Origin of the sequence: Micromonospora sp. NRRL B-16802 (assembly GCF_001279555.1) — a bacterium.
Taxonomy (GTDB): domain Bacteria; phylum Actinomycetota; class Actinomycetes; order Mycobacteriales; family Micromonosporaceae; genus Micromonospora; species Micromonospora profundi.
On record NZ_LGEB01000048.1, the window covers coordinates 55694 to 113364 of the forward strand.

Genomic DNA, 57671 nt, shown 5'->3' on the forward strand with positions numbered 1-57671 from the left:
GCGTCACCCCGTTGGCGCGCAGCGCCTCGATAAGCGTGTTCTGCACCAGGTAGGAGTCGGGAAGCTGCCACCGCGCCTGCTCCGGGGCGACCGCCCAGCGGACCGTCCCCTCGGGCAGCCTTGTGGGCGGCGCCGGGATCCACGATCCCGGTCCGTGCCGGACCACGTGGAAACAGTGCTCCAACTCCGGGCGGAGCGGATCGCCGGGGCGGACCAGGAACATCCACCTGCCGGTCGGGGTGACGAGCACCGGGCCGCGTACGCCGGTGCCGGCCGGGTGGGTGCGTACCGCGTCGAGCACGTGCCGGCCCAGGTGCGCCGGCACCTCCAGCACGTCGAAGGCCCGCCCGGTGGGCAGCAGTACGCCGTGCGGGCGCGTCCGCCACCAGGTGGCCACCCGGATCGGGTCGGCGCTCGCGGCCAACTCCCAGTTCTCCAGCGCGGGGTGGCAGCCGACGGTGGGGCAGCCGGCCCGGCCGCACACGAACCGGCTGCGGGCCAGGCAGGCGCCGGGGGTCACCTCCCATCCGTGTACGGCGTACCGGATGGCGACCCGGCGCAGCCGGACCCGTTCCAACGGCGACAGTTCAGCGACGCGCGGTCCGACGTTTCGCCACATGATGTGCCATCTCCCCTCGTCGGGCCTGGCGTACGCCAGGTCGCATGTCGAGCGCCGTCACTGCCGTAACCCACGATCGTTGAGGTTGACGAACGGCTCGTGCAACTTGCACGAAAAGTACGAGGACTGGCTATCCGGCTGACGTACACGCTGTGCGACCAGCGGAAACCTGAAGAGGACGCTGGACCGCCGCACCCGCGGACATCGCCCCGGACCGATGGACGGTGGCGGCAGGGGAGGGGATGGGGAGATGGACGAGCTACCCATAGGGCGGCGAGTGGCCTACTGGCGGGGCCGTCGCAAGATGTCGCAGCAGGTCTTCGCCGACCGGCTGGGCAAGTCGAAGAGCTGGGTGGACAAGGTCGAGCGCGGGGTCCGCCGGCTGGACAAGTTCTCGGTCCTCTACGAGATCGCCGACATCCTCCAGATGGACGTGCAGTTGTTGCTGGGCCGGGACCCGGAGCGACGTACCGACGCGCTGAACTGCATCGACCAGGTCGAGGTGCAGGAGATCCGGGCGGCCCTGGAGCGGTACGACTCGATGAGCGCCTACTTCGACGCGGCACCCTGTCCGCCCCCGCTTGACGACATGCGCAAGGCCGTCAACCACGCCTGGCTCACCTACCAGTACGGCCGGTACGGGATGCTCACCCGGGCGCTGCCGAAGCTGCTGCGCGACGCCCAGGCGGCCGATGCCGCGTACGGCGGCGCGCAGGCGCCGGAGGCGGCCCATCTGCTCGGGCAGGTCTACCAGATCGCCTCCTCGGTGCTGCGCAAGCTCGGCGAGTGCGACCTGGCCTGGCTGGCGGCGGACCGGTCGATGGCTGTGGCCCAGCGGGCGGACGACCCGCTGCTGGCCGGCATTGCCACCACCCGGGTCTGCAACGCCCTTGTCGCCATGGGAAGGGGTCGCCCGGCGCTGGAGCTGAACGTCCAGATCGCCAACCGGCTTGCGCCCGGCGGCAGCAACGACGTCTCGCCGGCCCGGCTCTCGGTCTACGGCATGCTGCTGCTCCAGGGCGCGATGGCGGCTTCCCGGATCGGTGACTCGGCAAGCGTCGACGACCTGATCAGCTGCGCGGAGGAAGCGGCCACGCTGCTCGGTAGCGACCAGAACCACTACTGGACGTCGTTCGGCCCGACGAACGTCGAGTTGCACCGTGCCGCCGCCGCCGTGGAGTTGGGTGACGGAGGCCGGGCCGTGGAGGTGCACCGGCTGCGCATCTCGGAGCCTCTGTTCAACGCGTTGCTGCCCGAACGTCGGGCCCATCACCTGCTCGACATCGCCCGCGGGTACGCGCAGATCGGCGATGTGGCCAACGCCGGCGAGATGCTGCTGCTCGGTGATCGGCTCGCGCCGTCGGAGATCCGCTGCCGTCCGATCGCCCATGAGGTCATGTCGGACATCCTTCGTCGCACACGTGGTGCGCCGCCTTCTCCGGTAGCGGAGTTGGCTGAGCACATGGGAGTAGGGGTATGAGCGCGGAGCCGGTCTGATGGCCGGCGGACAGCGCACAAGCGAGCACCGTTCGGTGCTCTATGTCATCGCCTGCGGTTCGCCGCTGGCACGTCACGTCGGGCGCCTGGTCGACCTGGCCCAGCAGGACGACTGGGACGTCTGCGTGATCACCACGCCGGACGGGGCCAAGTTCGTCGACCAGCCCGCCCTGACCCGCCAGACCGGGCACCCGGTGCGTACGCACTACAAGAACCCCGGTGATCCGGACGTGCTGCCGCCGGCCGACGCCATGATCGTGTGCCCGGCGACCGTGAACACGATCAACAAGTGGGCGGCCGGGATCGCTGACACTCTCGCCCTCGGGCTGCTGGTGGAGGCGCAGGGCAAGGGCCTGCCCATCGTGGCGGTGCCGTACACGAACGCCGCGATGGCCGCCCACCCGGCATTCCGGGCCGGTGTGGCCCGGCTGGCGGAATGGGGCGTCACGATGCTCTTCGGTGATCATGTGGTGCCCCTGCACCCGCCCGGGACAGGCGAACAGCACATGCACGTGTTCCCCTGGCAGATGCCGCTGGCCGCGCTGCGTACCGTCGCGTACCGCGCGGCCTGACCGCCCGGCGGCCGCGTCCGCGAGGTAGCCCGACCGGCGCGGCCGGGCGTCGCCGCCGGACCGTCGCCGCGCCGGTAAGCTGGGCCGCCGTGAGCGTATGCGTATCCACCCCCTCGGTGACCGACGTGGTCGCCGAGCTGGAGCGGCGCTACCCGCCGGTCTGGGCCGAGGAGTGGGACCGGGTCGGCCTGGTGCTCGGTGAGCCGGCCGCCCTCGTCCGCCGGGTGCTCTGTGTGGTCGACGTGGTGCCCGAGACGGTAGCCGAGGCGTTGGCCGTCGGCGCGGACATGATCGTCTCGCATCACCCGCTGTTGCTGCGGGGCGTCTCGTCGGTCGCCCCGACGACCTTCAAGGGCCGGATCGTGCACCAGTTGATCCGGGCCGGGGTGGCGCTCTACGTGGCACACACGAACGCCGACGTGGCGTCCCCCGGCGTCTCCGATGCCCTCGCCGCCCGGTTCGGCCTGACCGGGCTGCGCCCGTTGCAGCAGCCAGCGCCCGGTTCCCCCGCGTACGGCGACGACCGGGGCTTCGGCCGGATCGGCGAGTTGCCCCGCCCGATGACCCTCGCCGAGTTGACAGGGCACGCCGCCGCCGTGCTCCCTGTCACGTCGTGGGGAGTTCGCGCTGCGGGGGATCCCGGGCGTATGGTTCGTACCCTCGCCGTCAGCGGCGGGTCGGGGGACAGTTTCCTCGGCGCCGCGACCGCTGCCGGGGTGGACGCGTTCCTGACCGCCGACCTGCGGCACCATCCGGCCGGCGAGCACCTCGCGGCCGATGGTCCCGCCCTGATCGACGCCGCCCACTGGGCGACCGAACGACCGTGGCTCGACGATCTGGCCGCCCTCCTTCGGGAGGCGCCGGGCGTCGAGACGCTGGTGTCCGACCTGGACACCGACCCGTGGACCGTGCACGCCGCCGCACCCGCTGTGGACGACAAGGAGCCCGACCGTGAAGGCTGACCCCAAGGTGCAGAGCCGCCTGCTCGACCTTCAGGCCATCGACACCAACCTCGCCCAGCTCGCGCACCGCCGTCGGTCGCTGCCGGAGCGGGCCGAGCTGGAGGCGCTGGCCCGGGAGTTGTCGTCGCTGGAGGACGAGCGGGTCCGCGCCCAGGTGGCGGTCGACGACCTGGATCGGGACATCGCCCGCCTGGAGAAGGACGTCGACCAGGTCCGGGCGCGTAAGGAGAAGGACGAGAACCGGCTCGCCGCCGGCACCGGGCCGGCCCGGGAGCTGGAGGCGTTGCAGCACGAGCTGGTCTCGCTCAACCGGCGCCAGGGCGACCTGGAGGACGCCGAGTTGGAGCTGATGGAGCAGCGGGAGACCGCGCAGGGCGTGCTGGACGGCGTGGAGAAGCGGCTGGCCGAGGTCCGGGAGAAGCGGGCCGCCACCGAGCAGCGCCGCGACGACGCGCTGGCCGAGATCGCCAAGGAGGAGGAGTTCAAGCGGGGCGCCCGTCAGCCGCTCGCGGCCGACCTCCCGGCTGAGCTTGTCACCCTCTACGACAAGATCCGCGAAGAGACCGGGCTGGGTGCGGCGCTGCTCACCGCGGGCCGCTGCGGAGGCTGCCGGCTGGAGCTGTCCGGCGCCGACCTGGCGCGGATCCGCAAGACCGCTCCGGACGACGTGGTCCGCTGCGAGGACTGTCGACGGATCATGGTCCGCACCAACGAGTCGGGCCTGTAGGTCGTGGCACCGCGCGTGGTAGTCGTCGAGGCCGACGGCGGGTCCCGGGGCAACCCCGGTCCGGCCGGCTACGGCGCGGTGGTGCGCGACGCGGAGACCGGCGAGGTGCTCGCCGAACGCTCCGAGTCCCTGGGTACGGCGACAAACAACGTCGCCGAGTACCAGGGGCTGATCGCCGGTCTGACGGCCGCCGCCGAGGTGGGTGCCGGCGAGGTGGACGTCCGGATGGACTCGAAGCTCGTGGTCGAGCAGATGTGCGGCCGGTGGCAGATCAAGCACCCCGGTCTGCGTCCGCTGGCCGCACAGGCGGCGACGCTCGTGGGCCGGTTCGACGCCGTCCGGTTCACCTGGATTCCCCGCGACCAGAACCGGCACGCCGACGCGCTCGCCAACGCCGCGATGGACGCCGCCGCAGGCCGCCCCACGCCCTCCGCCGCCAGCGCCCCGGCCTCGGCCAGCGCACCCGCCGGCGGCGCCGTGATCGGCAGCGACCCGGCGACCGCACCGGCGTCCTGGGAGCCGCGTCCGAGCTTCACCGCCACCCGGCTGGTACTGGTGCGCCACGGCGAGACCGAGTACACCGAGCAGGGCCGCTACTCCGGCCGGGGCGACGTGCCGCTCTCCGCGCGCGGCCGCGCCCAGGCCCGCGCCACCGCCGCCCGGGTCGCCGAGCTGGTCCCTTCCGTCGCGGCCGTGCTCAGCTCACCGCTGTCCCGGTGTACGTCCACGGCGGCGGCGATCGCCGGTGCGGTCGGTGACGTGCCGGTACGCACCGAGGACGACCTGATCGAGTGCGACTTCGGCCAGTGGGAGGGGCGTACCTTCGCCGAGGTGCGTCAGCAGTGGCCGGGGGAGATGGACGCCTGGCTCGCCTCACCCCGGATCGCTCCGCCGGGCGGTGAGTCGTTCACCCAGGTGGCCGAGCGCATCCGGCGGGTCGTCGGCGCGCTTCCCACGGCGTACCCCGCGGAGGCTGTGGTTGTCGTCTCCCACGTCTCGCCGATCAAGCTGGCGCTGCGCGATGCGCTCGCCGCCGGTGACGGTTTCCTACATCGGCTCTTTCTGGACGCGGCCGGCATCTCGGTGCTCGACATGTGGCCCGACGGTGGGATCGCGGTGCGGACGGTAAACGACACCGCACACCTCACCAAGATCGACTAATTCCCACCTATCGGGAGGGTTTTAGCTCCAGGGCTCCGACCAGGGCGGAAACCGTTGACAGTGGAGCTCCTGCGCCCCAAGATCGGTTTGTGCGAAGCGTTCACCTGACGAAGCGGGGTCACATCGACCTCCTGCGCGTCGCCAGCGCAGCCTGTCGACGCTCCATCTGACGCCGGGTCCACCCCTTTCTCGCACGCAGCAGGCGTACCCCCCTTCACCGTTGGTCTCCGGCCCAGCGGCGTGTCCGCCTGCGCGTACCTCCCGACAGGAGATCTGTCCATGTTGCTCAAGAGACGTCTGTCCCGCCTCACCGTGACGGTGGTGAGCACCGCGCTACTGGCCACCGTGGCCCTGACGAACCCGGCGTCCGCCAAACCGGGGCACTCGACCCCGGGGCATCCCGCGCCGAAGCACGGTGCCAACCACTCCGACGTCCGGGGCTACCCCCGGCAGAGCACCCTCCCGGTCTGGCCGGACAACCCGGCTGACGCCTCGATCGCGATCGGTGTCGTCCCCTACGACGAGATCGCGCCGAAGCTGAACGCCCTCCAGCGGGCCAGCAACCGGGTCTCCGCCCACGTCGCCGGCAAGTCCGCCGGTGGCTACGACCTGTACGTGGTCACCGTGACCGCGCCGGAGAGCCGCGCCGAGGCCCAGCAGCAGGAGACCTGGAAGCGGCTCATCGAGGACGACCCGGCACGGGCGCAGCGGGACCGCAAGCTGCTCGCCGGCTACAAGACCCCGCTGTTCGTCAACGGCAACCTGCACGGCAACGAGTGGGAGGGCACGGACGCCGCGCTGCGGGTCATCGAGGACCTCGCCACCGACCGCAGCCCCGAGGTGGCAGCGCTGCTCAAGCGCAACCGGCTGGTCTTCATCGTCACCGCGAACCCGGACGGACGGGTGGCCGGGACCCGGCCCAACTCGGCGGGTTACGACCTCAACCGTGACCTCACCATCGTCTCGCAGCCCGAGACCAGGATCATCCGTGACCTGATCATCGACACCAAGCCGATCATCACGCTGGACCTGCACGGATACGTCAACCCGACCCTGCTGCACCCCAGCACCCCGCCGCACAACGTCAACAACGAGTACGACCTGTACATCAAGCACGGCCTGCCGAACGCCCTGGCAATCGAGGAGGGCCTGCGCGGTCTGGGCTACCCCGAGACCCAGCAGGCGCGGATTCCGTTCCGTGACGACGAGCCGGGCGTGTGGGACGACTTCCCGCCGATCTACGTGCCGTCGTTCGCCATGCTCCAGAGCAGCATCCCGTACACCATCGAGGCGCCGCTGAACCCGCGCGGCACCAACCTCACGCCTGCCGAACGGGTTCGCCGCTCCGGCATCAACACCGACGTGCACGAGGTGGCGATCCGTACGTCGCTGCGCTACATCCAGGACCACCGCGCGCAGGTGCTGCACGACCAGGCCGAGGTCTACCGCCGTGGCCTCGCCGGTGAGCCGCTGCGCAACATCCCCGACGGCTACGTGCCGGGCTGGGGTCCGGAGGACAACTACAACACCACGTTCCCGCGCTCGTACGTCATCCCGACCGGCACCGGACAGCGCTCCGAGCCCGCCGCGGCCCGACTGGTCGACCTGCTTGTCGGCAGCGGCGGCCGGGTGTGGCAGGCGAAGAAGGCGTTCAAGGCCGACGGCAAGACCTACCCTGCCGGCTCGTACGTCGTCGACATGCACCAGCCCAAGCGTGGCCTGGTCAACTCGCTGCTCGAACCGGGCGCGGACATCACCGACCGGGTGGGCGACCTCTACGCCGGCCCGGCCGCCTGGAGCCAGGGCCTGACCTGGGGCGCCACTGTGGACACTCTGTGGAACACCCTCCCCGGGGTGCGTCTGGAGCGGGTCTACGACGCGCGTGCCGAGGGCACCCTGCCGGCCGGCAAGTCCGACCTGCGCCTGGACCTGCGCGACGCCGCCGACCTGCTCGCGGTGAACTCGCTGCTGGCCAAGAACGTCGCGGTCCACCGGCTCGCCGACGGATCGGTTGTCGTTCCGAACACCCCGGCCAACCTGAAGCTGGCCCGTGCCGAGGTGAAGGCTCACGGCGTGCGTTTCGAAGCGGCGCCGAAGGGTTGGCGGGGCACTCGGCTGGACCGGGTCGTGGTCGGCTACATCGGCACTGTCGAGGAGCGGGACACCCTCGCCGCCCTGGGCTTCGAGGCGCGTGCGGTGACCGCCGCGACGCTTGCCGGGACGCTGACGTCCGACGTCGACGTGCTGCTTGTCGCCAGCAACGTCAACCTGACGAACCTGACCGCCGAGAATCGGGCCGCCCTGGACGCCTTCCTGGCGCGCGGCGGCGGCGTGGTCGGCCTGGGCACCCCCGGGGCGTCCTTCGGCAACGGCACCGGGCTGCTGAGCGTGACTGCCACAGCGGCACCGAGCCTGGCCAGCGGCGTGGCCAACATCGTGAACAACGGCGGGCCGGTCACCACCTCGGCCATCCCGCACTCGTTCATCAGCCAGCCCGTCTGGTTCACCAACCTGGGCGCCAACGTCCAGGTCGAGCAGTCGTACGCCGCCGACCCGCTGCTGTCGGGTTGGTGGGCCACCGGCGGCGCCAACGGGCAGGCCGCTGCGGCAAACAACGCCAGCATCGTGCGGGCCGTCTCCACGGCAGGCAACGGCGTGGTGCTGTTCGGCACCGACCCGACGTTCCGCCTGCACCCCAAGGGCCTGCAGTCGCAGCTCGGTCGGGCGCTGCTCTGGGCGGCCCAGCGTTGAGTCTGATCGGGTGAGCTGACAGCCTGCCCACGTGGGGCCCGGGTGCGTTTCGCACCCGGGCCCCACGCCGTCTCCGGGGCGGCTCGGATCGGCCCGACACCGGGTACATCTGTCGATGCCGCTGGGCGCACTACGGACGCCGTTCGGCGCAGCACCGTCCATTCATCGACCGTGATGACGGTCACAGAGTCGTAGCCTCCGGCCGTTACATCGAGAGCCACGACTCCCCGGAGGTGTGTCAGATGGCTGTACCGGAACCGGATGCGCCCACCACGGCGCCCACGACGGCCCAGTCCAGGGCGAAGGACCACAGCCCCTGGAACTGGCTGCTCTTTGTGCCAATCGTGGTGCCGCTGATCCCGGCGTTCTTCAACGGCGACGCACCACGGATCTTCGGGTTCCCCCGCTACTACTGGCTGCAACTGACCTGGATCCTGCTCGGCGTGTCCACCACGACGTTCGTCTACCAGATGACGAAGAAGCGGAGGGTCCGGTGAGCGCGAGGAGTGAGCCGGGTTTGCGAGCCCCGCAGTCGCGAGCGTCGGGGATAGCGGTGAGCGCGAGGAGTGAGCCGGGTTTGCGAGCCCCGCAGTCGCGAGCGTCGGGGATAGCGGTGAGCGCGAGGAGTGAGCCGGGGTTGCGAGCCCCGCAGTCGCGCACGAAGGAGGTTCGCTGATGTGGCGCGACCATCTCACCGAGATCATCGTCTTCACTCTGCTGTTCCTGCTGGTCAGCGCCATGGGCTTCGTGGCAGCGCGCTGGCGGGCGCCGAAGGACATGGCGCACCTGGACGAGTGGGGTCTGGGCGGGCGCAGCTTCGGCGGCTGGATCACGTGGTTCCTGGTCGGCGGTGACCTCTACACCGCGTACACATTCGTGGCGGTGCCGGCGCTGATGTTCGGAGCCGGCGCGGCCGGGTTCTTCGCGGTGCCGTACACGATCGTCGTCTACCCGCTTGTCTTCCTGGTGCTGATCCGGCTCTGGTCGGTCTCGCACCGGCACGGGTTCGTGACGCCCGCCGACTTCGTCCGCAGGCGGTTCGACTCGCCGGTGCTGGCGCTGCTGATCGCGATCACCGGGATCGTGGCCACGATGCCGTACATCGCCCTGCAGTTGGTCGGCATCGAGGCGGTCCTCAAGACCATGGGCGTGACGGGGGAGAGCGCCCTGGCCCGGCACCTGCCGATCATCATCGCGTTCGCCATCCTGGCCGCGTACACCTATCAGTCGGGGCTGCGCGCGCCGGCGCTCATCGCGTTCGTCAAGGACAGCCTGATCTACATCGTGATTCTGGTGGCGGTCATCTACCTGCCGTACAAGCTGGGTGGTTGGGGCGACATCTTCGACGCGGCGGACGCGAAGTTCCAGGCGTCGCCGAACCCGAACGACGGCATCCTGCTCAACGGCAACAACCAGCTCCAGTACGTCACACTGGCGTTCGGTTCGGCGCTGGCGCTGTTCCTCTACCCGCACAGCATCACCGGTGTGCTGGCCAGTCGGAACCGCGACGTGATCAAGCGGAACATGTCGGCGCTGCCCGCGTACAGTCTGCTGCTCGGTCTGATCGCGCTGCTCGGCTACATGGCCATCGCGGCGGGGGTGAAGCCGCTGCCCGGGGCGACCGAGGGCAGCGTCGACAACAACACGATCGTGCCGCTGCTGTTCGACCAGCAGTTCCCGGACTGGTTCGCCGGGGTCGCCTACGCCGCCATCGGCATCGGCGCGCTGGTGCCGGCGGCCATCATGTCGATCGCGGCGGCGAACCTGTTCACCCGCAACATCTACAAGGAGTACCTGAAGCGGGACGCGACCGCCGCGCAGGAGGCGAACGTCTCGAAGATCACCTCACTGGTGGTCAAGGTGGGGGCTGTGGCCTGCATCGTCTTCCTCGACCCGCAGTTCTCCATCGACCTCCAGCTCATCGGCGGCGTGATCATCCTTCAGACGCTGCCGGCCGTGGCGCTGGGCCTCTACACGCGCTGGTTCCACCGGACGGCGCTGATCGCCGGCTGGGCCGCCGGCATGGGGCTCGGCATGTGGATGCTCTACCAGGTGGCCAGCCCGACCCGGAAGCACTTCGGCGGCTCGGCGTTCCCGCTGGAGAAGTTCGGCTTCGACACCCCCAAGACGATCTACGTGGGCATCGTGGCGGTACTTGTCAACCTGGCGGTAGCGGCCCTGTTGACGCTGATCCTGCGTGCTGCCAAGGCCCCCGAAGGCGTCGACGGAACAACCCCAGACGACTACTTCGCCGACGAGGGCGACCCCCGAGTAACCCCAGGCCCCACCTCCGAAGCCAACGCAGCCCGAGAACCAGTCGCCTAACCCCGCCCCGCCCGGCCCTGCCCGTCCCCGCCCCTTCCGTCCCGGTCGATCATGGAGTTGTGGTGCCTGGTTGACGGTGGTTCACGCCATTCGTCCCCCACCACAACTCCATGATCGACGGGAGCCTGCGGAGTGGACACCGTCACCCGTCGCTCGTGTGGACTGCGGCGGCACGGTCCACGCGGGATTGTGCTTCTGTGGTGTGCGGCGGCGGGTCGGCTGGCCCGATTCCTTGCAGGGCTAGGGTCAGCAGTTGATTCGCCTTGGCCGCGCCTGTCGGTTGCGCCGCTAGTGAGATGCCGTTGGCGAGAATCATCAGGTCGGCCATTGTGACGTCGGGCCGTACCGAACCGTCGGCGATCGCGCGGCGCAGCAGTGGCTCGCCGGCATCAATGAGCATCGTGCCGCAGGAGTCGGTCTCCTCGACGGGCTCGTTGAGGAGCGAATCCGCGAGGCCACGGGTCGTCGTCGCGTACGCGGTGACCTCGTGCAGCCAGGTCGTCAGGGCGTCGAGGGAGTCCGGCACGTCGCGCAGATCCCCGGCGCGCGCTGCGAGGTTGCGGACGCAGCCGCGGAAGACCGCCTGGAGCAGGGACCACCGGGTGGGGAAGCGCCGGTGCAGGGTCGCCGATCCCACCCCGGCGGCGCGGGCGATCTCCTCCAGCGAGGCGTACGCGCCATCACGGGCGATCGCCTCGGACGCCGCCTTGATGATCCGGTCGTAGTTGCGCTGCGCGTCGGCTCTCATGGTCCACCTTGCAAAGTGGGGTGGTCCCCCATATCGTAGCCGACGAGAAGTGGGGGGCCACCCCACTTGCTTTCTCAGGAGGCATCATGGCTGTTCTCGTCATCGGCGCGACGGGCAAGCAGGGCGGGGCAACGGCCCGGGCGCTGCTCGACCGTGGCGTTGCGGTCCGTGCTCTGGTCCGCGATCCCGGCACCGACAGCGCTCAGGCTCTGCGGGCTCTGGGCGCCGAACTGGTCACGGGCGACCTCGACGACGCGGAGTCGCTCGTCGCGGCAGCGGACGGGATGGACGGCCTCTTCTCCATCCCGTACCCCGATGTGACGAACATGCAGGGCGACGCCGAGGTGACCCGCGGTCGCAACGTCGTCGAGGCCGCCCGCAAGGCCGGTGTGTCGCACGTCGTGCACAGCAGCGTCTCGGGTGCCGGAGAGTTCCACCGCAACCAGCCCGGATGGGCCGAGGGTCGGTGGGACAGGAACTACTGGGAGAGCAAGGCGGCAATCGACGAGATGGTGCGCTCTGGTGGCTTCGCGCACTGGACCGTACTCAAGCCCTCGACCTTCATGGAGAACCTCGTCGGCTGGTCCTACCTGTTCGGCGACTGGTCCAGCGGCACGATCATCACCGGCTTCGCCGAGGACACGCGACTTCCGTGGATCGCCGTCGACGACATCGGGGAGGCCGCGGCGATCGCGTTCACCAACCCGGAGAAGTTCGGCGGCCTGGACGTCGAGCTGGCCGGTGACCTGCGCACAATGACCGAGGTCGCGGCCATCCTGAGTGAGGTCACCGGCCGGGAGGTCGCCGCACCCGTGCTCACCCCGCAGCAGGCCGTCGAGCGCGGTCTCCTGCCCGCCATGGTCAACGCGGTCGAGCAGATCAACGAGAACGGAAGCCCCGCCCGTCCGGAGCTGACCCGTGCCCTGGGCCTGCCCACCACCGACTTCCGTACCTGGGCGCGGCGGACGTTCTCCTGACTCTCCGCCAGCCGCAAAGCGTCACCAGGCGGGGCGAGAGCCGGCCCGAAAGCGGCGGCGGGTGCAGGAGCGGCGGCGGCGCCGGGATTCAGGAGCGGCGGCGCGGAGTGCGGCAGCGGCGGGCCGGGTTCACTAGCGGCGGCGGTTGCGGTTCACCAGGGCCTGGTTGAGGCGGCCCAGCAGGGTCGCCAGGGCGGTCTGGTCCTCGTCGCTCCAGTCGGCCAGGAGTTCGCCGTAGAGCCGGGTCCGCGCAGACCGCACCGCCGCCATCCGCTGGAGTCCGGCGGCCGTGGGGGAGATGACAGTCCCGCGGCCGTCGGACGGGTCCGGGGTACGCGTGATGAGCCCGTCGCGCTGGAGCGCTGACACCTGCCGGGTGACTGTCGAGCCGTCCAGGTTGAGCTGGGCGGCGAGCGCGGAGACGTTCTGCGGGCCGGCGGCGTCCAGGTGGCGCAGGATCACGTACGCCGCCCGGTCGAGCACCCGGTGCTCGGCGGTGCCGGTGGCCCGCCGGGTCGCCTCGCCGAACCGCATCAGGAGTGCGACCTCGGTTTCGATCCGGCCGAGGGTGCGCTCGTCGTCGTCGCTCATAGCTGTACGATACAGGATAAGTGTCTGTATCATACAGCTATCTGGGGAGTCGTAGTGGATCGGCGCACCGAACCGAACCGCAGTGCCATCTACGCCACCACACTGGTGGCCTTCCTCGCCATCGCCGGCATCGCCGTCGTCGACCCGATCCTGCCGGCCATCGGCGAGGCGATCGGAGTCACCGCCTGGCAGGTCGAGCTGCTGTTCACCGCGTACATCGCGGTCATGGCTCTCGGCATGATCCCGGCGACGCTCGCCAGCGGCCGGTTCGGGTTCAAGCCGGTGCTGATCACCGGCGTCTCCGTGGTCGGCGTCGCCGCGATCCTCGCCTCGCTCAGCGACAACATCGTGCAGCTCTCCGTGCTGCGCGGCGTCTGGGGGCTCGGCAACGCGATGTTCTTCGCCACCGCAATGGTGGTGCTGGTCAACCTGGCCGTCGACAGGGAATGGGCGGTCAGCCTCTTCGAAACCGCACTCGGTCTCGGCTTCGCCGTCGGCCCGCTGATCGGCGGCCTGCTCGGCCAGGTCAGCTGGCGGCTGCCGTTCTTCGTCTGCGGCGTGTTCATGGTCCTCGCCCTCGGCGTGGCAGCCCGCAAGCTGCGCGAGCCGACCACCCGCCAACCCTCGGTACGGCTCGGCCAGATCTTCGCCACCTACCGCCATCCGGCGTTCCTCGTGCTCTGCGTGGTGACCGGCACGTACAACTTCGTGTTCTTCGTGGTACTCGGCTACACGCCGCTCTTCCTCGGCCTGGACGTCGTCCCGCTGGGGTTGGCGTTCACCGGCTGGGGCCTCGGCCTGGCCGCCGGCATCCTGGTGATCGGCCACCGACTCGCCCACCGGATCGGCGCGGTGCAGACCGTCGGCGTGGCCATCGTCGGGCTGCTTGTCTGCATGGTCCTCTTCGCCACCTCGACAAGCACAGCCGAAGCGCTCGTGGTGCTGGTGCTCGCCGGGCTCTGCATGGGCCTGGCCAACGCCAACCTCACCGACCTGGCGCTCGGCCTCGGCTCCAGCGACCGCCGGGTCGCCACCGGCGCGTTCAACCTCGTCCGCTGGGGTGCCGCCGCGCCCGCGCCGATCATCTCCGGCAAGCTCGCCGAGCACTCGCTGTCGCTGCCGTACTGGGTCGGTTTCGGGGTGCTCGCCGTCGGCGTGCTCGTCTACCTGGCCTTCGCGCACGTGATGGCCGCCGGCTACGGCGAGCGGGTGCTCTGGGCCCGCTGGAACCGCGCCGCCGCCGACACCGAGCACGCCCCGGAGGAGCCGGTAGGCGAGGCGTACTGACGACGCCCGGGTCAGCTCAGGGCGCGCCACAGCAGGTAGAGGCCGATCGCCGTACCGAACACCACGATCAGCGTCTTGAGCACCACCGGCGGCAGCCGGCGGACGAGCCGCGCGCCGACGTACCCACCAATCAACGTGGCTGGCGCGACCACCGCGACGGCCGTCCAGTTCACCGGGCCGAACAGGGCGAAAACCACTAGCGTCGTGAGGCCGACCACCGCGGAGAGCAGATTCTTGATCGCGCTCACCCGTGCCAGGGTCGCGTCCAGCACCAGGGCCAGGCCGGCGACGAGCATCACTCCCAACGCCGCGCCGAAGTACCCGCCGTACACCGCGCCGACAGCGACCATCGTCTGCACCGCGACCGTCCGGCGGCGCGGCGACAAATCGCGGGGGTGACCGACCAGGCGGCGCAGCGGATCCTGGAAGGCCAGCACCGCTGTCGCGCCGAGGACGAGGAAGGGTACGACGACCTCGAACGCGCGGGCAGGCGTCGCCAGCAGCAGCAACGCCCCGGCGATCGTGCCGACCAGGGCGGTAGGCACGAGGGTCGCCAGCGCCCGAGGACGTGGCAGATCGGCCTTGCTGCCCGCCACGGCGGCCACGTAACCGGGGAACACGGCCACCGAGTTACTGACGTTCGCCGGCACCGGAGGCAACCCGGCCGCGATCATCGCCGGAAAGGTGATCAAAGAACCGCCACCGGCCACCGCGTTGACAGTGCCAGCGGCGAGACCGGCGGCGAGCAGCAGCGCGGCGTGAGGGAGATCCATAGCCCCCTGAGGCTAGTCCTTTCCCCCTGCGATCGATCCCCCGGACCGCCGGGCGCTGAGCTGCGCGATCCTGCCCAGACGGGGCGGCAATACCGGCGGACCGCGCGTCGTTAGGATGAGGGCGCGACGGACGAGTCGACCGGGCGGTCGCGTCGGCGGGCTCCGGCCCGCCGCCGAGGAACGTCCGGACTCCACAGGGCAGGGTGGTTGTTAACGGCAACCCGGGGCGACCCGCGGGACAGTGCCACAGAAAACAGACCGCCGACCCCCACGGGGGACGGTAAGGGTGAAACGGTGGGGTAAGAGCCCACCAGCACCCCGGGTGACCGGGGTGGCTCGGTAAACCCCACCCGGAGCAAGGCCAAGCAAGGGCCGTCACCGGAAGATGACGACCCGGCGCAGACGCTTGAGGGCTGCCCGCCCGATGTCTGCGGGTAGGCCGCTGGAGCCTGCCGGCAACGGCAGGCCGAGATGGATGGCCGCCGCCGGCGCAAACCCTTCGGGGTACGCGCCGCGCACAGAATCCGGCGTACAGGTCGACTCGTCCGTCGCCCACCAGCTCAGAGACCTGATCAAGGCTCTGAGCTGGTCGTTTATATGGTGTCGTTGGTTGACCTTGGTCATCGTTGGGTGGCGTTTGACGGCCTGGCCACGGCCTGGCGTCCGCGGGACAAGGACTTTGTCGCACACCGGTGGCAATCTGTACTGCGTGCGCATGACCGATGACACCGGGCGGGTACTGAACGCCGAATTCGCGGTGGAGCCAGATGGCCAGCGGCTTTCGGTGATCCTGGAAAGTGCTGGCGGCGTCACTGCCGTTGGCCTTGCTCGCAACTCCGACTACACCCCGGCCTTGGAACTGATTCTTGGGAGGCTGCGGACGTGGGGCGCTCTTCTGGTTGACGCCCTGGTCGACTCGCAGCGGACCGAGCAGCTGCCAGAGTCGGAGCGGAGGGTGCTGGATCGTTCCGTTCGGCTTTCAGACGTCGAGGACCTGAGCCGGCAGGGTCGCATCGGTCAGGCACCCGGGGCGCAGAAGGCGGGCAACAACCGCAAGCGGTTGCGGCTACGGGTGGAGGTCCCGGGATACGGCGTGACGGACGCTGCCCGCCTCGCTGCCGACCTAGCCAAAGGAGTCCCGGCCGGCTCGGCTACGCCCCGACCGTCCAGTCCCTTGCCGGCGCCCCGCCGAGCGGGAGAACCAGGCGTGGTGCGTCTCAACGAGTGGTGGCGTGACGATCCTGCCGAGTGCTACTGGCTGGAGATCACAGATCGGGACGACATCGGCGCGAACGTCCAGGCGTTGCAGCGCGACGGCAGCGGGCGGGAGAACTGGTCATACGCGCTGGTGACGGCGCTCCGGCCGGGTGACATCGTCCTGCACTGGCATAAGACGAAGCATCAGGCGCCAGGCATCGTCGGCTACTCACGAGCCGTTGAGGGACCGTTCGAGGACGAGCTTGTATGGCAGGCTCGCGGGACCTATGGCCAGAGCCGGCCGGCGAACCACGAGCCGCAACCGTCCTGGCGGTACGAGCTGACCGGCTACACCCCGCTGCCCGCACCCGTTGACCAGACGGCCTTTCAGTACGCGGAGACAGCCCTCCGCCAGATCAAGCAGAAGCTCGACGCGACGTATCAGGGTCCGCTGTACTTCCCGTTCGCCTTCTACGCGAGCCGTCCAGTGCGAGTAATGCAGGCGTATCTGGTGAAGCTGCCTGTGGCGATTCTCGATGCCGTTCCGGAGCTGGCCGCCGTACCGCGAGTCCATGCCTCGCGACCTGCGCGCACTGCACCCCGGCCAGCCGGCAGCCCTACCCGGAAAGCGCGCTCTCGTGGCGGCTCGGGGTACATCGCCGACCCCGTTCTAAGGCAGGCCCTGGAACGACACGCAGTCGACCGAGCCGCCGCCTTGTACGACGGCTATGACATCGAAGAGATGGGCAAGCCCTACGACCTGCGAGCCGTGAAGGGCGACCAGGAGCTGCACATCGAGGTCAAAGGTTCGTCAGGTACCGCGGACACGGTGGAGCTGACGAAGAACGAGGTACACCACGCGTACGACGCGGAAACTCATCTCGTGGTCGTCGACCAGATCCAGTGGTCGCGAGACCCGAACGGCGAGATCGTGACTAGCGGCGGACGGGTACGGCGCTGGACCTCTTGGACGCCGCACGACGACCGCCTGGAGGCGATCCGCTACCGCTACCGACTGCCCACGGCAGACGCAGAGCTGCCGGACCTGGCCGGTCCTGCGCCAGGACCGACCGCGGCGCGAGATGCGTGATTCGGTGGCAAGCCAGTCCCGGGTTTGGACTGGTGCGGCAGTCGGAAGCCCCAACCCACCACCAGGGCCGCCCTCTCCGGCTTCCGTCACGGCCTTCCGGAAACCGCAGTGCGGCGGATCTGCCCAGCATGGGGGCGGTGTCCCGGCGGCTGTCGGTGGCTCACCGCCCCGGCGCCGCAGGCGGCCGGGGCGGCTTGCCGCCGGCCGGGCTTGCCGCCCGCACCGCGCGAAGCGCGGTGCCTTGATCCTCTAAGAGCACAATTCGGCAGCTCGATCAAGGGTGTGTGGGCGCCTCGCTCGTGTGCGCGGCCCGGCGGCCGCGCGGAGTGATCAAAGCGGAACATCATCGGACGCAGAGCTTTAGGTAATCTACCGCTTTCATAGTTTCGGGGGTGCCGTGAGAGAAGTACGGGTAGTCGTTCCAGTCCGGCCTTGGAAAGCCCGTGCTTGGAGCGCCTTCATGCCGCAGCAATCCTTAAGGCGCGTAGCTGCTCGCAAGATCACAAAGGCGCAACGTGAACTCGGTCTTAGAACCCGCAAACGTAGCAAAATGGGCAGATTGTGGGAGATCTGTTCCCTGCCCTACGTCTTACCCATTCTCGCACCGCTGTTGGCGATTGCCATTTCACTGCTTGAGCCTGCCTTGGGATCGCAATGGCGGATTGCAGCGCCGTTCCCAGTTTTTTCAAAAGCTGAGAGTTCACGCGAATTCCTGGGCCTCCTCTGGCAGGTGGAGGGCTCAATCTTGGCCCTTGTGACGGCTGTTGTCCTGTTTGCTTTCGAAGGGTTGACGCGTTCACGGCCGGGAGTTCCAATTTGGGAGTATGCGGGACGATCTGGCCTGGCGCAGTATCTAATGCTTGGAGGGGCGGGCCTTTCCGCTATTCCTGTCAGCCTATTTTGGCCGAAGGAAATTCCGCCGCTGGCGGCAGCTCACTTTGCGGCTACAGTGAGTGTGCTCGGAATAGTTGCGCTGCCGTTTTTTGTATATAACGCGATGCGTCTTATTGATGCAAATTGGCTGCGCAGTCAGCGCCTAGCGGACGTTCATTTGACAGTCACTCAGCTAGTTCGTGAGGAAGCCATCGAGCGTGTGGCACTCAACGAACTCCACGAGCGGGTCAAGGATCTAAAAGTGGAGATACGAAACGTGCTTCCGCGTGAGGGCGGAAGGGTGTGCCAAGAGGCAGCCTCCACAGCGACGTTATACGACATTAATTTACGTCGGCTAATCATGATTGCGAAGCAAAGCAGATCAACACTTACAATTCGCGCTGCGATTGGTGATGTAGTGGCGCAGGGTACGCCCTTGCTGGTGTCTGAGGGATCTGCAGAGAGTGTGCAATTCCAGCCAATCTTTATACTCTCCCGAGGTGGGAGAGTAGACCGAATGGGCAAGCTGCTCTCGCAAGTTAAGGAGGAAGGCTTCGAATCCTTACGCTCGGAGTCGTCCTCGGCCATCGCAGCCGTCGTGGACTCATATACGGAACTGTGGCTAGCGTGGCCACGTGCTTGGGCTGCATATGGGCAGCGGCTTGCGGGCGGTTTCATTAACCAAGGAAAGCTATTCCGGCTGACCCCGCTAGACGAATTGCGCTCTGACCTGTGGTCATTGCTCGATACTGCCATCGAGCGCGGGCTTCGTGAGCAGGCGAACGCACTAATAGGAATTATTTACCGCGTGGGGAGCGAGGCGATCGAGCTTGACGCGCCGGACATCCTGGGGGGAATAACCGGCCTTGCGAGATCTCAACTGCGCCCCACAGGCGGGGCCGCCTCGCCGTTCTTCGAGGTTACGAATGATCGTCTAGTTCGTATGCAAGTGGAACTGTGCAGATATCACGCAGTCCCAAGGCTGGAGGACAACCGTCGCAGCGTTCCGGAAAGGCGACAGGCTGCGGAGTGCGTGTCTGTACTCTTCGAAGCTATCGCTGAGTGCTTGAAGATCGCACTAGATAACCGCGACGGTGCGCTCTTCGATGGATTCGACAGAGAATTCTGTCGGTTGCTCGATTTTTGGGAGATTGAGCCGGATGAGTATCTCTCCAAGCGGGCGTTGGAGGATCGGCTATTCGCCGAGAAAGCGTCAATTGCTGAGGATGAGGCTCGGGATAGCCTTGAGCTTCATGTAATTCAGCGCGAACTTATGGATCTCCGGTCTATGCTTCGGCTCTCGCTGCTGGGTTGGGCGTTACATAACGTTACCAAGAAGGCGCTGGATGAAGGGACATTAAAGTCACTTCTCCGAGTTGCCCGAACTTTTACGGAGCTTGAAGACCTGGTCCGAATCGTCGATGCTGCCCTACAGCTGCGGCGTGGCCGGTTGGATGACTGGGTCATGTCGTCGCTACCCTCCAATGAGGTTCACGCTATTGATGGAGAGGGACCGCTCTTTCTTGCGGTCGCGTTGGTGCTGTTCATTTCTCCGAGAGCGACTATTATCCCGCCAGCTCCGTGGCTTTTTGAGCAGCGTGTCCAGCGCTTAAAAAGTGCCATGACGGTTCTTGCTGAAGACGGAGAACTCCTGGCGGCAGCAGGGATTGACCGGCAGAAGTCAGCAGACCTGGTAATTCGCCTTAGTGCGGCGCTAGATCAGTCGCTCGTCGCCCAAGCGGAGATAGAGCGTGCGGAGCTTATCGACCAACCGCTCGACCTAGCGAAGGTCGAGGAGTTCAAGGCGAAGGTGTTGGAGGGCTGGACCACGGCGCGTGTGTTGCCGGAGTTTTTGGAAGTAGGTGGTGTTTCCTTATCTCGTCGTCCCATCGAAAGTTGGGCCGACAGGAGGTTTGGCTTCGGCCCGCGCTTCGAGAATAAGTTATTGTTCGTCACGCCCTCGAAGATGATCGGGTTGGACCATCATGCACGCGAATATGGACGCCGTCTGGCACGGGCGGAATTTGATGCAGTGATTTCCAAAATTCAAACAGCATCGCCGAAGCTAAGAGGGAAGGGCAAAGTCCGCGACAGGGTGTCTCAGGCGATTGAGCAGATATCTGCGGAGGGGTATTCAGCTTCGGTCATGATCGTGCCTCGGGACCACAAATTGTTAATCGCTTTAGGACTAGCTCCCGAGTGGCGGCGACGCTTTCGAACTAACGGTTTCAAGCGCTCGGTAGCTGGGGAGTTCCTCGGCCTCACGGTCATAGAGGCGCATGAGTTTGAGGCGAATCGAGTATGCGTTCTGGATTTTGCCGCGTTCTTGAGGGTTTATGAATCGGCTGAGGCGGAAGGCTCGGACGTGGTGTGCAAGGTTGAAGCGATCGACGAGGTGAAAGCGGCTGAGATCTTAGCTGGATGGACGAAGCGTAAGCAGTATGATCCTCAGCATCACATGAGCGAGGAAGATATGCGCGCCAACGTGGGCGTGAACATTTACCGCCACTTCGAGGTGGAGGTTGTCGCTCCTAGGGCATCCAGGCTGGTTTGGATTCCGCCTTCGCTGGTAGCCAAGGCAAACAGCTCGGCAGCGGCGGAATGAGCATTTAGTCACACCACGTGTCGCAAGTTGACCCTGCACGTGTGCGAGCCGCTAGCGGTGACGGACGGCAGGGAGTCGCCGTGCTGCTCAAGGCTGCCGGCTGGGGGCAGCGCGACCTTCCCGCGTTGCCTCTTCCAACTGCCGGTGGCAGGTGAGCGCCGACCGGCTTCCCTGTCCCGTGGCGTTACGGCCGCTCGGCGACCTTGGCGACGAACGCGGCCCAGGCTGTCGAGGCGAAGGTCAGTGCCGGTCCGGTGACATCTTTCGAGTCACGGACGGCCACAACACCGGGCAGGTTGCTCGCCACCTCGACGCAGTTGCCACCGCTCGCGCCGCTGCGGGTGGACTTGCGCCACCGGGCGTTACTGAGGTCCATGATGGCTCTCAACTTCCTTCAGCAGGTCGATGGACTGCCGGCGTGGTAGCGCCTCGTTCCGGACGCTCTCCCACCTTGCCTGAAGCGTAGCCACCTCATCGTCCTTGTCGACGACGTCCCCGCCAAGCTGGTTTTCGAGGTGTCCGACCCACACGCCGACGCTGGATCGGGCCAGCGCGAACGGCCCGGACAGCCCGATGTGTAGGCCGCTGGCTATCGGAATGATGTGGACGTGCACGTGCGGTAGCTCGGCCATCGCGACCAGGTGGGCGACCTGTTGGGCCATGATCCCGCCGAGTCCGTCACCGGTGCGCCGTATCGCGGCTTCGTCCAACACGGCGACAAATTGTGGCCTGCGTTCTCCGGTCAGGATCGCTTGTCGGCTCATGCGGCTCTCGACGCGCTGCTCGACCTCGTCATCGGTGAGGCTTTCGACTGTTCGCAGGACGGTGCGGGCGTAGTGCTCCACCTGTAGTAGGCCGGGGATCAGGTTCGGCTCGAAGTAGCGGAGCTGCGTCGCCCCGCGCTCCGCGTCCAACCAGGGCAGGAACCACGACGGGGCACCGAACTTCGTCGCCAGGCGTTCGAACAGTCCGCCGTTGGTCAACGCTCGATCAGCGCTCTTGATGAAGTCCATCGTCAACGCTCGCGTGCCGCCTTCAACGGCGCTGACGTGGGAGGCGCTGAAGCCGGCAGCGCGGCCAAACGCCTCTTGCGTCATCCCGGAAGCGCCACGGGCGCGGCGGATCTCGCCAACGATGAACGCCGACAAGGGACCTGGGACATCAGCCACGCAACGCTCCTCAAATCGGAGATCGACTACCCGTGGCGCCACACGCCGGGCACCTGTCCTGCCAGCTCAGCCCGGACCTCGCGAGCACCTTCCGAGCGTAGTGGCCTCCACAGCAGAGTGTCACCAGGCAGCGGCTGGCGGGGACCACGACACCGGCGACCGCGTCCGTACCGAAGCCGCACAGCACTCGAAGTTGCGGCCCTTTCCCGACGGCACCAGGGGGAGCACTGTGCCCGGCGACGAGCATGAGAGCAGAAGACCAACATCCGCGACTGATGAGTCCGGAAGCCCCGAGCAGTGATCGGGACGATGAAGGCCGGCGACGTGATCCTGCTGACCACCGCCGCGAGCGTGCAGTTCCTGCACCCGATCTTCGTGCGCGTCATCCGTGAGCTGCCCGAGCGGCACACGTACGACGGATGGGTGTGGGTTGAGGGCTACGAGCTGGACGCCGCCGGCGACGCGGTGGCGCGGCGGGAGTTGTTCGTGATGCGCGCGGGAGTGCGGTTGCTGGCCCTGCCCGCCGTACCGTCGGGGCCTGTGAAGCGCCGGCCCGCCCGGCGGGGTCCGGTGCGGGTCGGATGACCCGGCCTCGTCCGCACCTGCCGATGCGCCCGGCGTGGTTGTGCCGCACCTGCGCCGCGCCCTGGCCGTGCGGCCCGGCTCAACTCGACCTCATGATCGAGTTCCACGGCCACTCGATCGCGCTGACGTTCTATCTGGCAGCGTCGATGCGCGAGGCGATCGACGATGTGTACGGCCTGGGGCTGCGGCCGGACCTGCCCGCCATGCACGCCAGGTTCCTCGGGTGGTTGTCTCCGGTCCGACGGCCTCGGCGGTCAGCAGCGGGGGACGTTGAGGGGAGCGGCGCCGGCGAGCGCTTCGACGGTCGCTGTTGGTGCGACCGGTTCGGACGGGGTCGGCAAGGGCGCGATGCTGGGGGACGGCGGAGCTGAAGGTAAAGGTGAACTGCTGGGGGTGGGGGAGGCGAGCACGGCCGTGCTGCGTTGGACCTGTTTCGTGACCATCCGGATGGTGGTGGCTGTCGCCTGGCGTCCGTACACGTCGGTAACCCTGATGCTGTAGGCCCCGGGGCCGAGCCCGCCCTCGACGGTCCAGTAGTTGTCGCTCTGGCGGGCGGCCTTGCGGAAGCCGCCGCCCGGCCCCTTCGCCTCGACCGAGCGGAGCGGATTTCCGTGGTTGCCGACTTGCACGGCGAACCACCACTGGGAGGCGCCGCCCTTGATCCGGAAGGTGAGCCCTCCGTCGAGCGGCGGGTTCACCACCGCCCGGTACGTCACCTGCGCGATGCCCTGCGTCCGGTCAGCTATCTTCGCGAACGCCTCGTCGGAGAGGTCGATCTTGCCGGGCCCGCATCCGCCGCACTGGTCCATCACCATGACCCGGACGGTGCCCTTCGGGCCGGTCACGTCCAGGTAGCTGCCGCAGGCCGCGGCCCCGGAGTACGCCGACGAGCCGAGGGCCACGTAGAGCCGGTCCGCGGGTGGGGCCGGGAAGGAGCAGTTGCCGCCCGAGCGGCCTGCGTCGTAGAAGCTGGCCTTTGCCTTGTGGACGGTGTTTCCGGTGGGTGGCGCGGCGCAGGCCGGGGTGGCGCCGCCACGTACGGCGAGGGTGATGCCGAGTACGGCCGCCAAGGCGGTGATTCCGGCTCCGGCCAACAAGTGTCTGGCCCGCCCACGCCACCGGCGCGTGCCGTTGATGCCGGCCGGGATGTCGTCGTTGGGGTCCGGGTCTGGCACCGTCATGACGCCTGATGCTGCCGCAGTGCCCTGCGGCAGCGCAAGATCATCGAGCGGACCGTCACCTGCCGCGCCGACGGGATCGCAGCTTCGACCTCGCGTTCGCAGCATCGTCGCCGCTGCTGCCGTCTCCAGCGGTCTGGTGCTCGGTCTGGCAGCGCCCGCGCACGCGGACTACAGCAGCCCGCTCTGCTTGACCTTGACACAGTGACAAGGGCTGGACTGTGGTCAAGGAGGTGGCGATGACATGCCGGAAGAGGACGCGAACGCGGTGCGAGCCTTTCAGTCGCTGGCGAACAGCAATCCCTCGGTGCGGCTGCGGGCGGCGCTGGCGGTCGGCACGGACCCGCATGCGCGGTTCGTCGACGGGCTGATCGAACGATGTGGGGTCGAGCCGGAGTTCCCTGTGCGCGAAGCGCTCACCTGGGCACTGACCCGCCACCCGTCGTCACTGACGGTCCCGAAGCTCGTCGACGAACTCCACTCGGAGCGTGTGCAGGCGCGTAGCCAGGCCCTGCACACGCTGTCCAAGATCGGAGATCGGCAGGCGTGGCCGGCGATCACGCGGGCGCTGTTGACCGACGCCGACGACGAGGTGGCGCGGAGCGCCTGGCGAGCGGCGCTCGTACTCGTGCCCGAGGGGGAGGAACATGCGTTGGCCACGGTGTTGGCGACGCAGCTCGGGCGCGGTGAGCCTGCGACGCAGTTGAGTCTGAGCAGGGCGCTTGTCGCGCTCGGCGAGGTGGTCATGCCGATCCTGCGCGCCGCGATGACGGATCCCGATCCGCGCGTAAGTCGGCATGCGACCGCCACTGAACGGCTGTGGCGCGACCCGGATGCCGGATTCGAGCTGGCGATCGGGGAGGCGACCCGCATCGTCGCGCTCGGCGCGACCAGACAGGAGGAGTGACCGGCGGTGTTGATCGGCGACGTGGCACGACGGTCCGGAGTCAGCGCCCGCATGCTCCGGCACTACGAGTCGCTCGGCCTGGTGCGGCCAACGGGCCGCACCAGAGCTGGCTATCGGGAGTACTCCAGCGAGGACATCCGGCGGATCTTCCATATCGAAATGCTGCGGTCGCTGGGCCTGTCGCTGCGTGAGGTCGGGCGCGCATTGGACGATCCCGGGTTCACGCCGTCGGCGCTCGTCGACGACCTCGTCAACCGGACGCGGGAACGCATTGCGGCCGAGACGGAGCTGCTCACGCGACTTCGTCGGATCGACGCAGTGGAGCCCGCCAGGTGGGAGGACGTCCTCCAGGCCGTCGCACTCCTTCAGGCACTGGGTTCGGACAGAGCCGGGGAGCGCCAGCGCGCGGCCCTGTCCTTCGTCGACGAGGCGCCGGCACCGCTGGATGCTCTGGTCGAGGCGGCGCTCAGCGAGACGGACCCGAATGTCGCGGGAGCAATCCGTTGGGCTCTCGCGCAGTCGGGCGTCGGCGTGCCGGTACTGCTCGCGGACGGCCTCGCCTCGCCGGTGGCCGAGGTGCGGCAGCGTGCCGTCCAGTGCATCGCCGAGATTCCGGACGGCGCGGTGCCTGTGCTGCGGGACGCACTCACGAACCCCGATGTCGTGGTCCGCAGGAGTGCGGCCCTGGCGCTTGGGGCGCGTGGAATGGCCGACGCGATCCCGGTGCTCATGGACATGATCGTCGAGGGGGCGAACGACGTCGATGCAGCCGACGCGCTGTGCACGCTGGCGGGGAACCCCGGGCTGGTGGACGAGATCGCCATCGGACTCGTCGACCGCCTCGCCGACGGCACCGTTGAACCGTCCGCGCGGCGGCGGCTGACACAGGCGCTCGCGGACGTCCCAGGGACGAGGGCGTCACGTGCCCTCACCGATCTTTCCCAGGACGACGACCGTGTCGTTGCGCAGACCGCGACCTACATCCTCAGGTTGCGCGCCGCACGATAACGACCATCGCTCGCCCAGCCAGCGCAGGAGTTCGTTGCTGAGCGCAGCTACCCTCCGACCATGCGGCATGGGCGGAGGTCACGAGCCCGCCGTCCGCGACTGAAACATCTGCCCGCGGCGATCAGGGAAGCCGACTGGCTGGACCGTCTCGTGTCCGGTGGCCTGGTTGCGTGCGCTCTCGCGATCGTGCTGGCCTGGTGGCACCTCGTGTTGCCCGACGCCTGGGACGGCGTCCGGGCCACCATCTGGGGTGTGCCCGGTTCGGTCGCCGTGGCGTGTGAAGAGAGCACAGCGGCGGAAGACCCGCAGTTCTGGACGCTCGGCTGGAGCTGCACCGGCCCGTTCACCTCGAATGCGGGTGATCTGCACATCGACTCGGTCCGGTTGTTCATGCATGGCGACGAGCCGCCCGGGCCTACCGTGGCCGGTCGGGTCAGCGGTCCGGGAGCGACGTGGATGTGGCCCGACGGCGAGATCGAGTGGGTGTTCGCGGTGGCGCTGGCGGTCGGTGTGCCGGTTCTCCCCGGCTATCTCCTGTTCGTGGCAGTCACTGTGCTGGAGCCCTCGAACGGCTGGCCTCGACCGCGCCGGAAACCGAGCGTCGGTCCTGCTCAGATGGGTAATCGTGCGCGTCGTCGTCGTAAACGTCGACAACGGCGTACGGCCGACCCGATGGCGTGACGACGGCCTGGCCGGCCGTCGAACGCTGGTCCCGGACGGACCTTGCTGGTATGCCCGCGATGACGGGCAGGCCGTCTTACGCTTCGAGATGTGGCGGCGGGCGTGCCCTGGTTCGACGGGCACCGGAGCCCGGCAGTGGCCTGAGGAACAGGTTCGCGGCGGCCTCTTTCCCGCCCGCCCCGGCCCAGCAGACGGCACCCTCCAGTGAACTCGAACGGGAGAGGACGGCACGCATGGCTGTCAAGACCAAGACACGTCCCGGCACCACGGAGATCCGGCCGTTCACGGTGGAAATCCCCCAGGCCGACCTTGACGACCTACGTAGGCGCATCGCCGCCACCCGCTGGCCGGACAAGGAGACTGTCGACGACCAGTCGCAGGGCGTGCCGCTCGCGACGATCCAGGCCGTCGCCCGCTACTGGGAGAAGGAGTACGACTGGCGCACTGTCGAGGCGAGGCTGAACTCCGTGCCGCAGTTTCTGACCACCATCGACGGGGTGGACATCCACTTCATCCACGTCCGTTCCAAGCACGAGAACGCGTTGCCGCTCATCGTCACGCACGGGTGGCCCGGTTCGGTGATCGAGCAGCTGAAGATCATCGAGCCGCTTACCGACCCCACTGCCCACGGCGGGAGCCCATCGGACGCCTTCCACCTGGTGATCCCGTCGCTGCCCGGCCACGGCTTCTCCGGCAAGCCCACCTCGTCGGGCTGGAGCCCGGAGAAGATCGCCAGCGCCTGGACCGAGTTGATGAAGCGCCTCGGCTACGACCGGTTCGTGGCGCAGGGCGGCGACTGGGGGGCTGTCGTCGTGGATCAGATGGGTGTCCAGGCGCCCCCGGAACTGCTCGGCATCCACACGAACATGCCGGGAGCGGTGCCGCCCGAGATCGACCTGCTGTTCCAGGGCGACACCACCGGGGCGAACAACGCCATGGGTTCGCTGCCGTCCGGTCTGTCCGACGACGAGATGCGCGCCGCCACCGAGCTGGACTACGTGTGGAAGCACGTGGCGTACGCCCTCATGATGGCGACGCGCCCACAGACCCTGACCGGGCTCGCCGACTCTCCGGTGGGGCTGGCGTCGTTCCTGCTCGACCACGACGCGAAGAGCCTGGCCCTGATCGCGCAGGTCTTCGACGGCGCCGCAGCCGGCCTCACCCGCGACGACATCCTGGACAACATCTCGCTCTACTGGCTGACCAACACGGCGATCTCCGCGTCCCGCCTGTACGCGGAGAACAAGCTCTCGTTCTTCGCCACGAAGGGCGTCAACGTCCCCGTTGCCGTGAGCGTCTTTCCCGATGAGCTGTACGAGGCGCCGCAGAGTTGGGCCGAGCAGGCGTACCCCAACCTCATCTACTACAACAAGCTCGACACCGGCGGGCACTTCGCGGCCTGGGAGCAGCCGAAACTGTTCTCCGAGGAGATCCGTACCGCCTTCCGGTCGCTGCGCTAGATGACCACGCCCGGCCGGGTGCATCTGCCGCCGTTGGGCGGGGCGGTCGAGTGGCTCAACTCCGAGCCACTCGACCCCGCCGGGCTGCGGGGCCGCGTCGCGCACGGACACCCGCGTCGCTCGGCCGCGATAGTGTCGGCGGCTGTGACAGCGCCAGAGATCACGATCGCCACCCCAGCGGACCGTCCGGCGGTCGTCGGTTCGCTCGTCGCCGCGTTCGTCAAGGATCCCGTCCTGCGGTACCTGTTCCCTGACGAGGAGACCTACCCGCGGTACGCCGCCGCCTTCTTCGGGAACCTCTTCGACAAGCGCGTGCACAGGTCGTCGATCTGGACGATCGGCGGCGGCGCGTCGGTCGCCATCTGGGAGCCACCGGCCGACGGTTCCCTCGCGCCCGAGGGCAGTCTCGCCGCTCACTACCCTGCCGATGTGCTGGGCCGGGTCGAGGGTTACGACGCGGCCGTGCACGCCGCGCTGCCGGAGTTCCCGTACTGGTATCTCGGCGTCCTGGGCACGCACCCCGACAGCGCCGGGCGTGGTTGGGGTCGCGCCGTCATGCGGGCCGGGCTGGATCGGGCCGCCGCCGATGGCCTGCCGGCGATCCTGGAGACCAGCAAACCGGCCAACGTCGAGCTGTACCGCCGCGCCGGCTGGGAGGTCGTGCGGTACGTGGCAGAGCCGCTGCCGACCTGGATCATGCAGCAGCCCGGCGCGGCTCAGTCGGGTACGTCGTCCCACGTCGTGCCCGGCGGCAGGTAGCCGGCCGTGGTGTTCTCGCGCAGCGCGTACGCGATGACAAGCAGCGCGTGCTTGTCCAGCGCGGGCAGTCGGTCCATCGGGAACCACCGCACGGCCAGCGACTCGTCGTCGTTGACCCGTGCGGTGCCGGCCACCACCCGGCACAGGAAGCCCAGGTTCAGGTACTCGCACCGGTCCCCGTTGGGGTAGGTGTGCGGGTGCGAGACGGCACTGGACATCCGCACCGGAGCCACGTCCAGGCCGGTCTCCTCGCGGACCTCGCGGACCAGCGCGGTCGCCGGCTGCTCGCCCGGCTCGACGAACCCGCTGATCACCGACCAGCGCCCGTCGTCGGAGCGCTGGCCGAGCAACAGCTCACCGGCGTCGTTGCGGATGACGGCACTGACGCTCGGCAGCGAGAGCAGATCGTGGCCGACGTGCTTGCGCATCCCCACGATGTAGTCCGGTGTCCCCATCCGGCGATCATAGGCACGACCCGACCGGCCAGCGTCGTCCCGTCACGCCACGTCGGCGTCAGGCCGACCAGCTGACGGTACGGCGGAAGCGCTCGTACTCCTTGGTGAGTTCCGCGTCGATCCGCTCCATACGGGCCTCGGTGAGCACCACCGTCGGATCCTGCCACTGCCGTTCGGCGAGCATCCGGCGGCGCAGTCCCGTCGGCGGGTGGGCAGCGAACAGCGACACCTCGTCATGGACCGACAGCTGGCGCAGCAGCGGCAGCCGATCGGAGCTCGCGGCGCGGGCCTCGGCCAATGCCGAACGCCACCGGTCCGGGCCATGTCCTGCCCGGGTCTCCCGACGCACCGCCAGCGCCATCGACTCGGCGCCGAGCGTCGCGTCGAGCAGATCGGTAGCGGCAGTCGAGCCAGCCACCCGCGCGGCCAGCTCGTCGGCGAGGTACTCGGCACGTTGGCTGTCCCGCAGCGCCACGCTCACCAACACCAGGTGGGCGCCGAACAACAGCCGGGACACCACCCACTGAAACGCCCGACCCAGCGCGTCGCCCACCATCTCCACGATCCCGCCGCCGCGGACGGTGTCCACCGGCCGGAACAGGTCGGCCGCCGATCCGAGCATGGTGAACGCGGGCTGGGTGAGCAGCCCCCGGCGCGGGTCACCGTTGACGAAGTGGCCGAGTTCGTGGCCGAGCAACGCCACCCGCTCGCCGGCGGTGAGGGAACCCCACAACGGCAGCCCGAGGCACAGCACCTTCCGGCGCCGCAAACCGACCGCACCCGCGTACGCGTTGATGTCGTCGCTCACGCCGACCACGTCCGGCACCGGGGCTCCGACCGCCGTGGACACCTCGCCGATCAGCGCGAACAACTCCGGTGCCTGGTCCCGGGAGAGCACCTCCAGCTCCGGGTCGAGCCGACCGAACCGGGGCCGCAGCGCGACCGCCAGGCAGACCATCGCGACGCCCGGCAGGATCGCCAGGTTGGGAAACGGGAACGCCACGATCAGCCAGACGCCGGTGATCGCGAGCGCGAGGACCGCCGCGACCAGTACCAGCGACGCCACCGCTGTCAGCGCCCGGGCGCGACCGGAGCCGTTCGCGCCCAGCGGTCGCCCGACCAGCTGGGCGAACTGCCGTCCGGTCGTTCGGAACGCCATCCGATAGGTCCACCGGTCGACCCAGGTCCAGCCGAACTCGCGTTCGCGCCGCACCGGGTCGTACGTGTCCAGATTCCACTCGCAGCGGGGACACCAGGGCACCGCGTCTCGTACGGACGCCGTCGTTGCCCCACACCCCGGGCACGCCCCCGTGCCGGTCACCGTATTGATCACGGCGACCGATGCTGCCCCAGCCTTCTGTGGGGCGGAACCGGCCGTTCGGCTGACTGCCGCTGGCGGGAGGAAGTATCCCGACTTGGGCTTCTTTCGCTGTTCCGGCCCAAGAGGCTTAAACCAGCTCTACTGTGGAGAAGGTCGGCGACTTGCGCGATCCGGTGGCGGCCGGTTGGTTCCCGGTGCACAGTGATTCCCATGAGCGACAGCGGACGTGGTGGGCAGTTCTACTGGTGCACCCGGCATCACCGGGTCGAGACGGACGCCGACGTGTGCCCGGCGAAGCACGTTCTCGGCCCGTACAACTCGGCGGCCGATGCGGAGAACGCACTGCAACGGGTGCAGGAGCGCAACGAGGCGTGGGATGCCGAGGACGCCCGTTGGGCCGGGGAGGACAAGTAGACGGCGCGGGACGGCCCGCGTCGCGGTGATTCGTGCTCCGCGAGGACGCACGCGAGAGCACGTCCCCAAGGAGGAACCACGATGGCCGAAGCACAGCAGGCCACCACCCGCCCGGCTGCCCGGCGCACCACCGCGAAGAAGACCGCAGCGGCGGAGCGGAACACGGGAGCGAGCCGGACCACGCCCGTGCGCAAGTCCACCACGGCGAAGGCGCCAGCCCGCAAGGCAGCCGGCGGCGCGGGCCGCGCCCCGGCCACGAAGACCACCACGGCCGCCAAGAAGGCGCCGGCGAAGAAGACCACGACGGCGAAGACCACCGCAGCGGCGAAGAAGACCGCGACGGCGAAGAAGACCTCAGCGGCGCGGAAGACCACCGCGGCGGCCAAGAAGGCGCCGGCCAAGAAGACCACGACGGCGGCCGCGAAGGCCCCGGCGAAGAAGACCACCACCCGCAAGACGACCACCGCGGCCAAGCGGACCCCGGCCTCCGCGGCGCGCAAGACCACCGCCGCCGCGAGCAAGACCACGTCGTCGGCGGCGAAGAAGACCACCGCCGCCGCGCGCAAGACCACCTCGTCGGCGGTGAAGACCGCGGCCAAGAAGGCGCCGGCCACGAAGACGGCCGCCAAGAAGGCCCCGGCGAAGAAGACGACGGCGGCGAAGAAGACCGCGTCCACCCGCCCGAGCGGCGGCGCCCGCAAGGCCGCGGCGAAGAAGGCCCCCGCCGCGAAGTCGACAAGCACCTCGTCGGCCACCACCCGCAAGGCGGCAGCCAAGAAGGCACCCGCCAAGAAGACCACAGCGGCCAAGGCGCCCGCCCGCAAGGTGACCGCCCGTAAGTCACCGGCCCGCCCGGTCGCCGCACGAGCCACAGCCCCCCGGAGTACGCGCAGCACCGCCCGGAAGGCGACCGGCTGAGCGCACGCCGCCGGATCCGAGGAGTGAACCGGCCGGGAGATCTCGGCCGGTCACCGGAAGCGGATCACCGGCGGCGCTGTCAGGATTGACCCCGTGGTGATCCGACGCGTACTCGCCCCCCGCATCGACTTCGGCGCGCTGCGCCGCGAGCTCGGCCTGCCCGAGGAGTTTCCGGCAGACGCCCAGCGGGAGGCCGACGCGGCTGCCTCCGCGCCGCCCCGGCCGGCCGTCGACCGCACCGACGTACCGTTCGTCACTGTCGACCCTGCCACCTCCCGCGACCTGGACCAGGCGATGCACCTCGCCCGCCGTCCAGGCGGCGGCTACCGCGTGCGGTACGCGATAGCGGACGTCGCCGCCCACGTCCGTCCCGGCGGCGCGCTGGAGGAGGAGACCTGGCGGCGGGGGCAGACCGTCTACCTGCCCGACGGGCACGTACCGCTGCACCCGCTGACCCTCAGCGAGGGCGCGGCGAGCCTGCTGCCCGACGACGACCGGGCCGCAGTGGTCTGGACCATCGACCTGGACGCCGACGGCGGCACCGTGGCCGTCGAGCTGGAACGCGCCATGGTCCGCAGCCGCGCCAAGCTCGACTACACAGGGGTGCAGGCGGCAGCCGACGCCGGCACGCTGCCCGACCCGATCGCGCTGCTGCCCGAGATCGGCGACCGGCTGACCGCCCGAGGCCTGCGTCGGGGCGCCATCAACCTGCCGCTGCCAGAACAGGACGTGGAGCCCGACGGCGACGGCTGGCGGCTGGTGCTGCGTGGGCCGGCGCCCATGGAGGAACACAACGCGCAGATCTCCCTGCTGACCGGGATGACCGCTGCCGACATCATGCTGGCCGGCGGCATCGGCCTGCTGCGCACCATGCCCGGACCCAAGCCGGAGGCGGTGCAGCGGCTGCGGGCCGCCGCCGCGCCGCTGGGCGTGCACTGGCCCGACGGCGCTGCCCCGGGCGAGGTGATCGCGCGGCTGGACCCGGCCGAACCGCGCTGTGCCGCCTTCATCGACCAGGCAGCCGAGTTGATGCGCGGCGCGGCGTACACCGCATTCGACGGGGCAACGCCCGAACAACCCGAACACGGGGGCGTCGCCGCCGCGTACGCCCACGTCACGGCGCCGCTGCGGCGCCTGGCCGACAGGTACGCCACAGAGGTCTGCCTGGCCCTGCACGAGGGCCGGGCGGTGCCCGACTGGGCGCGCGCCGCGCTGCCCCGGCTGCCCGAGGTGATGGCCAGCACCGACCGGACCGCCTCGGCGGCCAGCCGCGGCGCCGTGGAACTTGCCGAAGCAGTGCTGCTCGCGGACCGTGTGGGGGAGACCTTCGACGCGGCGGTCCTCGACGTCGACTCCCCTCCCAACGGCAAGTCTCGCCCCCGCCCACCCGGCGGGACGGTGGCCCTGGACGCACCGCCGGTCCGCGCCCGCTGCCTCGGCGAACTGCCGCTCGGCGAACGGGTCCGGGTCCGCCTCGTCACGGCCGACCCGACGACCCGTACCGTCCTGTTCGAGCTGGCCTGAGCCTTCTGGCTCGGGCGTCCGGCGTGCCTTTGGCGGGGCGTTCGGCGCGTGCGTAGCGGGGATTGTCACAGTGCCCGCCGCTGCTGCCGGACCAGGCGGTTTGCGAGGATGAACCCATGGCATATGACGCGAGCACGCTGCCCGACGTGTCCGGGCTGACGGTCGGCATCATCGGTGGCACCGGCGATCAGGGGCGGGGTCTCGCCTACCGGTTCGCGCGGGCGGGGCAGACGGTGTTGATCGGCTCCCGGTCAGCGGAGCGGGCCTCCGAGTCCGCCGCCGAGATCGCCGCACTGCCAGGCATGCCCGCCGACGCCACCATCACCGGCGCGGCAAACGACGAGGTGGCCCGCCGCAGCGACGTGGTGATCATCGCGGTGCCGTGGGACGGACACGCCGCGACCATCGCCGCCCTCGCCGAGCCGCTCGCCGGCACGATCGTCGTCGACTGCGTCAACCCGCTCGGCTTCGACAAGCAGGGCCCGTACGCGCTCACCGTTCCCGAGGGCAGCGCCGTCCAGCAGGCCGCAGCGCTGCTGCCCAACTCCCGCGTCTGTGCCGCGTTCAACCACGTCAGCGCCCCGCTGCTGGCCGACCCCGAGGTCGACCGGATCGACCTGGACGTGCTGATCTGCACCGAAGACCGCGAACTGGTCGGCGTTGTCGGCGCGCTCGCCGCCCGGATTCCCGGCATGCGCGGCATCTACGCCGGCCGCCTGCGGAACGCCCACCAGATCGAGGCGTTCACCGCCAACCTGATCGCCATCAACAAGCGCTACAAGGCGCACGCCGGCATCCGCGTCACCGACCTGTAGACGGCCTGCGGCGGCGGTCCGCGTGGACTCGCCGTAGTTCTCCGGTCTGCCTCAATCGCGCCGACTGAACGAGCGCGAGGCGGCTGGCTGTTGGGCGGCTGGCGCTGCGTCGCTGGCCGGCTGCGTCGCTGTCCCGCTGTCCGCTGGCTGCGGTCCGTTGCCGGTTGCCTGTTCGCTGGGTGTTGCCCGCTGCCCGCTGGCCCGCCGCCGTTGTCTGCCGCCGTTGTCTGCCGCCGCTGGCTGCTTCCGGAGGACGCCTTGCGGGCCGCCCAGCTCGTGGGTGGCGATCCGGTTGCGGTCGTACCCCTGGTAGACGGCGGCGCGGCCGTGCTCGCCGTACGGCTGGACATGCTCGTCGCGGGTACGCGGCCTTGGCAAACGGTCACCCACTGGCTGGTGCGGCGGCGGCCTGACGGGGTGGTGGTCGTTGCTGGTCGTGCTCACGTTCGGCGGTGGTAGTGGTTGCGGCGGGGGACCTGGGCGGGGTCGAGCCAGGCGGGTGGGATGAATTCGGGGTGGCCGTCGGCGGCGAGTCGCACGGTCCAGTCGCTGTGGTGCAGGTGTCGGTGGTGGTGGCCGCAGAGCAGGACGGCGTTGGTCAGGGTGGTGTGCCCGCCGTCGGCCCAGTGGTGGATGTGGTGGCCGTCGCACCAGCGTGGTGGCCGGTCGCATCCGGGGAAAGCACAACCCCGGTCGCGGAGGACCAGCGCGCGGCGTAGCGGGCCGGTGATGAGGCGACGTTGCCGGCCGACGTCCAGTGGTTGGCCGGTGCTGCCGAGTACGGCGGGTAGGACTGCGGCGTCGCAGGCGAGGCGCCGTACGGTGTCGGGGGTGAGGTGCAGGCCGGTATCGAGGGCGCCGACACCCAACTGCCGGGTCAGCCCGTCATAGCTGGTGGTGACGACGATCTGAGCCGGGTCGCCGCCGTTGTCGGGCAGCTCGCCGGTACGCAACGCGAGGCGGCACACCTCGGCGAGCGCGTCGTGTCGACGCTGCCCGGGAGTGCGGGTGTCGTCGGGGCCGGCGGGCGCGGTGAGGGGGTCGATCGCCGCCCGCAACACGGCAGCCGCCTCGGCGTCGAGGATGCCCGACAACCGCAGCCGCCCATCGGACTGCTCGCTGACGGTCACCTGCCGATCCCGCGCAGCCCGTGCCTCCTGCGCTCTCACCGCCGCCTCGGCGGCAGCGTCAGCCACCTCCGGCGCCACATGGTCAAGGATCCGGGCACCCATCCTGCGCAACAACGTGGCCTCGAACTGGCCAGCCCATCCGAGGAGCACGTCAACCGCCTTGTCGGCTGCCGAGGTGTCGGCGGCGGCGTGGACCGTGGCGACGGTGTCGCCGATGATGCGGGCTTGCTCCACGCTGATGGCGCCGTCGGCGAGGGCTTGGCGGATCTCCGCAGGGCCGTTGTCGAGGGTGGCGGCGAGCTCGACCAGTCGGCGGGCGGCGGGGATGGTGAGTCGAAGCCGCTCGCGCAACCACACCGGCGTGCAGGACGCGCCCTGGCGGCGGGCCGTGCCGCGACCGTCCACCTCCCGCACCAGCGCCAACTTGACCGCCACCACACGTTGTTCGAGGCGGTGCGCCGCATCCAACGCGGCGACGAGATCGTGCTCGGAAGCTGCCCAGGTTGCCGCGTCAGAGCAGGCCGCCACTGCGGCCTCGGCCTGCTCCAACGCATCAATCACAACCAAATATTAGAACAGGTGTACGACGTTCTCGGTCGCCATGATCGATCCGCTCCAGCCGCCAGATGGGCGCGCTGGCGACGGCGGGACCGGCAGGTGCCCGAGGACCTGAGCCGGCGGTCCCGCCGCCACTGTGAGTGCCGCGCCAGCGCTGGAACACCGCGCCGGAGCACCTGGCGGAGCTAGAAGGTGTGTTCCGCTGCCGGGAACTCGCCGCCGCGGACCTCGTCGGCGAAGCGGCGGGTGGCTTCGGTCAGGGTGCCGGCCAGGTCGGCGTACCGCTTCACGAAGCGTGGGGCCTTGCCGGTACGCAGGCCGGCCATGTCCTGCCAGACCAACACCTGGGCGTCGGTGTCCGGGCCGGCGCCGATGCCGACTGTGGGGATGGGCAGTTCGTGGGTGATCTGCTTGGCCACCTCGCCGGGCACCATCTCCAGGACCACAGCGAAGGCGCCGGCATCGGCCACCGCCCGCGCGTCGGCGAGCACCTCGTCGGCTGTGTCGCCTCGCCCCTGCACCCGGTAGCCGCCCAGCGTGTGCTCACTCTGCGGGGTGAAGCCGATGTGCGCCATCACCGGAATGCCGGCACCGACGATCGCGGCGATCTGCGCGGCGCAGCGGCGGCCACCCTCCAGCTTCACCGCGTGGCAGCCGCCCTCTTTCATGAACCGTACGGCGGTGCGCAGCGCCTGGGTCGGGCCTTCCTCGTACGAGCCGAAGGGCAGGTCACCGACGATCAGGGCCTGCCGGGTCGAGCGCACCACGGCCCGTACCAGGGGGAGCAGGTCGTCGGTGGTGACCGGCAGGGTGGTCTCGTAGCCGAACACGTTGTTCGCCGCCGAGTCGCCGACAAGCAGCACCGGTACGCCGGCCTGGTCGAAGATCCCCGCGGTGTACTGGTCGTACGACGTGAGCATCGGCCACCGTTCGCCGCGTTCCTTGGCGGCGATCAGGTCGCGGGTGCGGACCCTACGGGTGGCCGGGCCGCCGTACAGCGCGGTCACCTCGTTGGGAGTGGACTCCACCATCGTTGTCTCCTTCCTCGAGGCCGCCTGCGCGGTCCCCGGGTTCCGTCGCGATCGTCGCACCGGCGGACGGGGTGACGGCAGTGCGCAGTGGAAGATGTCACTCACGGAGCCACGAGGCCACCGAGCCAGGAGGGCCACCGAGCCAACGAGGGCCACCGAGCCACGGGGCGCCGGGCTGGTGACCCGGCGCCCACCTGGACGACTCAGCCGTCCTCGCGCCACCGGTTGGTGATGGGGAGTCGACGGTCCCGGCCGAACGCCTTCATCGAGATCTTCGCGCCGGGGGCGGACTGCCGTCGCTTGTACTCGGCGGTATCCACCAGCCGGAGCACCCGGTCCACCACCGCCGGGTCGTGGCCGGACTCGACCAGCCCGTCCCGGCCGAGGTCGCCGTCGACGTAGCCGATGAGGATCGGGTCCAGTACGTCGTAGTCGGGCAGGCTGTCGCTGTCCAGCTGACCTGGGCTCAGCTCGGCGCTCGGCGGCTTGCCGATCGAGTTCTCCGGGATCGGGGCGGTCTCGCCTCGGCGGGCCGCGTCGGCGTTGCGCCACTTCGCCAGCCGCCAGACCAGCGTCTTCCAGACGTCCTTGATCGGGTTGAAGCCACCGACCGAGTCGCCGTACAGGGTGGAGTAACCGACGGCCAGCTCGCTCTTGTTGCCGGTGGTCAGCACCAGGTGGCCCTCCTGGTTCGACAGCGCCATCAGGATGACGCCGCGCACCCGGGCCTGGAGGTTCTCCACAGCGATACCGGACAGCGACAGGTTGGCCAGGAAGCTGTCCACCATCGGCTGGATCGGCTCGACGCGGTAGTCCAGGCCGGTGCGCTTGGCCAGGTCGGCGGCGTCCTCGCGGGAGTGCTCGGAGGAGTGCTGGCTGGGCAGCGACACCCCCACCACACGGTCGGGGCCGAGCGCGTCGACGGACAGGGCGGCCACCACCGCCGAGTCGATGCCGCCGGAGAGGCCGAGCACCACGGACGGGAAACCGTTCTTGTTGACGTAGTCGCGCAGGCCCAGCACCAGCGCCTGCCACACCTCGGCCTCGTCGGCCACCGGCTCGATCAGCCCGCCGGAGGCGGCCGGGCCGGTCGGTGCGGGCGGGATCGTCTCCACGATGCTGTGTACGACCCGCATGTCGTCCGCGACGCTCTGGCTGCCCGGCGCCGTGGTGGCGGCCGGCAGTTCGACGTCGTGTACGAGCAGGTGCTCGACGAACTGCGGGGCACGGGTGAGCAGTTCGCCGTCGGCCGTGACGATCATCGAGTCGCCCTCGAAGACCAGCTCGTCCTGGCCGCCGATCATGTTGACGTACGCGACGGTGGCGCCCGCCTCGGCGGCCCGGCGCCGGACCAGCGGCAGCCGGACGTCGTCCTTGTTCAGCTCGTACGGCGAGCCGTTGATGTTGACCACGAGGCCGACGCCGGCCTGCCGGGCGGCGGCGAACGGACCGCCGGCCTGCCACAGGTCCTCGCAGATGGTCAGCGCGGTGTCGACGCCGCCGATGCGGACCACTGTCAGCTCGTCGCCGGGGATGAAGTAGCGGTCCTCGTCGAAGACGCCGTAGTTGGGCAGGTGGTGCTTGAAGTAGCGGGCGACAACAGTGCCCTGGTGCAGCAGCGCGGCGGCGTTGCGGGCACCCCGGCCCGGCTCGGCGTCCCCGCTGACCTGTGGTGGGCCGTCGGCGTCGAGGTAGCCGACCACGACCGGCAGGTCACCGAGGCCGTCGGCGGCGAGGTCCGCGGCGAGCCGCTCCAGGGCGGCGCGGGACGCGGCGATGAAGGAGCGCCGGAAGACGAGGTCCTCGACCGGATATCCGGTAAGCATCATCTCGGGAAAGAGGACCAGTTGGGCGCCAGCGTCGGCGGCCCGGCGGGTCCAGCTGCGGACCTGGCCGGCGTTGCCGGAGAGGTCGCCGACTCTCGGGTTGACCTGGGACAGGGCGAGACGCAGGGTGGGCATGTGTTCATCTTGCCCCAGCTCCGCCCGGCCAATCCGTACCCTCGGACGAGATGGCGGCCACGCCACGGCGCGCCCGGCGGGCGGCCCTCGGCGGCGGCCGGGCCAGCGTGCGGCACGGTACGGCCCGGCGGACGGGACACGAGGGGACGGGCGGCTGTGGTTCGCGTAACGTCTGCGTAACCAGGCCCGGGAACACTGGGCGGGCAGGTCGGGTACAGCCCGACCAAGGCGGACAAAAAGAGTGTCGCGAGGGGTTGGGGAAGTGGACCGTCAGCAGGAGTTCGTCCTCCGCACGCTGGAAGAGCGGGACATCCGGTTCGTCCGGCTGTGGTTCACGGACGTGTTGGGCACGCTCAAGAGCGTCTCGGTGGCACCCGCGGAGCTGGAGTCTGCCTTCGAGGAGGGCATCGGCTTCGACGGCTCGGCGATCGAGGGCTTCGCCCGGGTCTTCGAGTCGGACATGGTGGCCATGCCCGACCCGACCACCTTCCAGGTCTTCCCGTTCGAGGGCGGGGTCAGCGGCGAGAGCGCGCGGATGTTCTGCGACATCCTGCTGCCCGACGGCGGCCCGTCCTGGGCCGACCCGCGGCACGTGCTGCGCCGCGCGCTGTCCAAGGCGGCCGAGAAGGGCTTTACCTTCTACACCCACCCCGAGATCGAGTTCTTCCTGCTGGAGAACGGTCCGCAGGACGGCTCGGTGCCCACCCCGGTCGACACCGGCGGCTACTTCGAGCACACCACCCACGCGGTGGCCCGCGACTTCCGCCGTCAGGGCGTACTGGCGCTGGAGCGGATCGGCATCTCGGTGGAGTTCAGCCACCACGAGGTCGCCCCCGGCCAGCAGGAGATCGACCTGCGCTACGCCGACGCGCTCACCACCGCCGACAACATCATGACCTTCCGGCACGTGGTCAAGGAGGTGGCGCTCTCCACCGGCGTGCAGGCAAGCTTCATGCCGAAGCCGTTCACCGACCAGCCGGGCAGCGGCATGCACACCCACCTGTCGCTGTTCGAGGGCGAACGCAACGCCTTCCACGACAGCGGCGACCCGATGAAGCTTTCCAAGGTGGCGAAGTCGTTCATCGCCGGCCTGCTGGTGCACGCCCGGGAGTACACGGCCGTCACCAACCAGTGGGTCAACTCCTACAAGCGGCTGTTCCCGCAGGCACTGCCGGACCGCATCACCGAGAGCCCGGCGTACGTCTGCTGGGGTCACCTGAACCGGTCCGCGCTGGTCCGGGTGCCCGCGTACGGCAAGCCCAACTCGGCTCGTGTCGAGGTCCGTTCACCGGACTCGGCGGCCAACCCGTACCTCGCCTTCGCGGTGCTGCTCGGCGCCGGTCTCAAGGGCATCGAGGAGGGCTACGAACTGCCGCCGGGCGCCGAGGACGACGTCTGGTCGCTGAGCAGCGCCGAACGGCGTGCCATGGGCTACGAGGCGCTGCCGGAGAACCTCTCCGAGGCGATCGACGTGATGGCCGAGTCCGAACTGGTCGCCGAGGTGCTCGGGGAGCACGTCTTCGACTTCTTCCTGCGCAACAAGCGGGCCGAGTGGGAGCAGTACCGCCGCGAGGTCACCCCGTACGAGCGGCAGCGTTACCTGGCGCTGTAGAGCCGGGGATGACGCGTTGGCGCACTGCCGCTATCGTCTCGATCACCGCGCCGGTACCCCTCCGGGCGGAGATTCGGGAGGCAGTCCGTGCTGGAGGATCTGTTCAGCGGTGCCTGGCAGAGCATCGTGTTCGGTGTCGTGGGTGTCGGGCTCATGGCGGCCGGATTCGGCCTGGTCGACCTGCTGACCCCCGGGCGACTGCGGGACCTGATCTGGGTCGACCGCAACGCCAACGCGGGGCTGCTGCTCGCCGCCAACCAGCTCGGCATCGCCGGGATCGTCTTCACGGCGATCCTGACCAGCTACAGCGACTTCGGTAAGGGGCTCGCCTCCACAGTGGTCTTCGGGCTGGTCGGGCTCGCCATCATGGCGTTGGCATTCGTGGTGCTCGACCTGCTCACCCCGGGCAAGCTCGGTGAGGTCATCTGCTCGCCCGAGCCGCACCCGGCTGCCCGGATCAGCGCCGCCACGCACTTCGGCGCGGCTCTGATCGTCTGCGCCTGCATCGCCTGAGGCTGTCGTACCTCGGATCTAGGTTCCGGGGGTGAACCGTACCGACCGCCTCTACGCCCTTGTCGAAGAGCTGCGCGCAATATCGCCGCGTCCGCGCAGCGCGCGCTGGCTGGCCCACCACTTCGAGGTCAGCACCCGCACCGTGGAGCGGGACATCACCGCGTTGCAGGGCGCCGGGGTGCCCATCTGGGCCGAGCCGGGCCGGGCTGGCGGCTACGTGGTCGACCGGGCGCGCACCCTGCCCCCGGTCAACCTGACGCCGGGCGAGGCGGTGGCAATGGCCGTCGCGCTGCACCGGCTGGGCGGCTCGCCGTTCGCCCCGGCCGCCGGCGTCGCGCTGCGCAAACTGGTCGCCGTGATGCCACCCGCCGCGGTGGCCGAGGCGCACCGGCTCGCCGGGCGGGTGCACCTGGTCGGTGGCGGGCCGGGCACTGCCGTCCCGGCCGCCGTGGCCGACGCGGTCGCCGCCGGGCGGGTGCTTCGGCTGCGGTACGCCGACCGCGACGGCGCCGACTCGGCACGCGACGTGGAACCGCTCGGCTATCTGGGCAACGAGACGCACTGGTACCTGGTGGCCTGGTGCCGGTTGCGCGACGCTGTCCGCTGCTTCCGCACCGACCGGATCAGGTCGGTGCACCCGCTGGCCGAGCCGGTGACCCGGGAGTTGCGTCCCGGTGACCTCGACGTTCCGGCCGACCGGGTACGCCCGCTGAGCCTGGTCTGATTGTCTGCGAAACACCGACAGGACGCTGTCGCGGGCCGCGACGATGCTGTTTTCCGACGCCGGCCGTCCGGCCGGCGCAGCGAGGAGGCAGCATGTCCAGCACGCCCGTGACCTGGTTCGAGATCGGCTCCGACCGGCCGGACGAGGCGCAACGCTTCTACACCGACCTGTTCGGTTGGAGTTTCGAGGAGCAGGGCGGCCCGGGTGGGTCGTACCGGCAGACGACGGCCGGCGGTGAGCGGGGGATCGGCGGCGCGATCCGGGGCCTCGGTGGGGACGAGGCGAACTACGCGATCTTCTACGCCGAGGTGGCGGACGTGGCGGAGACCTGCCGGCGGGCCGAGTCGGCCGGCGGCACGGTGCTCGTGGCGCCGGTGACAACGCCGGCCGGTCTGGTGCGCGCCTGGCTGCGTGACCCGTCCGGCAACAGGTTCGGCGTCTTCACGCCACCGGCCGGCGGCTGACCTCGACGGAGGTGCGTTCGTCGTCGGCTCGGACGGCGACGAACGCACCCGAATCGGGCTGCCGCGTCGCGGCGTTTCTGAGAGTCGACGCCCGCGTTGTGGGATGGCGCGGATATCGGGTCGCCGGACATCAGTGGAATATGTCACGAGTGCTTTTCGGCGTGTCGGGCGTAAACGGCCCGGCAGAGGTGATCAAGGCGGGCAAATCGTCGGGGACTGCCCCTACCAGGGAGTATGCGCTGGTCCGCCTGGTGGAACGAGGTGGCTGCCTGCTCTCCGACGACCGTCCGAACAGATCTTGGAGGCCGGCCCGGAGGTGGATAGGTTCGACTTTCCTCGAGCCTGCTCAGTCAATCATCGAGCAGGCTCGGCAAAGTAAGGAGAAGCACTTGACCAACGGCGGTCACCCCATTACCCCGGTTACTGATTCAGCGTCGTCCTCCAATGTGAACCGGCGCCGCATGCTGACCATTGCTCTCGGTGGCGCCGCCACCGTGGCTCTTCCGGCCCCGGCCTGGGCGGCAAACGACAAGCGCCCCGGTGCCAGCCGGAAGCCGGCCCTCACGTCGGACGATCGCAAGATCATCGCTCAGGTCTCGGCCGAGCGGGCCGTGAAGCACCTGCGTTACCTCAGTGAGGACATCGGTCCGCGCATCGGCGGCACCTCTTCCGAGCGCCGCGCCGCCGACTACATCGCCAAGGAACTGGCCCACCACGGCTACCGCGTCGAGCTGGAGCCGTTCGCGGTGGCGGACAAGTTCCTCGCCCAGCTCTCCTCGCCGGCCGGACTGCCCACCGACCTGAACTGGCAGGCCGGCGCCTCGGCGCACGCCGCGCTGGACACCACGGTCAGCGGCGACGTGGTCGACGTGGGCGCGGGCGCACCCGAGAACTACCCCGCGACCGTTGCCGGCCAGATCGTGCTGATCGACTACGTGGCGGCCCGGCGTGAGCAGCTGGTCGCCACCGCGCTGGCCCGTGGGGCGGCCGCCGTGGTGTTCCTGGCCGCCGACGGCGTGCCGCCGCGGCGCAGTGGGACGTTCACGCCGACCCTGCCGGGCTCGGCCAACTCGCCGGTGCCGATCCCGGTGGTCGGTGTCGCGCAGGCGCAGAAGGAGCGGCTGCGTGCCCTCGTCGCCTCCGGGCGGCGGCTCACGCTCGTCATCTCCACCGCCGCGCACCGCAACCTGACGTCCCACAACGTCATCGCCGAGCGGGTCGGACGCGCCGGCGCCAACGGGCCGGTCGTGATGGTCAGCGCCCACTACGACACGGTCATCGGCGCTCCCGGCGCCAACGACGACGGCTCCGGCACGGTGCTCTGCCTCGAGCTGGCCCGCGTCATGAAGGCCATCCCGGTCAACGCCACTCTCCGCTTCGCCCTGTGGGGCTCGGAGGAGCAGGGGCTGCTCGGCTCGCGCTACCACGTCCGGCAGCTGCCGCAGGCGGAGCGGGACCGGTTCCTCGCCGTGTACCAGAACGACATGGTCGCCACCAGCTGGGACCCGGCGACCCGGTACTGGCAGCTGTCCTTCGACGGGCAGGCCAACCGGGCCACCGACGAGGTGACGGCCGCTGGCCTGCGCCTCGGCTACGACCCGCGCATGTCGCCGGTGACGCAGCGCGGCTCCAGCGACCACCAGTCCTTCCAGGAGGTCGGCATCGCCAGCGCCAACTTCTCCTGGCGGGGCGAGGAGAGCCCGGCACTGCTGGAGCCTCCGTACCACACCCCCGAGGACACCATCGCCAAGAACATCAGCCTTGAGCGGCTTCAGGTCTCGCTCGAGCTGATCGGCTGCGCCGCGTACGCGACCGCTCGCTGAGGACTGTTCCGCCCCTGGTGACAGCGTTGGTGCCACGGGGTCGGGACAGAACGACGGGCGCCGCATCCGGGTACCACCCGGGTGCGGCGCCCGTTCCTGTGTGCGGTTATGCGGCGCGTTCGGGCAGCGAGCGGGGGGCGAGCACAGCGTCTTGATCGACTCGGTTTCTTGGAAATCGCGGTGTCCGGGCCTGGTTGATGCCCCGGTTTCCAGGAAGCCGAGTGTTCGTTGCCGTCACGACAGCCGCGAACCCGCAGGGTGCGGTGGGCGGGGAGTGGTGGCCCCGCCGGTGCCAGCCAGGAGGAGGTGCGGCCAGCACCGGCGGGGCCACCGGTCACTTGCCGGTCTGGCCGGACTCGTCGTCCTGAGTGGGCTCGCCCTTCGGGCCGTCCTGGCCGGGCTTGCCGTGCGAACCGTCCTGGCCGGGCTTGCCGTGCGGACCGTCCTGGCCAGGCTTGCCGTGCGGGCCGCCCTTGCCGTGCGGACCACCCTTGCCGTCCGGACCACCCTTGCCGTCTGGACCACCCTTGCCCGGGAACACGCCTGCTTCGGCTGCCTTGAGCACCGCGTCGGCCTGCTCCTGGGTCAGCTTGCCGTCCTTGACGGCCTGGTCCAGCCGCTCCTTCAAGGCGTCCTGCCGGTCCTGCGCCGACGGCCGCTCCGGCCGGTCGCCCTGCCGCTGCTCGTGCAGCTTCTCCAGCGCGGCGGTGACCTTGTCGGTCGACACGCCCAGCTCCTTGGCGAGCGCCTCGGCGAACTCGGCCTGCCGGTCGGCGTGCCGCTGCTGGCGGTCGCCGCCCTGGTCGGTGGTGCTGGCGCTCGGGGACGGGGTCTTGTCGTCGGCGAGAGCCACCGTCGGGGCGGCGATCCCGACGCCGAGCACTCCAGCGGCGGCGACGCCGGCCAGCAGGTGCTTCTTCGACATCTTGCGGATCATGCGAATCTCCTGTCGGTGGTGATGCGATGACGTCACCGACAGTGACCGCCGGAGCTGGGCGCAACCCATGACGAACCTGTCAGCGGGCTGGCAATCCGGGGGAAAGGGCCGGTTCTATTCGGGTTGCGTCACACCGGGGCGGCCGGAAGGCTGGGCGAAACCCGACGAAAGGGCATCGCATGACACAGGCAGTCATCCGCGAGGTCGCGCTCACCGGGCCGGGCTCCGGCCCGTACTCGATCACTGTTGGTCCCGACGGCGCGCTCTGGCTGACGCTCGCCGGCTCCGGCGGCGTTGCCCGGCTCGGCCTCGACGGCGAGGTACGGACCTACCGGGACGACCCGCCGGACAGCCGTCCTCTGATCATCGTCGCCGGCCCGGACGACGCGCTCTGGTACACCCGCTCGGGAGACGACCGGCTCGGCCGGATCACCGTCGACGGCAATGTCGACTCGGTGGCGCTGCCGCCGGGCAGCGCTCCCTGCGGCCTGGCCGCCGGTGCGGACGGAGCACTCTGGTACGCCGGCATGGGCGACGACACCGTCGGTCGGGTGACCGTCGACGGGGTGGTCACCACGTATCCGCTGCCGGTCGCCAAGGGCTTCCCGTCGATGCTTGCCGCCGGCTCGGACGACGCGCTGTGGCTCACGCTCAACCAGGGCAACGCCATCGCCCGGGTTGATCTCGACGGTGCGGTGACTGTGCACCCGCTGCCCACCGAGGCCGCCGGGCCGGTCGGCATCACTGCCGGCGGCGACGGCGCGCTCTGGTTCGTCGAGATCGTCGCCGGGCAACTCGGCCGGATCACGCCCGACGGTCGGATCGACGAGTTCCCGCTGCCGGACCGTGCGGCCCGCCCGCACGCGATCGTCGCCGACCCGGGAGGCGGTTGCTGGTTCACCGAGTGGGGCGCCAACCGGATCGGCCACATCGACGCGCAGGGCCGGATCACCGGCCACGACCTGCCGACGCCCGCCTCGGAACCGCATGGCCTCACTGTCACCTCCGACGGCGCGGTCTGGGCCGCCCTGGAGATCGGAGCCGTAGCCCACCTCGGGGTGACCAGGTGAGCAGGATCAGCGCACCGCCGAGGTGACAGTCAGGGTGCCCTCGTCGGCGTCCAGGTGCGCTTCGGTGCCGACCGGCACTGTGAGCTGCCCGGGGCCGTGGCCGATCGGCAGGCCGCCGAGCACCGGTACGCCGAGGTCGCCGAGCCGTTCGCCGAGCACGTCGGCGACAGTGGTGTCCCAGCCGTCGGCGCAGCCGGTGAACTGTCCCACCGCCACCCCGGCCAGCCCGTCGAGCACGCCGGCCCGGCGTAGTTGGGTGAGCATCCGGTCGACCTTGTACGGGGGTTCCTGGACGTCCTCGATGAGCAGCACCGCCCCGGTCAGGTCGGGCAGGTCCGGGGTGCCCACCGACGCGACGATCATGCACAGGTTGCCGCCGAGCAGGGTGCCGGTGGCCCGGCCCGCGACGCGTACGCCGAAGGTGTCCTCTTCCGGCGCCGCCGTGACCGTCACCGGTTCGGTGGTCATCAGCGCGGCGTGCAGCGACTCGGCCGACCGCAGCGGGGTGCGTTCGTCCCGCCAGGCGGCGCCCGGGCCGTGTACGCCGGCCAGCCGCGCACCCCGCCACAGCGCGAGCTGCAACGCGGTGATGTCGGAGAAGCCGGCCACCACCTTCGGGTCGCGGCGGACGGCGGCCATGTCGATCGCGTCCACGATCCGCTGCGCGCCGTACCCGCCACGGGTGCAGATGACCCCGCGTACCTGCGGGTCGGTGAACGCGGCGTTCAGGTCGGCCGCGCGCAGCTCGTCGGTGCCGGCCAGGTAACCGTGCCGGGCGTACGCGTTCGCCGCCAGCACCGGCCGCAACCCCCAACCGGTGAGCAGCTCCACACCACGCGCCACCCGCTCTGGCGAGGTCGGCCCGGACGGCGACACCAGCGCCACAGTGTCGCCGGGGCGCAGCACGGGCGGGCGTACGGCAGCGGTGTCCTCGCTGATCACAACCGCAGAGCCTAACGAGCCGCGACGACGGCGCGTGCCCGTGCCGGGGAGTGGCACCACTGGGCGCACCGGCTAGCCTCGACGGGTGGCAACCGCGCTGGTTATCGAGAACGACCCGACGGACGACGCGCGCCGGCTGGGTGAGTGGCTGACCGAGGCAGGGCTGGAACTGGAGGTGGTCCGCCCGCACGCCGGTGACGCGCTCCCCGCCGACCTGGAGGGGTACGCGGCGCTCGTGGTGCTCGGCGGCGACCAGCAGGCGTACCCGCTTGCGGACGGCTCGCCCGGCGCACCCTGGTTTCCCGCGGTGGAGGGCCTGCTGCGCAAGGCGGTCCGCTACCGGGTGCCCACCCTGGCCGTCTGCCTGGGCGCGCAACTGCTCGCCACCGCGCACGCAGGCCTCGTCGAACGGAGTCCGTCCGGGCCGGAGATCGGCCCCGGCGTGGTCGGCCGGCGCGACGCCGCCGAGGGTGACCCGCTGTTCCGGTACGTCCCGCTGATCCCGGACGTCCTCCAGTGGCACTCCGACGAGATCACCGAGCTGCCCCGGGGCGCCACCCTGCTGGCCGCGTCGACCCGCTACCCGCATCAGGCGTTCCGGCTCGGTGACCGGGCCTGGGGCCTCCAGTTCCACATCGAATGCGACACCGCGATGATCGCCGACTGGGCGGCCGACTCGGCCCTTCTCGCCGAGCTGGGCTACGACCCGGAGCTTGTGGTGGCGGCCTGCGACGCGGTGATGGTCGACGTCGAGGAGGTCTGGCAGCCGTTCGCCGCCCGGTTCGCCGCGCTGGCCCTCGGCGAGCTGGACGACAGCACGACGCGGCGCGGCCTGCCGCTGCTCGGGCACTGATGAGCCGGCCGACCAGGACGCCGGGCCGGCTCGCGCGCTACGGCTTCGGCGCCGCCGAGGGCGACGGCGGGGCACGCGCCGCCGACCTGCTCGGCCCGGACGGGCTGCGCCTGTGGCTGCCGGTCGAACAGGAGCCTGTCGACGAGCGGGCCGGTGAACTGCTCGCCGCGCTGTCCCGGGCCGCCGACCCGGATCTGGCGCTGCGCCAACTGCACCGCATCGTGGAGGCCGAAGGCCGCACCACCGACGGCACCGAGTCGCCACTCCTCGCCGAGCTGCACACCGACCCCGGGCTGCGGCGACGGCTGATCGCGGTGCTCGGCGCCTCGTCGGCGCTCGGCGACCACCTGGTGGCCCATCCCGAACACTCCGCGGCGCTGCGGACCGCACCGGACGGGCTCGCACCGCTGGCCGAGGGCCGGCTGGAGCCTACCGACGGTGGCAACCCCGTTGCGGCGCTGCGGACCGCGTACCGGCTGGCTCTGCTGCGGATCGCGGCGGCCGACCTGACCGGCGGGCGCGCCCTGGAACAGACGATGGCGGCGCTGTCCGCGCTTGCCGACGCGACGCTCGCCGCGGCGTACGAGATCGCCGTCACGGAGCTGGCCGACGGCACCGAACGGCCCCGCCTCGCGGTGGTGGCGATGGGCAAGTGCGGTGGCGGCGAGCTGAACTACGTCTCCGACGTGGACGTCATCTTCGTGGCCGCCGAGGACGCCGACCTGCCCGCCGCGACACTTGTGGCGACCCGGCTGATCAACATCTGTGGGCTTGTCGCCTGGCCTGTGGACGCCGCGCTGCGCCCCGAGGGCAACCGTGGCCCCCTGGTGCGTACCCTCGCGAGCCACCTTGCCTACTACCGGCGGTGGGCGCGCACCTGGGAGTTCCAGGCGCTGCTCAAGGCCCGTCCGGCCGCCGGTGACCTGCCGCTGGCCCAGGAGTGGATCGACCAGCTCGCGCCGCTGGTCTGGCGGGCTGCCGAACGCCCCGAGGCGGTCGAGGACGTCCGCGCGATGCGCCGCCGGATCATCGACCACATCCCGCCGAAGGAGCTGGAACGCGAGATCAAGCGTGGCCCGGGTGGGCTGCGTGACATCGAGTTCGCCGTCCAGTTGCTGCAACTCGTACACGGTCGCGGCGACGAGACGCTGCGGGCGCCCGGCACGATCCCGGCGCTGCGCGCGCTCGTCGCCGGTGGCTACGTCGGTCGGGCCGACGGCGAGGCGCTGCTGCGCGGCTACCGCTTCCTGCGCAGCGTCGAGCACCGCCTCCAACTGCAGGCCCTGCGGCGTACGCACACAGTGCCCACCGAACCGGGCGCGCTGCGCTGGCTCGCCGCCGCGCTGGGCTTCACGGCCACGCCGGGGCGCAGCGCCGTGGAGAGCTTCCGGGCCGAGTGGGTCACCCACGCCGCCGAGGTACGCAGGCTGCACGCCAAACTGCTCTACCGGCCGCTGCTGGAGTCGGTGGCCCGGGTGCCGGCCGACGGGCTGCGGCTGACCCCGGAGGCGGCCAGGAACCGGCTGGAGATCCTCGGCTTCGCCGACCCGGCCGGGGCGCTGCGTCACCTCCAGGCGCTCACCGGCGGGGTGAGCCGTACGGCAGCCATCCAGCGGACCCTGCTGCCGGTGCTGCTCAGCGAGTTCGCCGACGCGCCGGAACCGGACCGGGGGCTGCTCAACTACCGCCAGGTCTCCGACAAGCTGGGCAGCACCCCCTGGTATCTGCGGCTGCTGCGCGACGGCGGCCCGGTCGCCCGGCGGCTCGCCCGGGTCCTGGCCCTGTCCCGGTACGCCGCCGACCTGCTCGCCCGCGACCCGGAGGCACTGCGGCTGCTGGCCGAGGAGAACGAGCTGGCGCCGCGCTCCCGCGAGGTGCTCCGGGAGGGGTTCGTCGCGGCGGCGGCCCGGCACAACGACCCCGTCGAGGCGACCCGAGCGGTACGGGCGCTGCGACGGCGGGAACTGGTCCGGGTGGCCTGCGCCGACGTGCTCAGCCGGGCCGGCGCGCTCGCACCCAGCCCCACCCGTCCGGACGGCGCGAAACGCCCACCAGCCGGGCTCGCCGACATCACCGAGGTCGGCACGGCGCTTTCCGACGTCACCGACGCCACCCTCGCCGCCGCGCTGCGCGCCGCCCGGGCCAGCCAGCCGACGCCGGAAGGGCTGCGGTTCGCCGTGATCGGCATGGGACGGCTCGGCGGGTGCGAGTCGAACTACCTCTCCGACGCCGACGTGCTCTTCGTCTACGACCAACCCGCCGGCACCGGCGAGGCAGCCGCCAGAACCGCCGCACAGACGATCGCCGAGGAACTGCGCCGGCTGCTCGGCGTACCCGCACCCGACCCGCCGCTCGGCGTCGACGCCGACCTGCGCCCGGAGGGCCGGCAGGGTCCGCTGGTCCGCAGCCTCGCCGCGTACGCCCAGTACTACGCCCGCTGGTCGCGCGTGTGGGAGGCGCAGGCACTGCTGCGCGCCCGGTTCGTGTGCGGCGACGCCGACCTGGGCGCCGAGTTCGAGGCGATGATCGACCCGGTGCGGTACCCGGCCGGTGGGCTCACCCGCGAACAGATCGTCGAGATCCGCCGGATCAAGGCCCGCGTGGAGAACGAGCGACTGCCCCGGGGCGCCGACCCGGCCACCCACACGAAGCTGGGACGCGGTGCGCTCGCCGACGTGGAGTGGGCGGTGCAGCTCGTCCAGCTCAGGCACGCCGGCGACGTACCGGAGCTGCGCGGCACGCGTACCCTCGATGCCCTCGCGGCGGCCGAGCGGGCCGGCCTTATCGACCCGGCGGACGCAGCGGAGATGGCCGCCGGGTGGTCCCTGGCCGCGCAGGTCCGCAACGCGCTGATGCTGGTACGCGGCCGGGCCGGCGACCAACTGCCCCGGCACGGGGTGGAGCTGGCCGGGGTGGTGCGGCTGCTCGGCCGCGACGACCCGGGGGAGTTCCTCGACGAGTACCTGCGGGTCGGCCGCCGCTCCCGCGCCGCCACCGAACGGGTCCTCAATGCCTGATGCGGTGACCCGCCCCGCCGGGCAGCGCACCGGAAACGACCGCTCACCGCACGCGGTCTGGGCGCTTGTCACCGGGGCAGCGGTGGCACTCGCCGCCGCGTTCCTCGTCGCGCCACGGATGGGCACCGACCTCGCCGCCCAGGTGGCGCGTGCCGAGTTCGCCGACAGCTACGGTGGCGCGCCGCTGGACCTCGGTTGGTACGGCGGCGTCAACCAGTACGGGTACAGCCTGTTCACGGCCAGGTTGGGCGCACTGGTCGGGATGCGTCCGCTGGGGGCGATCGCCGCTGTGGTCGGTGCGGCGGCGCTGGGCTGGCTGTTCATCCGGAACCGGGCGCGGCGGCCGCTGCTGGCCGGCCTCCTCGGTGCCGTGGTGCTTGTCGGCAACCTGGCGAGCGGCCGGATCACCTTCGCCGTCGGGTTGGCGTTCGGGCTGCTGGCGCTGTGCGCGGTAAGCGCGGACCGTCCACCACGTCCGGTTCGGCTGGCGCTCGCGGCTGCCTGCGCTGCCCTCGCCACGGCGGCGAGCCCGGTCGCCGGCCTGTTCACCGGGCTGGCGGGCGCGGCGTTGCTGCTTGTCGCCCTGCGTCGCGGAGACGGGCCGGGGCGCCCACTGCCGGGTGGTTGGCGGGTAGAGCGACCCCTCGCCGAAGGGCTCGTCCTGGCTGTCGCGCCCGCTGTCACTCTGGCGCCGATCGCTGTCCTCTTCGGCAACGGAGGCACCCAGCCGTACTCGGCCGAATCGATGCGGATAAACGTCGCGCTCGCCGTGCTGGTGGCCGTGGTGCTGCCACGGCGGCGCCGGGTGTTGCGCGTCGGCGCGTTGCTCACCGTGCTGCTTCTGGTCGGGGCCTACTACGTGCCGAGCCCTATCGGCTCCAACGCGCTGCGACTGCCGATGCTCTTCGCGCTGCCCGTGCTTGCCGGCTACGCCGCGCTGCCGGGGCCCTGGCTGGCCGGGCTGCTCGCCGCGACAGTCTGGTGGCAGTCGCCGGTGATGACCAGCGACGTCACCCGTGCCGGCTCCCCGGAGAGCGCCCTGGCGTTCTACCGGCCGCTCGTCGCCGAACTGGAACGGCGGCAGCCCATCGGGCGGGTCGAGGTCGTGCCGCTGCGTGATCACTGGGAATCCGCGTACGTGCCACCGACAGTGCCGCTGGCCCGGGGCTGGGAACGCCAGGTGGACAGCGATCGCAACGCGCTGTTCTACGACGGCACCCTGAACGAGGCCACCTACGAGCAGTGGCTGCGCGACGAGGCGGTGACCTACGTGGCGATCGCCCCGGACGCCCCCGCCGACCGGTGGGGGCGCGACGAGGCAACGCTGATCCGCGGCGGTCTGCCGTACCTGCGGGAGGTCTGGAGCGATTCGACCTGGCGCATGTACGCCGTTGTCGATCCGACGCCGCTGGTCGGAGCGCCGGGCCAACTCGTCACCGCCGACCGGGGCGCGGTCCGGCTCACCGCCACGCCCGGTGACGTGGAGGTACGGGTGCGGTGGTCCCGCTGGCTGTCGCTGACCGGCCCGGACGGGTGCGTACGGCCCAGTGCGGACGGGTGGACCGAGGTGCGCGTCCGCACCCCCGGTGACTACACGATCTCCAGCAGCCTCACGCCAACGGGCCACTGCTGACGGTGCCTGCCGTCGGGCACCTACCCGGGTGCTGGCAGCATGTCGGACGTGCCTTCCCACCTCGCGCGCTGGACCGGCCTGGCCGGCGCGACGCTGCTCGCGCTGTCCGCCTTCCTCGGCGGCGCGTTCCCCGGCGGCCCCCTGCGCAGCACCCCGGTCAGCATCTGGCAGGGCACCAACGGCCCGCTGATCCTGGCCGCCTGGCTGGTCGGCACCGGCCTCATGGCGTACGCCTGGTGGGCTCTGCGTGACGGGGGGCCGTCGACCCGCTGGGCTCTGATCACGGTGGGGCTGTGGATGCTGCCGCTGCTGATCGCACCGCCCTTCGGCAGCCGGGACGTGTACGCGTACACCTGCCAGGGCGCCAGCTTCGCCGGCGGCATCAGCCCGTACGAGCAGGGTGTCTCCGCCCTGCCCTGCCCCTGGCTGGAGACGGTTTCCCCCATCTGGCGGGACACCCCGGCGCCGTACGGACCGCTGTTCGTGCTCATCGCCGGCGCCGTCGTCAAGGCGACCGGTTCGCTTACCGCCAGCATCGTGCTGTTCCGGGCGTTGTCGCTTGTCGGCGTGGTGCTGAGCGCGTGGGCGCTGCCGGTGCTGGCGCGTCGGGCCGGCGTGCCGGCCAAGCGGGCCGTGTGGCTGGCGCTGGGCTCCCCGCTGATCGCCGCGCACCTGATCGGTGGTCCACACAACGACGTGCTGATGCTCGCCGCGCTTGTCGGTGGGCTCGCAGTGGTGGCGTCCCACCCGGGTCGGCCCGGCATGCTGCTGGTCGGCGGCCTACTGCTCGGCGTCGCCGTGGCGATCAAGAGCACCGCCGTGGTGGTGGTGCCGTTCGCCGCGCTGGCGGCCACCGCCGGACCGTACCGGATCCGCACGCTGATCCGCGACGGCGGCTGGGTGGTCGGCGGGGCGGTCGCTGCCGTCGTGGGAGTGACAGTCGCGGGCGGGCTGGACTTCGGCTGGGTCGGCGGGCTGTCCCAGGGCGGTGCCGCCGTCGCCTGGACGTCCCCGCCGACTGCCGTCGGGCAGACCATCGGCTACATCGCGGCACTGTTCGGCGGCCACGTCGACGCGCTGCCGGTGACCCGCGGGATCGCCGTCGTGCTGCTGGCCGTCCTCCTCGTCTGGCTCTGGTGGCGGGCACGAACCCGCGACCCGCTGTACTACGCCGGCCTCGCGCTCGCCGTCACTGTCGCACTCTCACCCGTGGTGCATCCCTGGTACTGGACGTGGCCGCTCTTCGTACTGGCTGCCACCGCCCGGCGTACCGGCTGGTTCGTCGTGGTCGCGCTCGTCGCGTCGTTCCTGGTGCTGCCCAACGGCATCGGGCTGCCCCGGTTCACCAAGACGGTCGGTGCGCCGCTGATGACGCTGTTGGTGATCGTGGTGGTCATCTGGTTGGTACGGTCGGCTCGGGCGGCCCGGCAGCCGGTCGCCACCGACTGAGGGAAGGTGCGCCGGTGACCGCTCCCGGTGCACCTCCGCCGTCCGACCGGCCCTCCGGGCCGCCGCCTGATCCGCCGTCGTCTGTTTCGTCGGGGGTGGCTTTGGCTGCCCGGTACGGCGGGCTGGCCGGTGCCGCTCTGCTCGCCGTGGCCGGGTATCTCGGCGGGGCGCTGCCCGACTCCCCGCTCGGCGCCACACCCGCGTCGATCTGGCGAGCCCCGGGCGGCCCCGCCACGCTGATCTGCTGGCTCGCCGGCACCGCGCTGCTGGTCGGCGCGTGGTGGTCGCTGCGCGCAGGTGCGCCGTCGACCCGCTGGGCGTACGTCACCGCCGGGCTGTGGGCACTGCCGCTGCTTGTCGCGCCGCCGCTGGGCAGCCGGGACGTCTACTCGTACGCCTGCCAGGGCTGGACGTACGCGCACGGCGTCGACCCGTACACAGTGGGGGTGGCGGCGGCGGGCTGCCCCTGGGTGGACACGGTGGCGCCGATCTGGCGGGACACCCCGGCACCGTACGGGCCGGTGTTCGTGCTGCTTGCGGCGCTCGCGGTCAGCCTCGGCGGTGGGCTCACCGGCACTGTCGTGCTGCTACGCGTGATCGCCGTGGCGGGGCTGCTGCTTGCCGCGTTCTGCCTGCCCGGGTTGGCGCGCGCAGTCGGGGTGCCGACCCGGCGGGCGGTCTGGCTGGCGCTGGCCGGACCGCTGATCGGCGTACACCTGGTGGCTGGCGCGCACAACGACGCGGTGATGCTCGGACTGCTGCTGTGCGGGCTGCTGGTGGTGGTCCGTCGACCCGGCCGGCCGTCGGCGCTGCTGTTCGCCGGGGTGCTGCTCGGGCTGGCCGTGACGGTGAAGGCCAGCGCCGTGGTGGTGGTGCCGTTCGCCGTACTGGCCGGCGTGCACGGCCGGTACACAGTGCGGGCGCTGCTGCGCGACGGTGGCTGGCTGGCCGGCGGGCTGCTCGGCGCGGTGCTGGTCACGTCTGCGTTGTCCGGCCTCGGGTTCGGCTGGGTGGGCGGGCTGACCCACAGCGGGGACTCCGAGCAGTGGACGTCGCCGCCCACAGCCGTCGGGCTGGTCGTGGACTACGCGGGCGCGCTGGTCAGCCGGGACCCCCAGGCCGTGCCGGTGGCCCGGGCGGTCGCGTTGCTGCTGCTCGCCGGAGTGCTCGTGGTGCTGTGGTGGCGGGCCTGGCAGGCGCTGCGCGGGTTGAACGACGTACGGCGGCGGGTGACCCGGATCGAGGCGGCTCGCCCCCGGGTGGCGCTGAGCGGTGCGGCGCTGGCCCTGGTCGCCACCGTGGTGCTGTCCCCGGTCTTCCACCCCTGGTACGCGACCTGGCCGCTGGCGCTGCTGGCGCTCACCGCAACACGGACGACGTGGTTCCTGGTGCCGGCCGCGGTGGCGGCGTTCCTGGCCCTGCCGGACGGCACCAACCTGGCCCGCTTCACAAAGGCCCCTGGCGCGCTGGCGATGACGGCGCTGCTCGTGGTGGTGGTCGTGCGGCGCGTACGCCCCGGCGCCCGCCCCGCCGAACACGCTCCGTGACACGCGCGCGCCGCCAAGATCGTGCAACATCCAGGATCGAGCACGATCTTCGGCGCGGGGCGTTGCAAACGGCCGGGCCGGCTCCGCGAGGTGCGGAGCCGGCCCGGCCGGTGCTGTAGCGACTACTCAGCAGTCGTAGTACATGGCGAACTCGTGCGGGGTCGGGCGCAGACGCACCGGGTCGACCTCGTTGGCGCGCTTCCAGTCGACCCAGGTGGAGATCAGGTCGGGGGTGAAGACGCCACCGTCGAGCAGGTAGTCGTGGTCGGCCTCCAGCGAGTCGAGCACGGCCGGCAGCGAGCCCGGCACCTGCTTGACGTCGCCCCACTCCTCCGGCGGGAGGTCGTAGAGGTCCTTGTCGATCGGCGTCGGCGGCTCGATCTTGCTCTTGATGCCGTCCAGGCCGGCCATCATCATCGCCGAGAAGGCGAGGTAGACGTTGGCCGACGGGTCCGGCACGCGGAACTCGACGCGCTTGGCCTTCGGGTTGCTGCCGGTCACCGGGATGCGGGTGCAGGCGGAGCGGTTGCGCTGCGAGTAGACCAGGTTGACCGGCGCCTCGAAGCCCGGCACCAGGCGACGGTACGAGTTGACCGTCGGGTTGGTGAAGGCCAGCAGCGACGGCGCGTGGTGCAGCAGACCGCCGATGTACCAGCGGGCGGTGTCGGACAGGCCCGCGTAGCCGGTCTCGTCGTAGAAGAGCGGCTCACCGTTGAGCCAGAGGCTCTGGTGGGTGTGCATGCCGGAGCCGTTGTCACCGAACAGCGGCTTGGGCATGAAGGTGGCGGTCTTGCCGTTGGCCCAGGCCTCGTTCTTCACGATGTACTTGAAGAGCTGGAGCTGGTCGGCGGCGTGCAGCAGCGTCGAGAACCGGTAGTTGATCTCGGACTGGCCGGCGGTGCCCACCTCGTGGTGCGAGCGCTCCACGGTGAAGCCGGTGTCGACGAGCCGGCGCACGATCGAGTCGCGCAGGTCGGCGTAGTGGTCGACCGGCGGCACCGGGAAGTAGCCGCCCTTGTACGCGGTCTTGTAGCCGCGGTTGCCGCCCGGCTCCTCGCGGCCGGTGTTCCACGCGCCCTCGACCGAGTCGATGTAGTAGAACGACTGGTGCGCCGAGGTCTCGTGGCGGATCGAGTCGAAGATGTAGAACTCCGCCTCGGCGCCGAAGTAGGCGGTGTCGGCGATGCCGCTCGCGGCCAGGTACGCCTCGGCCTTCTTCGCGACGTTGCGGGGGTCGCGGGTGTAGGCCTCACGGGTGAACGGGTCGTGGATGAAGAAGTTGAGCGCGAGGGTCTTCTGCGCACGGAAGGGGTCGATGAATGCGGATGCGACGTCCGGGAGCAGGAGCATGTCCGACTCGTGGATCGCCTGGAATCCGCGGATCGACGAACCGTCGAACGCAAGGCCATCGGTGAAGAGGTCGTCGTTGACAGACTCGACCGGCAGGTTGAAGTGCTGCATCACGCCGGGCAGGTCACAGAAACGAACGTCGACGAACTTCACGTCCTCGTTCTTGAGGTATCGCAGCAGTTCCTCGGGGTTGGCGAACACACATCCTCCTGGCACGTCCAACGGGGTGGCTAGGCTTTCGGCGACGCTATGGCCGGGGGGTTGCCCGGCCATGTCTCCTGTGTTTCTGCCGTGTTACGTCACTCCCGGAGCGTCAGCAACGCTCCTGTTCACGTACTCAGACCGCGTGATCCACGATACCGGCTGGGGCAGTGTAATGACATCTGATGCCAATAGCCCGATTCGGCACGCGGTGCTGGCGGTACTCGTGGCCCTGATTTCTGACACGGATACCCTTGATCACTGTGACCAATCCGCACGCCCCGGCAGCGCCGGCCACCGACCCCACCTTCACCCCGCCGACCCTGGGACGGCGGTTCGGAGCGCTGATCATCGACTGGGTGCTCTGCCTGCTGGTGGCAAACATCTTCGCCGACCCGGTGCGCGACGGCTGGGCGCCGGTGCTGGTGCTGATCCTGGAGTACGGCATCTTCCTCGGCCTGTTCGCCCAGACACCAGGCATGTACATCACGAAGATCCGCTGCGTGAACTGGCTCGACGGCGGTCGGATCGGCCTGCTCCGGGCGTTGGGCCGCGGAGTGCTGCTGGCCCTGGTCGTACCCGCACTGATCATGGACGAGCACCGTCGCGGCCTGCACGACCGGCTCACCGGCTCGGTCATCGTCGACGCGCCCCGGTCCTGACCTCACAGGGCGGGTCCGGCGCAGACTGACCACCGCCGCGGCGCCCGGACAGCGCCGGCACAACGCGCGGGAGCCGGGCCCGTGGTGGGCCCGGCTCCTCACACGGTGTACGTCGGAGGTGTCAGCGCCCCCGCGACTGGCGGAACGCGCCGCCCTGCGGCCGCATGTTCTTCGGGATCGCGCCCTTGGGCATCTGCGGCCGGGCGGTGAGTGCCTTGAGCCGCTTGTCCAGCGCGTTGACGTCC

At 70.3% G+C, this 57671-nt stretch carries 50 protein-coding genes, 1 other RNA gene and 1 pseudogene (2 of these 52 running past the window's edge); 36 read left to right on the forward strand and 16 right to left on the reverse strand.

The genetic code is table 11. The annotated features are described in order from the left end of the window. On the reverse strand, window positions 1-619 hold the 5' portion of the coding sequence (locus ADK66_RS07600; RefSeq protein WP_053653193.1) for a bifunctional DNA primase/polymerase. Its footprint begins 53 nt before the window's first position; only the first 619 of its 672 coding nucleotides appear in the window; it begins with the start codon at window positions 617-619; its stop codon lies off the left edge, out of view. Between the two features lie 250 nt (window positions 620-869). On the opposite strand from ADK66_RS07600, the gene ADK66_RS07605 reads away from it, so the two are divergent. From ADK66_RS07605 to mctP, 9 genes are all read left to right on the forward strand, one after another. Then, on the forward strand, window positions 870-2099 hold the full coding sequence (locus tag ADK66_RS07605; protein WP_053653194.1) for a helix-turn-helix domain-containing protein: 1230 nt from the start codon (window positions 870-872) through the stop codon (window positions 2097-2099). Between the two features lie 16 nt (window positions 2100-2115). Further along, the gene (locus ADK66_RS07610; protein WP_053653195.1) at window positions 2116-2688 is read left to right on the forward strand and encodes a flavoprotein; all 573 of its coding nucleotides are present in this window, start codon (window positions 2116-2118) and stop codon (window positions 2686-2688) included. Between the two features lie 125 nt (window positions 2689-2813). Continuing rightward, on the forward strand, window positions 2814-3650 hold the full coding sequence (locus ADK66_RS07615; RefSeq protein WP_053653262.1) for a Nif3-like dinuclear metal center hexameric protein: 837 nt from the start codon (window positions 2814-2816) through the stop codon (window positions 3648-3650). Continuing rightward, window positions 3640-4377 carry a zinc ribbon domain-containing protein gene (locus tag ADK66_RS07620; RefSeq protein ID WP_053653196.1) on the forward strand — a complete coding sequence of 246 codons (738 nt, stop codon included), beginning with the start codon at window positions 3640-3642 and terminating at the stop codon, window positions 4375-4377. The genes ADK66_RS07615 and ADK66_RS07620 overlap by 11 nt, the downstream gene beginning before the upstream one ends. A gap of 3 nt (window positions 4378-4380) precedes the next feature. Continuing rightward, window positions 4381-5538, forward strand: a complete 1158-nt coding sequence (locus ADK66_RS07625) for a bifunctional RNase H/acid phosphatase (protein ID WP_053653197.1) — start codon at window positions 4381-4383, stop codon at window positions 5536-5538. Between the two features lie 89 nt (window positions 5539-5627). Further along, entirely contained in the window at window positions 5628-5708 is an 81-nt protein-coding gene (locus ADK66_RS32665; RefSeq protein ID WP_350874228.1) for a putative leader peptide, read from the forward strand. A 109-nt stretch (window positions 5709-5817) separates the two neighbouring features. After that, window positions 5818-8289 (forward strand): M14 family zinc carboxypeptidase, encoded by a 2472-nt coding sequence (locus ADK66_RS07630; RefSeq protein ID WP_053653198.1) that lies wholly within the window; start codon window positions 5818-5820, stop codon window positions 8287-8289. Between the two features lie 242 nt (window positions 8290-8531). Beyond that, the gene (locus ADK66_RS07635; protein WP_053653199.1) at window positions 8532-8786 is read left to right on the forward strand and encodes a DUF3311 domain-containing protein; all 255 of its coding nucleotides are present in this window, start codon (window positions 8532-8534) and stop codon (window positions 8784-8786) included. A gap of 178 nt (window positions 8787-8964) precedes the next feature. Further along, window positions 8965-10614, forward strand: a complete 1650-nt coding sequence (gene mctP / locus ADK66_RS07640; RefSeq protein WP_053653200.1) for a monocarboxylate uptake permease MctP — start codon at window positions 8965-8967, stop codon at window positions 10612-10614. Between the two features lie 142 nt (window positions 10615-10756). On the opposite strand, the gene ADK66_RS07645 is transcribed toward mctP, so the two are convergent. Next, a complete protein-coding gene (locus ADK66_RS07645) occupies window positions 10757-11362 on the reverse strand; it encodes a TetR/AcrR family transcriptional regulator (protein ID WP_082377297.1) in 606 nt (201 codons plus the stop codon). An 86-nt stretch (window positions 11363-11448) separates the two neighbouring features. Between ADK66_RS07645 and ADK66_RS07650 the strand changes: the two genes are divergently transcribed. Next, a complete protein-coding gene (locus ADK66_RS07650; protein WP_053653201.1) occupies window positions 11449-12339 on the forward strand; it encodes an NmrA/HSCARG family protein in 891 nt (296 codons plus the stop codon). 132 nt (window positions 12340-12471) lie between these two features. Here the strand turns inward: ADK66_RS07650 and ADK66_RS07655 are convergent, their stop codons facing one another. Beyond that, on the reverse strand, window positions 12472-12930 hold the full coding sequence (locus ADK66_RS07655) for a MarR family winged helix-turn-helix transcriptional regulator (protein WP_053653202.1): 459 nt from the start codon (window positions 12928-12930) through the stop codon (window positions 12472-12474). A gap of 54 nt (window positions 12931-12984) precedes the next feature. Here ADK66_RS07655 and ADK66_RS07660 point away from each other — a divergent pair, with 54 nt between their 5' ends. Further along, complete coding sequence (locus ADK66_RS07660; protein WP_053653203.1) at window positions 12985-14217, forward strand: MFS transporter; 1233 nt, start codon at window positions 12985-12987, stop codon at window positions 14215-14217. A gap of 11 nt (window positions 14218-14228) precedes the next feature. Here the strand turns inward: ADK66_RS07660 and ADK66_RS07665 are convergent, their stop codons facing one another. After that, window positions 14229-14990 carry a sulfite exporter TauE/SafE family protein gene (locus ADK66_RS07665; RefSeq protein ID WP_053653204.1) on the reverse strand — a complete coding sequence of 254 codons (762 nt, stop codon included), beginning with the start codon at window positions 14988-14990 and terminating at the stop codon, window positions 14229-14231. Window positions 14991-15121: 131 nt separating this feature from the next. On the opposite strand from ADK66_RS07665, the gene rnpB reads away from it, so the two are divergent. The 3 genes from rnpB (at window position 15122) to ADK66_RS31365 (ending at window position 20755) form a co-directional block, all read left to right on the forward strand. Next, window positions 15122-15538: RNase P RNA component class A (rnpB, locus tag ADK66_RS07975), an RNA gene on the forward strand. A 167-nt stretch (window positions 15539-15705) separates the two neighbouring features. Then, window positions 15706-17277, forward strand: a complete 1572-nt coding sequence (locus tag ADK66_RS07670; protein ID WP_231639954.1) for a protein NO VEIN domain-containing protein — start codon at window positions 15706-15708, stop codon at window positions 17275-17277. A 460-nt stretch (window positions 17278-17737) separates the two neighbouring features. Further along, window positions 17738-20755: a hypothetical protein gene (locus tag ADK66_RS31365; protein WP_157552319.1), complete on the forward strand. Its 3018-nt coding sequence runs from the start codon at window positions 17738-17740 to the stop codon at window positions 20753-20755. A gap of 184 nt (window positions 20756-20939) precedes the next feature. On the opposite strand, the gene ADK66_RS07675 is transcribed toward ADK66_RS31365, so the two are convergent. Next, window positions 20940-21131: a DUF397 domain-containing protein gene (locus ADK66_RS07675; RefSeq protein ID WP_053653206.1), complete on the reverse strand. Its 192-nt coding sequence runs from the start codon at window positions 21129-21131 to the stop codon at window positions 20940-20942. Further along, a complete protein-coding gene (locus ADK66_RS07680) occupies window positions 21118-21924 on the reverse strand; it encodes a helix-turn-helix transcriptional regulator (protein ID WP_053653207.1) in 807 nt (268 codons plus the stop codon). Before ADK66_RS07680 ends, ADK66_RS07675 begins: the two co-directional genes overlap by 14 nt. 309 nt (window positions 21925-22233) lie before the next feature. Here ADK66_RS07680 and ADK66_RS07685 point away from each other — a divergent pair, with 309 nt between their 5' ends. After that, window positions 22234-22509, forward strand: coding sequence for a hypothetical protein (locus ADK66_RS07685; RefSeq protein WP_053653263.1), 276 nt, complete (start codon window positions 22234-22236; stop codon window positions 22507-22509). Window positions 22510-22763: 254 nt separating this feature from the next. Here the strand turns inward: ADK66_RS07685 and ADK66_RS07690 are convergent, their stop codons facing one another. Continuing rightward, entirely contained in the window at window positions 22764-23690 is a 927-nt protein-coding gene (locus ADK66_RS07690; RefSeq protein WP_053653208.1) for an expansin EXLX1 family cellulose-binding protein, read from the reverse strand. Between the two features lie 241 nt (window positions 23691-23931). Here ADK66_RS07690 and ADK66_RS07695 point away from each other — a divergent pair, with 241 nt between their 5' ends. The 5 genes from ADK66_RS07695 to ADK66_RS07715 all read left to right on the forward strand — a co-directional run bounded on the left by ADK66_RS07695 (window position 23932) and on the right by ADK66_RS07715 (window position 28502). Beyond that, window positions 23932-24594, forward strand: a complete 663-nt coding sequence (locus ADK66_RS07695) for a HEAT repeat domain-containing protein (protein WP_053653209.1) — start codon at window positions 23932-23934, stop codon at window positions 24592-24594. Between the two features lie 6 nt (window positions 24595-24600). Further along, window positions 24601-25602, forward strand: a complete 1002-nt coding sequence (locus ADK66_RS07700; protein WP_053653210.1) for a HEAT repeat domain-containing protein — start codon at window positions 24601-24603, stop codon at window positions 25600-25602. A 150-nt stretch (window positions 25603-25752) separates the two neighbouring features. Beyond that, window positions 25753-26283 (forward strand): hypothetical protein, encoded by a 531-nt coding sequence (locus ADK66_RS07705; protein ID WP_053653211.1) that lies wholly within the window; start codon window positions 25753-25755, stop codon window positions 26281-26283. A 233-nt stretch (window positions 26284-26516) separates the two neighbouring features. Next, window positions 26517-27743, forward strand: coding sequence for an epoxide hydrolase family protein (locus ADK66_RS07710; RefSeq protein WP_053653212.1), 1227 nt, complete (start codon window positions 26517-26519; stop codon window positions 27741-27743). A 144-nt stretch (window positions 27744-27887) separates the two neighbouring features. Next, window positions 27888-28502 (forward strand): N-acetyltransferase, encoded by a 615-nt coding sequence (locus ADK66_RS07715; RefSeq protein WP_197281454.1) that lies wholly within the window; start codon window positions 27888-27890, stop codon window positions 28500-28502. Here the strand turns inward: ADK66_RS07715 and ADK66_RS07720 are convergent. Together ADK66_RS07720 and ADK66_RS07725 are read right to left on the reverse strand one after the other, a co-directional pair. Continuing rightward, a complete protein-coding gene (locus tag ADK66_RS07720) occupies window positions 28460-28957 on the reverse strand; it encodes an NUDIX domain-containing protein (protein ID WP_053653213.1) in 498 nt (165 codons plus the stop codon). The two genes, ADK66_RS07715 and ADK66_RS07720, sit on opposite strands and share 43 nt — an antisense overlap. Window positions 28958-29015: 58 nt before the next feature. Next, window positions 29016-30218 (reverse strand): M48 family metallopeptidase, encoded by a 1203-nt coding sequence (locus tag ADK66_RS07725; RefSeq protein ID WP_231639955.1) that lies wholly within the window; start codon window positions 30216-30218, stop codon window positions 29016-29018. A gap of 270 nt (window positions 30219-30488) precedes the next feature. On the opposite strand from ADK66_RS07725, the gene ADK66_RS30635 reads away from it, so the two are divergent. The 4 genes from ADK66_RS30635 (at window position 30489) to npdG (ending at window position 33949) form a co-directional block, all read left to right on the forward strand. After that, window positions 30489-30692 carry a hypothetical protein gene (locus ADK66_RS30635; RefSeq protein WP_082377299.1) on the forward strand — a complete coding sequence of 68 codons (204 nt, stop codon included), beginning with the start codon at window positions 30489-30491 and terminating at the stop codon, window positions 30690-30692. Between the two features lie 81 nt (window positions 30693-30773). After that, the gene (locus tag ADK66_RS30640) at window positions 30774-31610 is read left to right on the forward strand and encodes a histone (protein ID WP_231639956.1); all 837 of its coding nucleotides are present in this window, start codon (window positions 30774-30776) and stop codon (window positions 31608-31610) included. Window positions 31611-31703: 93 nt separating this feature from the next. After that, on the forward strand, window positions 31704-33134 hold the full coding sequence (locus ADK66_RS07735) for an RNB domain-containing ribonuclease (protein ID WP_053653216.1): 1431 nt from the start codon (window positions 31704-31706) through the stop codon (window positions 33132-33134). Between the two features lie 116 nt (window positions 33135-33250). After that, window positions 33251-33949 carry an NADPH-dependent F420 reductase gene (npdG, locus tag ADK66_RS07740; protein ID WP_053653217.1) on the forward strand — a complete coding sequence of 233 codons (699 nt, stop codon included), beginning with the start codon at window positions 33251-33253 and terminating at the stop codon, window positions 33947-33949. A gap of 440 nt (window positions 33950-34389) precedes the next feature. Here the strand turns inward: npdG and ADK66_RS07750 are convergent, their stop codons facing one another. The 3 genes from ADK66_RS07750 to ADK66_RS07760 all read right to left on the reverse strand — a co-directional run bounded on the left by ADK66_RS07750 (window position 34390) and on the right by ADK66_RS07760 (window position 38629). Next, complete coding sequence (locus ADK66_RS07750; protein ID WP_082377300.1) at window positions 34390-35640, reverse strand: HNH endonuclease signature motif containing protein; 1251 nt, start codon at window positions 35638-35640, stop codon at window positions 34390-34392. Between the two features lie 182 nt (window positions 35641-35822). Next, window positions 35823-36668 (reverse strand): 3-methyl-2-oxobutanoate hydroxymethyltransferase, encoded by an 846-nt coding sequence (gene panB / locus ADK66_RS07755; protein ID WP_053653220.1) that lies wholly within the window; start codon window positions 36666-36668, stop codon window positions 35823-35825. Between the two features lie 203 nt (window positions 36669-36871). Next, the gene (locus ADK66_RS07760) at window positions 36872-38629 is read right to left on the reverse strand and encodes an NAD+ synthase (RefSeq protein ID WP_053653221.1); all 1758 of its coding nucleotides are present in this window, start codon (window positions 38627-38629) and stop codon (window positions 36872-36874) included. A gap of 262 nt (window positions 38630-38891) precedes the next feature. Between ADK66_RS07760 and glnA (ADK66_RS07765) the strand changes: the two genes are divergently transcribed. The 5 genes from glnA (ADK66_RS07765) (at window position 38892) to ADK66_RS07785 (ending at window position 43765) form a co-directional block, all read left to right on the forward strand. Beyond that, window positions 38892-40241 (forward strand): type I glutamate--ammonia ligase, encoded by a 1350-nt coding sequence (gene glnA / locus ADK66_RS07765; protein WP_053653222.1) that lies wholly within the window; start codon window positions 38892-38894, stop codon window positions 40239-40241. Window positions 40242-40328: 87 nt separating this feature from the next. Next, window positions 40329-40754, forward strand: coding sequence for a DUF350 domain-containing protein (locus ADK66_RS07770; protein WP_053653223.1), 426 nt, complete (start codon window positions 40329-40331; stop codon window positions 40752-40754). Between the two features lie 31 nt (window positions 40755-40785). Beyond that, window positions 40786-41478, forward strand: coding sequence for a YafY family protein (locus tag ADK66_RS07775; RefSeq protein ID WP_053653224.1), 693 nt, complete (start codon window positions 40786-40788; stop codon window positions 41476-41478). A gap of 92 nt (window positions 41479-41570) precedes the next feature. Further along, the gene (locus tag ADK66_RS07780; protein WP_053653225.1) at window positions 41571-41942 is read left to right on the forward strand and encodes a VOC family protein; all 372 of its coding nucleotides are present in this window, start codon (window positions 41571-41573) and stop codon (window positions 41940-41942) included. Window positions 41943-42403: 461 nt separating this feature from the next. After that, window positions 42404-43765: a M28 family peptidase gene (locus ADK66_RS07785; RefSeq protein WP_053653226.1), complete on the forward strand. Its 1362-nt coding sequence runs from the start codon at window positions 42404-42406 to the stop codon at window positions 43763-43765. A gap of 490 nt (window positions 43766-44255) precedes the next feature. Here the strand turns inward: ADK66_RS07785 and ADK66_RS07790 are convergent. Next, a pseudogene (locus tag ADK66_RS07790) lies at window positions 44256-44702 on the reverse strand (hypothetical protein); the annotation flags it as partial. A 179-nt stretch (window positions 44703-44881) separates the two neighbouring features. Between ADK66_RS07790 and ADK66_RS07795 the strand changes: the two are divergent. Next, window positions 44882-45772 (forward strand): virginiamycin B lyase, encoded by an 891-nt coding sequence (locus ADK66_RS07795; RefSeq protein ID WP_053653227.1) that lies wholly within the window; start codon window positions 44882-44884, stop codon window positions 45770-45772. A gap of 6 nt (window positions 45773-45778) precedes the next feature. Here ADK66_RS07795 and ADK66_RS07800 read toward each other — a convergent pair whose 3' ends face one another. Further along, complete coding sequence (locus tag ADK66_RS07800) at window positions 45779-46714, reverse strand: LD-carboxypeptidase (RefSeq protein ID WP_053653228.1); 936 nt, start codon at window positions 46712-46714, stop codon at window positions 45779-45781. An 85-nt stretch (window positions 46715-46799) separates the two neighbouring features. On the opposite strand from ADK66_RS07800, the gene ADK66_RS07805 reads away from it, so the two are divergent. From ADK66_RS07805 to mptB (ADK66_RS07825), 5 genes are all read left to right on the forward strand, one after another. Beyond that, entirely contained in the window at window positions 46800-47567 is a 768-nt protein-coding gene (locus ADK66_RS07805) for a type 1 glutamine amidotransferase (protein WP_053653229.1), read from the forward strand. After that, entirely contained in the window at window positions 47567-50584 is a 3018-nt protein-coding gene (locus ADK66_RS07810) for a bifunctional [glutamine synthetase] adenylyltransferase/[glutamine synthetase]-adenylyl-L-tyrosine phosphorylase (RefSeq protein WP_053653230.1), read from the forward strand. Before ADK66_RS07805 ends, ADK66_RS07810 begins: the two co-directional genes overlap by 1 nt. Next, window positions 50577-52217 (forward strand): hypothetical protein, encoded by a 1641-nt coding sequence (locus ADK66_RS07815; protein ID WP_231639958.1) that lies wholly within the window; start codon window positions 50577-50579, stop codon window positions 52215-52217. The genes ADK66_RS07810 and ADK66_RS07815 overlap by 8 nt, the downstream gene beginning before the upstream one ends. 48 nt (window positions 52218-52265) lie before the next feature. Further along, a complete protein-coding gene (mptB, locus tag ADK66_RS07820) occupies window positions 52266-53666 on the forward strand; it encodes a polyprenol phosphomannose-dependent alpha 1,6 mannosyltransferase MptB (protein WP_197281449.1) in 1401 nt (466 codons plus the stop codon). A gap of 95 nt (window positions 53667-53761) precedes the next feature. Then, window positions 53762-55213, forward strand: a complete 1452-nt coding sequence (gene mptB / locus ADK66_RS07825) for a polyprenol phosphomannose-dependent alpha 1,6 mannosyltransferase MptB (RefSeq protein ID WP_053653233.1) — start codon at window positions 53762-53764, stop codon at window positions 55211-55213. A 126-nt stretch (window positions 55214-55339) separates the two neighbouring features. On the opposite strand, the gene glnA (ADK66_RS07830) is transcribed toward mptB (ADK66_RS07825), so the two are convergent. After that, window positions 55340-56764: a type I glutamate--ammonia ligase gene (glnA, locus tag ADK66_RS07830; protein WP_053653234.1), complete on the reverse strand. Its 1425-nt coding sequence runs from the start codon at window positions 56762-56764 to the stop codon at window positions 55340-55342. Window positions 56765-57027: 263 nt separating this feature from the next. On the opposite strand from glnA (ADK66_RS07830), the gene ADK66_RS07835 reads away from it, so the two are divergent. Further along, window positions 57028-57426 (forward strand): RDD family protein, encoded by a 399-nt coding sequence (locus tag ADK66_RS07835; RefSeq protein ID WP_053653265.1) that lies wholly within the window; start codon window positions 57028-57030, stop codon window positions 57424-57426. 121 nt (window positions 57427-57547) lie between these two features. On the opposite strand, the gene ADK66_RS07840 is transcribed toward ADK66_RS07835, so the two are convergent. Beyond that, window positions 57548-57671, reverse strand: partial view of a DUF4191 domain-containing protein gene (locus ADK66_RS07840; RefSeq protein WP_053653235.1) — the final stretch only. Its footprint extends 566 nt past the window's final position; 124 of the gene's 690 nt are visible here — the last part of the coding sequence; the start codon falls outside the window, past its right edge; the stop codon is at window positions 57548-57550.

Excerpts from the sequence above, each read along its gene's own strand:
- ADK66_RS07690 (WP_053653208.1), bottom strand. The coding sequence starts at position 23,690 with ATGACGGTGCCAGACCCGGACCCCAACGACGACATCCCGGCCGGCATC.
- ADK66_RS07635 (WP_053653199.1), top strand. The coding sequence starts at position 8,532 with ATGGCTGTACCGGAACCGGATGCGCCCACCACGGCGCCCACGACGGCC.
- ADK66_RS07795 (WP_053653227.1), top strand. The coding sequence starts at position 44,882 with ATGACACAGGCAGTCATCCGCGAGGTCGCGCTCACCGGGCCGGGCTCC.
- ADK66_RS07675 (WP_053653206.1), bottom strand. The coding sequence starts at position 21,131 with ATGGACCTCAGTAACGCCCGGTGGCGCAAGTCCACCCGCAGCGGCGCG.
- npdG (WP_053653217.1), top strand. The coding sequence starts at position 33,251 with ATGGCATATGACGCGAGCACGCTGCCCGACGTGTCCGGGCTGACGGTC.
- ADK66_RS07685 (WP_053653263.1), top strand. The coding sequence starts at position 22,234 with ATGAAGGCCGGCGACGTGATCCTGCTGACCACCGCCGCGAGCGTGCAG.
- ADK66_RS07760 (WP_053653221.1), bottom strand. The coding sequence starts at position 38,629 with ATGCCCACCCTGCGTCTCGCCCTGTCCCAGGTCAACCCGAGAGTCGGC.
- mctP (WP_053653200.1), top strand. The coding sequence starts at position 8,965 with ATGTGGCGCGACCATCTCACCGAGATCATCGTCTTCACTCTGCTGTTC.
- ADK66_RS30640 (WP_231639956.1), top strand. The coding sequence starts at position 30,774 with ATGGCCGAAGCACAGCAGGCCACCACCCGCCCGGCTGCCCGGCGCACC.
- ADK66_RS07605 (WP_053653194.1), top strand. The coding sequence starts at position 870 with ATGGACGAGCTACCCATAGGGCGGCGAGTGGCCTACTGGCGGGGCCGT.
- ADK66_RS07815 (WP_231639958.1), top strand. The coding sequence starts at position 50,577 with ATGCCTGATGCGGTGACCCGCCCCGCCGGGCAGCGCACCGGAAACGAC.
- ADK66_RS30635 (WP_082377299.1), top strand. The coding sequence starts at position 30,489 with ATGAGCGACAGCGGACGTGGTGGGCAGTTCTACTGGTGCACCCGGCAT.
- ADK66_RS07670 (WP_231639954.1), top strand. The coding sequence starts at position 15,706 with ATGACCGATGACACCGGGCGGGTACTGAACGCCGAATTCGCGGTGGAG.
- ADK66_RS07810 (WP_053653230.1), top strand. The coding sequence starts at position 47,567 with ATGAGCCGGCCGACCAGGACGCCGGGCCGGCTCGCGCGCTACGGCTTC.
- ADK66_RS07785 (WP_053653226.1), top strand. The coding sequence starts at position 42,404 with ATGCTGACCATTGCTCTCGGTGGCGCCGCCACCGTGGCTCTTCCGGCC.
- ADK66_RS07695 (WP_053653209.1), top strand. The coding sequence starts at position 23,932 with ATGCCGGAAGAGGACGCGAACGCGGTGCGAGCCTTTCAGTCGCTGGCG.
- ADK66_RS07710 (WP_053653212.1), top strand. The coding sequence starts at position 26,517 with ATGGCTGTCAAGACCAAGACACGTCCCGGCACCACGGAGATCCGGCCG.
- ADK66_RS07630 (WP_053653198.1), top strand. The coding sequence starts at position 5,818 with ATGTTGCTCAAGAGACGTCTGTCCCGCCTCACCGTGACGGTGGTGAGC.
- ADK66_RS31365 (WP_157552319.1), top strand. The coding sequence starts at position 17,738 with ATGCCGCAGCAATCCTTAAGGCGCGTAGCTGCTCGCAAGATCACAAAG.
- ADK66_RS07655 (WP_053653202.1), bottom strand. The coding sequence starts at position 12,930 with ATGAGCGACGACGACGAGCGCACCCTCGGCCGGATCGAAACCGAGGTC.
- ADK66_RS07650 (WP_053653201.1), top strand. The coding sequence starts at position 11,449 with ATGGCTGTTCTCGTCATCGGCGCGACGGGCAAGCAGGGCGGGGCAACG.
- ADK66_RS07780 (WP_053653225.1), top strand. The coding sequence starts at position 41,571 with ATGTCCAGCACGCCCGTGACCTGGTTCGAGATCGGCTCCGACCGGCCG.
- ADK66_RS07665 (WP_053653204.1), bottom strand. The coding sequence starts at position 14,990 with ATGGATCTCCCTCACGCCGCGCTGCTGCTCGCCGCCGGTCTCGCCGCT.
- ADK66_RS07720 (WP_053653213.1), bottom strand. The coding sequence starts at position 28,957 with ATGGGGACACCGGACTACATCGTGGGGATGCGCAAGCACGTCGGCCAC.
- ADK66_RS07610 (WP_053653195.1), top strand. The coding sequence starts at position 2,116 with ATGGCCGGCGGACAGCGCACAAGCGAGCACCGTTCGGTGCTCTATGTC.
- ADK66_RS07645 (WP_082377297.1), bottom strand. The coding sequence starts at position 11,362 with ATGAGAGCCGACGCGCAGCGCAACTACGACCGGATCATCAAGGCGGCG.
- panB (WP_053653220.1), bottom strand. The coding sequence starts at position 36,668 with ATGGTGGAGTCCACTCCCAACGAGGTGACCGCGCTGTACGGCGGCCCG.